Below are 55,630 nucleotides of genomic sequence, written 5' to 3' on the forward strand. Positions count from 1 at the left end.
GGGTAGGGGTGGAAGTTGGAGAAGGGGTAAAGGTTGGGGTTGGGGTCGGCGTTGGGTTCGCCCACAATGGAAGAATGGCTGGGGCGGCGCATGCGCCGGTGAGAAGGATCAGAAAGAATGAGAATGCCGCGAGTCGACGTTTCATATCTGGCTTATACCGGATGAAGAAGATTGTGTCAATACTTTGACAAAGCCGCTAAGCCATGTTAAACTTTGAGCGCCCACTGGCCCGGAGGATTCAGGATGAAGACGGGTCGGTCCCTTCTGGCGAAAAGTACTTCAGGGATTTACTGGCCAGTCCGGTAATCCCTGAGTTCCTGTAACCAGGAGGACAGGTAAGGATGAATGCGCACTGTCGACTGGGATTCTGCCAACGCTCAGGTAAAGCTCATCGATCAGCGCCGGTTACCCGGTAGCCTGGTTGTGCTCTCTTTCTCACGTTATCAAGACCTGGTGGAAGCCATTCGAAATATGACGGTACGCGGAGCGCCAGCCATCGGGGTGACGGCCGCTTTTGGGGTGGTTCTTGCGGCGTGGTATGCTACTCCGCCTACCCTTGAAGAAGCCAGGAGAGAAATTAAAAAAGCCATGGAGCTTCTTCGAGCGTCGCGCCCTACGGCGGTCAACCTTTTCTGGGCGCTGGATCGGATTCATCAGGTTGCTGAAGCACCGTATGAAAATATGGATGCCCTGCGTCGGGCTCTGCTGGCCGAAGCTCAGCGGATGGCGGAGGAAGATGTTGCAACGAATCGCCAGATGGCCATGCACGGAGCAGCACTCATTGAAGACGGTGATACGATCATTCACCACTGTAATACAGGTGCACTCGCCGCTGTGGACTGGGGAACCGCGCTGGGGTGTATTCGCATGGCGCACGAGCAGGGAAAACGCATCCATGTGCTGGTGGATGAGACTCGCCCCCGGCTTCAAGGAGCCAGACTCACAGCCTGGGAGTTGGAGCAGTATGGTATTTCATACGAGATTATCTGCGACTCAGCCGCGGGGGCTTTTCTGCGGGGCGGAAAAGTTCAAAAGGTTTTCTTCGGGGCAGATCGGGTTGCGGCCAATGGTGATGTAGCCAATAAAATTGGCACGTACATGCTTTCGCTGGCCGCGCACGCCAACGGCGTGCCGGTGATCGCAGTGATGCCCCTTTCTACGATTGATCTGCAAACCCCACACGGGGGAATGATCCCGATTGAAGAGCGCGATCCTGCTGAGGTGTTGAACCTTCAGATCAATGGGGAGCCGGTTGCTCCGAAAGGGGCGCGGGCACGGAATCCTGCGTTCGACGTGACGCCCCATACATTAATCAGTGCGTGGGTTACTGAACGAGGGGTCATTACCCCGCCTTTTGATGTGCACTTTCAGGCGATCCTTGAAGCAGGGTCGAAGCCTAATTGAGGAGCGGGTAAGCGTGACGATTCTCTGTACGGGTTCGGTGGCGTTTGATTATTTGATGTCGTTTCCGGGTTATTTTAAGGATCATATCCTGCCCGATCGGCTGGAATCGATCAGTTTATCTTTCCTGGTCGAGTCCATGATTCGTCAGCGGGGAGGCAATGCTCCAAATATTGCCTATACACTGGCCCTGTTAGGAGGGCGGCCTTCGGTGATGGCCACAGTAGGAGAAGACTTTGGTGAGTATCGGGCCTGGCTGGAAAGCCGTGGGGTGGATACTTCCAACATTCGAGAGGTGCGCGGAACATATACTGCCTCGTTTTTTGCCAACACGGATCGGGCCAACAACCAGATTTGCAGTTTCTTTCCCGGGGCGATGGCCTTTGCCGCACAGCTTTCTCTTCACGATCTGCCGGATCGCCCTGAGCTGGTGGTCATTTCACCAAATGACCCGGGGGCGATGTGCCAGCTGGTGCGGGAGTGCCATGCGTTGAACATCCCTTACCTCTATGACCCCAGCCAGCAGGTAGTGCGGTTATCACCTGATGATATTCGTGAAGGGGTAACTGGGGCCGATAGCCTGTTTGTCAATGAGTACGAGTTTGAGCTGGTGCAGAAACACACTGGAATGACCCCTGATCAAATTATTGAGCAGGTCGGTTACCTGGTTGTTACCCTGGGGGCAAAAGGGGCGGCCATTTACGCCGAAGGCCACTGTTATGAAGTGCCGGCGGCCACCCCACGGGCAATACTTGACCCAACCGGCGTGGGAGATGCCTTCAGGGCGGGGTTCATCCGGGGCAGGCAGCTTGGGTTACCCTGGGAGACCTGTGGAAAAATGGGATCGCTGGCGGCTGCCTATTGTCTGGAAACGCGTGGCCCACAGGAGCATTCCTTTACCCTGGCTGAATTTGTAGGCCGGTATCGGCAGCAGTTCGGTGATGATGGTCGGGTAGATGTATTGTTAGAAAACAGCCTGAGCCCCGGGTAGCAACCCTGCCTGGTACAGGAGAGGGTTGATGCAGGGCCTGGATGTGTTGGAATCTGAGATGGAGGAATCATGACAAATTTTGATATTAAGGACCCAAAGCTGGCCGAAGGCGGTCGTTTGCGGATCGAGTGGGCTGAGCGTGAAATGCCAGTGTTGCGTTTGATCCGCGAAAGATTTCAGAAAGAACGCCCATTAGAAGGGGTGCGCATTTCTGCCTGCCTGCATGTGACCACCGAAACGGCAAACCTGATGCGAACCTTACAGGCAGGCGGGGCAGATGTGGTGCTGACGGCCTCCAACCCGCTTTCGACTCAGGACGATGTCGCGGCGGCGCTGGTGAATTATTTTGAAATCCCCACCTTTGCCATTAAGGGTGAGGACAACATCACCTATTACAAGCATCTCCGCGCGGCTTTGGATCATCGCCCTCACATGACCATGGACGATGGGGCTGATCTGGTGAGCACGTTGCACAAGGAGCGGCGTGAGCTCTTACCAGAAGTAATCGGGGGTACCGAAGAAACCACCACGGGAGTCATTCGCCTGCGGGCGATGGCTGCAGACGGCGCACTGGCCTTCCCGATCATTGCGGTGAATGATGCACTTACCAAGCATTTCTTCGATAACCGTTATGGCACCGGCCAATCTACGATCGATGGTATTATTCGGGCCACCAACGTATTGCTGGCAGGTAAGCATTTTGTGGTTGCCGGGTATGGCTGGTGTGGTCGCGGCCTGGCCAGCCGGGCGCGTGGCATGGGAGCCAATGTGATTGTGACCGAGGTCGACCCCCTCAAGGCGCTGGAAGCGGTGATGGATGGCTTCAGTGTGATGCCAATGCAGGAAGCCGCTCGCGTGGGAGATATTTTCTGCACTGTGACCGGGGATATCAACGTGATTGACCGCCATCATTTCGAAGTAATGAAAGATGGTGCGATTGTGGCTAATTCGGGTCATTTCAACGTAGAAATTAACATCCCTGCCCTGGAGGAGCTTTCTACCGGAAAGCGCCTGGTACGGCCCTTTGTGGAAGAATATACTTTAAAAGATGGGCGGAAGATCTTCCTGCTGGGTGAGGGGAGGCTGATCAATCTGGCTTCGGCAGAAGGGCACCCGGCCAGTGTAATGGATATGTCTTTTGCCAATCAGGCGCTCAGCGCGGAGTATATGCTTAAGAACCATTCCAGCCTGGAAAAGCGGGTGTATTCTGTTCCGGAGGCGATTGACAAAGAAATTGCCAGGTTAAAACTGGCGGCCATGGGGATTACCATTGATGACCTCACCGAGGAGCAGATTCACTATCTGAATTCCTGGGAAGAAGGCACGTAGAATGGTCTTCCGATAAGAGATAGTGAAGGGGTTATCCGGTGCTCGGGGATAACCCCTTTTGATTTATCGCATGGAGAGCGGCGTGGCGCCGGTAATACGAATGAGTTCAGCGGGGGTGATTGGAAAGACGGCATGGGGGGTTCCCGCGGCTGCCCAAACGATCTCGTAATGCAACAGGTCTTCGTCCACGTACGTTTCCAGGGGTTTCTTGTGTCCAAGCGGAGGCACCCCGCCGATGACAAAACCGGTGTCTGCTTCTACCTGGGCAGCTGAAGCCTTACTCAACCTGCCCCCCAGTTTTTCACCGACCGACTTTTCATTGACCCGGTTGGCGCCAGATACCAGAAGGAGGACAGTCTTTCCGGGGGGATCGAGTACGAAGACGAGTGATTTTACAATTTGTCCTACTTCACAGCCGACGGCCCGGGCGGCTTCTTCGGCAGTGCGGGTGCTGTCTGGCAGTTCACGGACAAGGACTGAACACCCTGCCTGAATCAGAGTCGTTTGAACACGTTGAGCCTGTGGATGCATAGTGTCTCCCTGAAAAGGATTTAAGTCTTCCAGACTCTGGCCACAAAATGGACGAGTGCGGCGAGTCCCTTGGCTAATGGGCTTACCTGAATGGTTTCATCGAGGGTATGGGCGTGGTGTCCGATGGTTAAACCCAGCGTGAGCGCCGGGAGCCCCAGACTGAGCGGAAGGTTGGCTTCTGTGGAGGCGATATCCAGATGAGGAGAGAGGTTCAACGAGCGCAGAATAGTAACTCCTAACTGCACCAGTGGATGACTCGCCGGGATGGATCCGGCAGGTCTCCAACCAATTCGGGTGGTTTCGATGGAAACTCCGGGGCGTTCCAGACTTTTCGCGGAACGGAGCGCCTGTGTCACAAGCTCCTCCAATGCAACCGCGCTCTCAGAGCGAAAATCAACTTCCATGGTTGCACTGGCAGCAATGGCATTGATGGAAGTGCCCCCTTGAAGGATGCCAATGTTTAAGGTGGAGCGTGGCCGGCGGGTGAGGCGTAACTTTAACAAACGATTTGCCAGGTTTACCAGTTCATGAATAGCTGAAGGAGCACCATAATCAGACCAGGAATGGCCGCCAGCGGTTTTCACCGTGAAGCGGTACCGGTCTACTCCCAATCCGCGGTGAATTATATTTCCAAGCCCCATTCCTTCCAGTGAAAGATAGGCGAGAGGGCGATCTGTAAATTGCTCAACGAGGTGACGCATTCCGGAAAGATTCCCCAACCCTTCTTCGCCGACCGTGGCGGCCAGCCAGAGATCTCCTTCAGGGAAAATGCCGGTTTGTCGAAGGAGATGGGGAAGGTGGAGAAGGGCTGCCAGCCCTAATGCGTTGTCTCCAATTCCCGGCCCGATGATTTGATCCTCCTGACGTTGAAGGGGGAGAGGATAACCGGGGGGAAAAACGGAATCCAGATGGGCGCTGATGATCAGTGGAGAAGCGCCGGGCTGGCCTTTCAGGCAGGCCAGAACATTCCCCACTGCATCCAGGTGGGGGTTGGTGAGGTTTTGCTGTTGAAATTGTTCCAGGACGTAAGCTGCCCGCTGTTCCTCATGAAAGGTTGGGGCGGGGATTTGCTGAATGAGGCAGGCAGTTTCAACCACCTGCTGTGTTTGCCGGGAGTCGATCAAAATCATGCGCGGCGAACCATATCTCGGAGGGATTCCATGCGGGCTTGAGGAAGCCCTGGAAGCACTCCGAAAGCATAGAAAGGATCAGGGCTTTCCATAACCACTGAGGCAGAAATATTACCCTGGAGCGCGGCCTGTACAGGATCATAGGTGGTACGAAAACCGGCCAGAAAACCGCCGTTGAAGGCATCACCGGCGCCATCAGGACAACGTATTCGAGAGGGATAGGGCGGGATGATCCAGCGGCCGTGAGATGAATGTTCATAAACCAGCTGGTTACCACCGGGACGTTTTATGACGATCATTTCACATCCCCATGAAGCGAGCATTTCTGCCAGCTCCCATAAATCTTTGACCTGATCACGAGCAAGGTTTCTCAAGGCATCTTCGGTGATGAGGAAAGCCGTTAAACCGTGAAGTAAAACCGGGAGATCATCCCAGAAAGCAGGGTCGGTATACCCATTGCCTGTCTCCAGAGTGATGGTGTGGATATGCTTTTGCCGCAAGAGGGGGGGAACCAGGGTGTGGCTCAGGTAATCCAGGGGAGCTATGTGAGCGGCAGTGGCATCAAAGTAATCGTCTGGAAAGTCGTTGGGGCGGATCGTATACCATCTTGGGCGGATACGGTCATCCAGAGTGCGATTGGGGGGAGTGTATCCCAGCAAGGCCGGTGGAAAAGGCCGTTGGAGGCGAGCGTAATGAGCCACTGGCTGGTCTTCCAGCCGGGTTTCCAGATCGGGATACACGATAAACTCACGCAGGTCCACAGGTTCTTCAAGCCGCCGAATTCCACGGGTATCGAGCTGGTATTGATGGCATTTTTTTATCCACTCATCAGGGTAGTCGCATCCAACCCTGCCGACCAGCCCCACGCCCGTATCCCAGACGCTAATCCCTGCCGCAGTATACAGCATGCTTCCGCCGGGAATGTCTTCCAGAACCCTGTCTTCCGGAAGGATCATGAAACGGCGGGTTAACCGACCGATGACCAGGTAGCGAATGTGGGAAGGAAATTCGTCCATAGGTTGAGAAACCCTGTGAATTCTAAAAAAAGAGGTTTCCAACCATGCCATGGAAACCTCATCCAAGGACGGAAGAAAATATCTAACGCGCGCCCAGCTCAGCAAGGAGCTTGAGCACCGCCAGAACCCCAAGCCCGACCTTGACGCCATCTCCGGCGGTCAGTTTTGGTCGAGATTGAGCCTTATCTGCCTGTTGTACCAGAACGAGGGCACCAATGACACCAATCACCGCGCCTATCACGCCGCCGATGAGTAACGTTTTGGTTTTCCAGTTATTATCCATGAGAGGCCTCATCCCCTTAGTATGAACTTTTTCCTGAGGTATTGAACTCTGGCATTCATTTGATGGACGAAGAAAACAGGTGCAACGACACGGTCAGCCAGAGACCGTGCCAGCAGGCGAAGCTGATGGAAGATCCCCTGGAGGCGAATCAACCAGCCGGCAAGTTTTTGGTGAAAGATGGATACCCCTCGAACGATAAGGAATAGAATAACCAGAGTGAACAGGCTGGTAATCAGGTTAGGAAGGATTACGAAAATGGCGGAAATATTTCCCCACCGATTAACCTCACTGCTCTGGTGGACGGTTCCAATTACAGCAAGCACTGCAAGACCCACTCCTACCAGAATACTCAACCAGAGAGGAAGCAAGATTTGGGTGAGTACCTGGCGATGGTGCTTTTGTGTGGACTCTGTGCTTTTCCAATCTTTCATAGATTGATTTTAATACATTCCTGAGTTTCCGAGGAGCCCAATCCGGGGTTTGTTTTTATATACGCAACTGTTAAAATTTCAGGTATAATTGGAGCAACAAACGGTAAAATCGTTTTTACTGCTGCTTAAGTAAAGAAGTCAGCAGGTAGCGGTGAACTTTGGATAACAATTGGCACGTGGAACCAGGCTTTCGGGGGAGCAGGAAGGGGATGCTCACCGCCGGGCATGTTTGATGGTCTTTGTTGAAGAGGAAGGTCAGAGAGTAGAAAAGGATCGGAGTTGTGGATCGGATTCTGTCCTGGTTCATCGTTTCTAGCGATGCTGGTATGACCTTTTCGGACCTTTCTTTCAGAAAGAGGGAGAGGAACGTCCGGGTATCCTCCAGGAGGGATTACCTTCTTCTCTTGATTTGTTCGGTTTGATGCCGCTTTTAGCGGAAGGGCCGACACGTACCTGTGAAATGCCAGAGCAGCCGCTGCCTGCAGTGCAGTTCAGCGGCTGCTTGCGTTCTGGATGAGATATGGATGGCATACACAAGGTCACTGGATTAAAAGCTCAGAAAAGAAACCCGGAACGGATCAATGTGTATCTGGACGGGGAGTATGCTTTTAGTCTGGCGCGAATTGTGGCAGCGTGGTTGTCTGTCGGTCAGGTGCTGACGGTAGAAAAAATCAACCAGCTTCGCGAGCAGGACACTCTGGAAAAGGCCTATCAGACAGCGTTGCGGTTGATCAATATTCGACCGCGGGCGGAAGCCGAGATCGAAAAAGGGCTTCTTTCTCGGGGTTATTCTGGAGAAGATTGTGCACGGGTGATCGATCGTCTGAAGCAGGCTGGCTTGCTGGGTGATCATCAGTTTGCCCATCAATGGGCTGAGAACCGCGCTGAACTTCATCCACGCAGCCGAAGGCTGGTAGCTGTTGAATTGCGTCAAAAAGGGGTGGCAGAAGAAGCGATCGAGCAGGCTCTTCAAGACTTACCGGATGAAAGCACCCTGGCTTACGAGGCTGCCAGGCGAGCCGCCAGGAAGCTTTATCATCTGGATCGAGAATCTTTTCGCAAACGTCTGGCGGGGTTCCTGGCACGAAAGGGCTTTTCTTACGACGTAGCCCTGGAAACCGTCAGGCAGGTGTGGAGTGAACACCTTGAAGAAAGCGGCTCATCTTAATATAAGGTGAGGTAATAAGAACCTATGGGACCCAATGGAACAATTACACTGATCCTCTTCTTGTTGATTGAGCTGATCATCGGAGCGGTCATCATCTTTTTTGTGACCAGATCGCTCAATGCACGCTATGTAAAACACCAGGAAGAACAGGATAAAAAGGCCGATAATGTAGTCCAGCTTGCCATTGAGAAGGCCAAATCTATTGAACTGGATGCCAGAGATAAGGCTTATAAAATCCTGCAGGAGGCCGAGCAGGAACTGGGAAAGCGCAGACAGGAACTGGCCCGGGAGGAAGAACGGCTGACCAAACGGCGAGCTGATCTGGACTTTCGAATAGAGCGGCTGGAACAGCGCGAGCAATTGATTAACAAGCGGCAAAGCGCCATCGATAAACGCGCCAATGAAGTCGAAAAGCTGTATGAGAAAGAAATGGAAGAACTCCAGCGCATTGCCCAGATGAGCACGGAAGAAGCCCGTACGATTGTTTTACAACAGGCAGAAAAAGAAGCCCGGGCCGATATGGCGCGCATCATCCGGCAAATAGAAGCCGAGGCGCGCCTGGAGGGCGAAAAACGCGCCCGCGAGATCATTGCCGATGCTATTCAAAGGGTGGCCTCTGAACATGTCGCCGAGGTGACCACCTCAGTGGTGCCCCTGCCAAACGAGGAAATGAAGGGACGAATCGTTGGGCGAAACGGACGTAACATTCGCGCGTTTGAACAGGTGGCCGGGGTGGATGTGATTGTGGATGATACCCCTGAAGCAGTGACTATTTCTTGTTTCGATCCGGTGCGGCGAGAAGTGGCACGGCGAGCCCTCGAGCGCCTCATTCTGGACGGACGGATTCACCCGGCCCATATCGAAAAGGTGCTGGCTGACGAACAGCGTCAGGTGGAAAAAGATATTGAAGAGGCAGGCCAGCAGGCCGCCTTTGATGCCAACGTAGCCGGATTGCATCCTGAAGTGCTTAAGATGCTGGGGCGCCTGCGATACCGCACATCCTACGGGCAAAACCAGCTTGCCCACGCGGTTGAGGTATCCAGGCTGGCGGCGGTCATTGCTTCAGAACTCAATGCCGATGTGGAAGTATGCAAGGCAGGCGGGCTTCTTCACGATCTGGGGAAAGCCATGGATCACAACACGGAAGGAACCCATGCCAGCATCGGCGCGGAATTTGCCCGACGTCATGGCGTCAACCCGCGGGTGGTGAACTGTATTGCATCCCATCATCACGAAGTGGAACAGGAATCGGTTGAGGCGGTGATTGTTGAGGCCGCAGATGCGATCTCGGGAGCACGGCCGGGGGCGCGGCGTGAAGACCTGGAGCAATATATCAAACGGTTACGAGCGCTGGAAGATATTGCCAACAGTTTCAAGGGCGTCAGCCAGAGCTATGCCATTCAGGCCGGGCGCGAGGTGCGCATTATCGTCAGGCCGGAAGATGTGGATGACCTGGCGGCGATGCGGATGGCGCGGGATATTGCCAAGAAGGTAGAAGAAACCATGCAATATCCGGGGCAAATCAAGGTGACGGTCATTCGGGAGACACGCGCTGTAGATTACGCCAAGTAATCTTACTCCAAATAAGAGGAACACGGTCGGCTTCAGTGCCGACCGTTTCTTATTGGTGAAACAAAAGGATTTTCTGTCCGTTCTTCCTGAACGGTGGTTTCCGGGCCATGGCCACAGAGCAGGCGGGTATGCAAAGGGAGTGAGAAGATGTGCTGGCGGATGCTCTGGATGAGCTGAGCGCTGTTTGCGCCGGGCAGATCGGTGCGCCCAACCCCCCGGCGGAAAATAAGATCGCCGCAGAGCGCTACCCCGGGATGCGGAGCATAGAAAATGACATGCCCCGCACTGTGACCTGGAGTATGGCGAACTTCCCATCGGGTTTCACCGAGGGTGAGGATTTGCCCGTGTTCAAGCCACTGGTCGGGGTCGGGAAGTGGCGGCATGGGAAGGCCAAACCACTGGCTTCCACCACCGGCTTTCCACAGGGGGTGATCGGCGGGGTGCAGGGCGAGGCTGACCGGTGATGAAAAAGCCGACTGCAAAGTGGCAACACCGGCAATGTGATCAAAATGTGCATGGGTGATCCAGATTCCCGCCAGCGACCAGCCGCGGCGATGGATCTCCTCGATGACCGTCTCAACTTCGAAGGTCGGGTCAACCACCACTACCTGGCCGGAGGACGAATCGACAAGAAGGTAGGTGTTGGTTTCCAGTGGGCCGAGGACAAAGGTGAGGATTTCCACAGGCATGGGTTCCCTCTCAGACACGGTTGGAAGGAAAGGCAGGCTGGGAGGCGCGGCGAACTCTGATGGCGCTATTGATCCCGATCAGGACGAGGATCAGGATAAGGCTGGCGAGGTAAACCGAACGGGGGTCAGCTTCGTAAAGCCTGCCGGCAAGTATGGGAGCAAGGATCACCGCCATGCCATTGGCTGTTTCGATCAAGCCAAAAGCCAGGCCGGTTTCGGTAGAGCGGATGAAATAGCGGGCATAAGCCAGCCCCATGGCCCGGGTGAGGCGGAATCCACCGACAAAGAAATATCCAATGGCGAATGCGGTTACCGACTGCCCCTGCCACATCAGGAAAGAAAAGACACCCATCAGAGCGGTGCCGGTGAGAAACCCTATGGGGGCAGAAAGATGTCCTAAACCAAGGCCGATGAGGGCGTTTCCCAGGCTCCCGATAGCCCCAAGTTGACCAATGGCATGCAACGGCAGACCGACTTCATTTTGGAGGAAGTTGGGGGTCAGTGGCTGGGGCAGGTAGAGAGAAAAAGTAGTGAGCATGATCAGGCCGAGCAGGCCCAGGTAACGCGAATTACAGAGCAAATTGGGCCGCAGGGCGGCGGTTTCATGATGTTCATCAGCCGGGGCCTGGCGAATGAAGAAGATCATCACGGTGGAAATGAGAAAGAGGATGGCGGAAAAGAAATAAATGCGCCTGATGCCAGACCCTTCGGCAATGAACCCTCCCAAAATCGGCCCGATCACCATTCCCAGGTTAAAAAGAGCAGAAGGGAGGGTGAGGGCGCGCTCAACGCTCCAGTTTCCTCGGACACGGATCAGATAAGCGTTCATTGGCGCAATGACAAAGGAGGTCAGTCCGTAGCACAGAAGGCCGATGACGAACATTGAAAGGGAGGTGGCTGCGGCCATCAGGATGGTGGCGGCGAGGGCAAAAACCCATGACGCCCACATGACCGGACGGGGGCCAACTCGGTCAGAAAGGTAACCAGCAGGAGCCTGGGCAACGGTCATGGAAATCCCCATGGCTCCGAGGATCAGGCCGATGGTTACCGGGTTGGCGCCCCACTGCTGGAGGTAAATAGGCTGAAAATAGGTGAACATGCCTTCACCTACACCCCAGATCAACAATGAAAAGGCTACGAGGAGCAGGTCGCGGGGGATCAAAGCTGTATCAACTCCCTGGGTAGATCGCTGAGAGATTCACATCCATCCGCGGTGATGACGACATCATCTTCAATGCGGACACCGCCCCGCCCGGGCAGATAAATGCCCGGCTCGATGGTGTAGGTCATGCCTGCGGTGAGCAAAAGGTCATTTTCCGAGAAGATGTAGGGGGGCTCGTGGTCTTCCAGTCCCAGCCCATGACCCGTGCGGTGAGTGAAGTACGCACCATACCCGGCGTCGGTGATGATTTTCCGGGTTTGCCGGTCAACCTGCCCGGCGGGGATGCCGGGCCTGCCTGCCGCTCGGCCAGCCTGGTTAGCCTGCTGGACAATGTGGGCGATCTGGCTCAATTCGTCTTCTACTTTGCCGATGGCGAAGGTGCGGGTGAGGTCTGAAAAATAACCCTCACAGGTGGCGCCCCAGTCCACGACGAGCAGATCTCCCTGCTGGATGGGGCGGTCGGTTGGAGTGGCATGCGGGTTGGCGCTGTTGGGCCCGGCAGCCACGATGGGGGCAAAGGGCAGATGCGTGTCTGCGCCGTGGCGGAGAATCTGGTTCACCAGTTCAGCGGCGATCTGGTTTTCGGTGATACCGGGGCGGATGACAGGCAGAGTGGCAATGAGCGCTTTTTGGGCAATCTCGACTGCCCGACGCATGAGCGCAATCTCCTGTTCATCCTTTTGCATACGAAGAGCTGAAACGACCCCCTCAGCGTTGATCCACTGGGTCTGGGGGAAGGCCGATTCGAGGTATTTAAGTTCCAGAAACCGAAGCCAGTTTGGTTCGACACCGATCTTCTGGATGGATTTTCCCAGGAGGGCAGCTGCCCGGGAAAATGCTTCGGGCCAGGTGGCCGGGTTATCTCCATACGAAATGGCCTGGATCGGGAAGGGGGCCTGGGAGAGGCGGGAGGTTTCAAGATTGGCCAGGATGAAGACAGGCTGGTGCCCGGGAGTAAGAATCAGCACGGTTGGTCTTTCCATCAGGTGGAAGGAGAGCCCCGTAAGATAGCGCTGAGTGGGTGAGGGATTGAGCACGATGGCGTCCAGGCTGGCATCTTGCAGTGCGGCGTAAAGCTTTTGCAGGCGTTGTGAGAACATGAATGCGCTCCAAAAGTAGAATACCCTCCGATTATAAACGAAACAGGCGGCTCATCGCCGCCTGTCGTTGGGGTTAGATTTTCCAGTAGAGGCCATTCTCGCGTGCCATCAGTTTGTGATCAATCATGTATCTTCGCAGTGATGCGAAGTCATCATGGTATCGCTTGAGGAACTCGTTGATCTCTTTCTCGGTGTATTGCCGGTTATCTTCAAGCGCCTGATGGATGTGCCGTAAAAGAACCAGCAATTTCTTTTCCTGAGCGGGAATGGTTTTGAAGCGTCCATCCGGGGTTAGAAAATCGTGCAGGACTTTCCGATCATAGGCTTCCAGGTCGGTGTTTTGAGCCAGGCGAGCAAGATTTTCACGTTTCAAGAGCCGGCGAGACATTTGTTCCAGCTGATCGGTTTGTAAACTGTACACCGAATAGTAGCCTTCAGCCCGCGCACTCACCAGACCGGCCTCGCTCAGGCGAGAAAGATGATGGGATACGGTTGAGGCACCCAGGTTTAAACTGGCGGCAAGTTGCTCCACGGTGTGAGGACCGGTGGCCAGCAGGCCAATGATTTTGAGCCGGTTGGCATCAGAAAGGGCCTTAAAGAAGGCCAGCAGTTCTTCAATGGGGAGGTTCATTTCTGTTTCCATTTTGATATCCTTTATATTAATTTGATGATAATCAAATTAATTATACGCAGTTCGATTTGCTTGTCAAGTGGAAAAGGTTTTTTGGGGTTTTTATATACTCAGGAAGTTTTTAAAGAAAAGGCGGCGCGTAAAGCGCCGCCCCATAACCATCCCATATTTCCCTGAAAACTCAAGGGTAGGTATTGTTCCAGAACCAGTTGTAGCTGTAGTATCCTGAAGTTGGGCTCTGAGTACGAATGGCGATCCGGTCGAGGCCCTTTAATCCATCTGGAATGTTGAAGGTAAAGGTGAGGGTGCCGCCCGATCCCGAATCGATGGTTGCAACTTTGTTACCTCCGATCCCTTTGGTGCCATAGGTATTCATGTATACGTCAAAGTGATCTCCAGCCGGGAAGTTGGCAGTTTTGATGGTAACCGTAGAGTCCTTTACCACGGCGCTGATCGAAAAGGTGGGAACCACACCTGCAGGTAAGGGTGTGCCCGGGATGCCCGCGCTGGCTGGAGTGTTCCAGAACCAGTTATAGGCGTAATAACCTGAGGTGGGGCTCTGTAAGCGAATAGCGATGCGGTCGAGGCCCTTCAACCCGGTCGGGATGTTGAAGGTGAAGGTGAGGGTGCCGCCGCTTCCGCTGGAAACGGTGTCCACCTTGGTACCACCGACCCCGCGAGTGCCGTATGTATTCATGAGCACCTCGAAGGTGTCATCCTTGGGAAAGTTGGCAGTGGTGATCGTCACTTTGCTGTCTTTTTCAACCGAGGTGATTGAAAAAGTCGGGATGACTCCGCCAGGCAGGCTGGGAGTAACGGGGCCGCCGGTGCTCCCCCCGGTTTTGTTGGTAAACCAGTTATAGGCGTAATAGCCGGAAGTGGGGCTTTGCAGGCGAATGGCAATCTGGGCGAGGCCTTTGAGGCTATCGGGAATCGTGAAGGTGAAGGTTAAAGACCCTCCGCTTCCTGAATCCACTGTGGCGACTTTAATTCCGCCAACCCCTTTGGTGCCGATGACATTCATCGTCACATCGAAACTATCATGAGCCGGGAAGTTGTTCGTCTTCACGGTAACCGTGGAATCGACAACAACACTCACGATATCAATCGTAGGAATGACCAGGGTCGATGTTGCTGCCCGGGCTACGGGAACAAAGCCGAAAGCCAGGGCGATAACAAGAATGAAAGCCAGTAGTTTATGCATGTCTGTGTGTCCCCTTCTAAAGCGAAACAAAAGTTGTGGTCTTTTCATTGTACATTCTCGATGGATAAAATCAAGCATTTCGAATGCGCTAATCAGAAGACGTATCGCGCCGTTGAAAGTTCCCTCTGGCGAATGGGGATTTTTATGTGCGAGCCGGTATGACAAGAAAGGGCGTGGTGGCGGGTCTGGTATAATTTGACCCATGAAGGCATCTTTATCTCGCCGGGATTTTTTAAGGGCCTCGGTGCTGGGAGCAGGGGCTATGCTTTTAAATCCATTCCTGCAATCTGAGGCTGACTGGCTGGGCGGAGATGTAATTCGGGTGGCAACGCACTCGGTGAGTGTGTATAGCAAGCCGAATGATCAATCCACGATTCTGTACCAGCGACGTCGGGATGATCTGGTCAATGTTTATGGCGAAGAAGAATCCCCGGATGGCCCGGGGTACAACCCGATCTGGTTCAGGGTGTGGCGAGGGTACCTCCACAGCGGGCGGATTCAGAAGGTGCAATATCGCCTTAATCCGGTGGCAAATTCCATCCCGGAGCGGGGTCAACTCGCCGAAGTTACTGTGCCATACACCCAGTCCCTCCGTTATCTACCCTGGATGAAAAAGTGGGAGCCGGTGTACCGCTTGTATTATGAGTCAACGCACTGGGTGGTGGCCATCGATGAAGGTCCTGATGGAGAACCCTGGTACCGGTTGCATGATGAACTGCTGGAGTTTACCTATAACGTACCTGCCGCACATCTACGCTTGATTCCACCGGAAGAGTTTGCTCCCATCTCACCCCAGGTAGAACCGTGGAAGAAGCGCATTGAAATTTCCATTGCCCGCCAGGAACTGGTGGCCTATGAGGACACCCAGGAAGTGCTGCGGACACGCGTTTCTACAGGGGTGCCCTCGTGGCGAAAAGATCCCAATCTCATTCCCACCGATACGCCTACCGGGGAATTCCATGTATTTTCAAAAATGGCTTCCAAGCACATGGGAAACGGCCAGGTGACCGCCGATATTGAGGCTTACGAGCTGGTTGGTGTTCCGTGGACGACCTTTTTTGTCGAGACCGGCGTTGCCATTCACGGCACTTACTGGCATCGAAACTTCGGCACACCCATGAGCCGTGGTTGTGTCAATGTTCCAACCGAAATTGCCAAGTGGATTTTCCGCTGGACTACCCCTGTGTGTGATCCAGATGTCTGGGAACAGCGGGGTTATGGAACGCTGGTCGTGGTGAGTTGATGCTTTTCAAAGAAAGGCCGAAAACACCCGGTTGCCCAGCAAGCGACCCCGTCGGGTGAGGCGGAGATGATCGTGATTCTGGCCTGCCCACTCGATCAATCCCTGTTGTTCGAGAGCGGGGAGAATGTTTCTGTAAACTTCCCGCAAATTCTTGCCGAACCGGTGTTGAAAAACCTCTTCTGAGATCCCTTCTTCTGTCAATCGCAGCCCCACCATCATCATCTCTGCCATCTCATCCTGCACGCTCACAGGATGAAATTCATCGTTGGCTGGACTGCGCGGAAAAGGCTGGCTTTCTCCGAGCTGGCAACGTTGAATATAATGCGGTACCGGTTTGACATTGGCTGTACGAAAGCCACCCGCATAACCATGGGCGCCGGCTCCCATGCCCAGGTACGGCAACCCCCGCCAGTATTGAAGATTATGACGACAGGAATACCATGTTCCTTCGCCAGAAGGCCTTGCCCAGTTAGAGATTTCATACTGGATAAACCCGGCCTCTCCCAGGCGATCCATGGCATGTTCGTACATGTCTGCCGCCAGGTCATCATCGGGTATTTCCAGCAATCCCCGTGCACTCCAGCGGAAGAACGGGGTGCCTTTCTCAATCGTCAGGCAATACAGAGAAAGATGTTCAGGGCGCAGTCCAAGAACCAGCTCCAGGGTGCGTTGCCATCGTTCCAGGGTCTGGCCGGGAAGGCCAAACATCAGGTCAAGGTTCAGGTTTTCAAAACCTGCTTCCCGGGCCCATTGCACCGAGCGAATGACATCCGAATAATCATGCAGGCGGGTCAGGATGGCCAATTCTTCAGGATGGGCTGATTGAACACCAAAACTGAGCCGGTTGACGCCAAGGCGGCGCAGACCGCGCAACGTCTCTCGGGTGACGGTTCCAGGGTTGGCCTCAAGGGTGATCTCGGCGCGGGGAGACACGTCAAAAACCGTGGCGGCTGTCTCAAGGATGGTGGCCACCTGTTCCACACTCAACAGGCTGGGGGTACCGCCTCCAAAAAACAGAGTATGAACGGGCAACCGGTAAGGCAGGCTGGCGGCTACCAGACGCATCTCACGGCACAGGGCGTTGACGTATGCCGGAATTGTGTTTTCCAGGCCAGCAAACGTGTTAAAATCGCAATATGCGCAACGTTTCTGGCAAAAAGGGATGTGTAAATATAGACTATGGGCATCCATGCGTTTGCAGGATAACACCTTCAAGTTGACTCTGTCAATATCCCACGCTCGCTCCCTGGATATATTCCTTCTCCCTCTTCCTTTGAGAATTCGCCTGTGTCGGGCTTCAGAGGCTGGATGAAGGCCTCATCTCTTCATGGTATAATCCCTCCACCGGGGAAAGCCCCGGAAATTCGGTTAAGGAATCTATGAGTACGGAATCAAACCCTACGAAAATTTGTCCCACCTGTGGGACGCGCTTGAATGCCTCGGCGACGCGCTGCACGGTTTGCGGGAGCACTTTTTCGACCCCAACCGTAGCGGCCAAAGCAGTGCAGCCTTCGCGCCTGCCAGAGGTGACACTTAGCCTGCCGCTGGTCCTCGGGTTGATGATCCTGTTGATGGCCATCGGCGCCGGGGCAGTGTATTTCGTCTACAATGCCAACCGGCCCGAACAGCAGGCTTCGGTTGTGCCAACGTTCACCCCAACTCTGACTCTGACGATTACACCGACGCCAACCGATACACCGACCCCTACCCTGGAGCCAACCTGGACGCCCCTGCCAACGCTGGAATATAAGGTGGCTCCCAATGATACGTGTATTTCAATTGCGTATGCTTTCAATGTATCGGTGCAAAGCATTGTGTTGATGAACAAGCTCCCTGCTGCCTGTGATACTCTGGTCGTTGGGCAGACGTTGTATATTCCACAACCCACGCCTACCCCCTCCCCCCAGCCTACCAATACCTTGAACCCGACCGAGCAGGCCGAAGCCAGCTGTGAAAAACTGGACGTCATTGTTAAAGACACCGACTCGTTAAGTGGGATTGCGTTGAATTATGGGGTGAGTGTTCAATCGATCAAGAACTATAATGGCTTAACCAGCGACGTCATCTTTGCAGGCCAGAAATTAATCATCCCTCTGTGTGAACGCGGCCCCAAAGATACACCCACACCAACCCCTATTCCGCCTTACACTGCCCCTAACCTGCTCTTACCGGCAGATGGGGCCTATTTTGGTTCGGCAAATGACGTCATCACACTGCAATGGGCCTCGGTTGGGGAATTGCGGCAGAATGAAGCGTATGCGGTCACGATTATTGACGCCACCGATAGCAACCGGGGTAAGTTTGTAGAATATGTCACCGACACGAAATTCATTGTGCCTGTTTCACTTCGTCCCACCGATGGCACTCTGCACATCTTCCGCTGGTCGGTTTTACCTGTCCGGCAGACTGGAACGGATCAGTCCACCGGAAAGGCGGTTTGGGAGCCAGCCGGGGCGGTGAGCGCTGAACGGGTATTCGGATGGAGCGGTGCACCCGGCCAACCTGCTCCCTGATGCCTGAGCCTGAAAAGCTCTGCAACGAAAAGATTCTAAAAAAACAAAGCCCCCGCGTTCGAGCGGGGGCTTTGTGGAATTATGCTTCATGCTCTTCCAGGAATTTTATTGCCTGCATGGCAGCGGCTGCGCCCATTCCCGCAGAGGTGACTACCTGGCGATAGAGTGAGTCGGCGGCCTCTCCAGCGGCGAAAACACCGGGAACACTGGTGCGCATACGCTTGTCGACGACAATGTAGCCGTTTTCGTCAATTTCGAGCTGGCCCTGGAAAATTTGAGTGTTGGGGGTGTGCCCAATGAAAATGAACACACCCTCGGTGGGGAACAGAGATTCCTCACCCGATTTCAGATTCTTCAGGCGCACTGCCTCAACAGCGTCCTTCCCGACGATCTCAGTTACTACGGTGTCCCAGATAAAGTGCATTTTCTCGTTGGCGAAGGCGCGAGACTGGAGAATCGCCCCGGCACGTAATTGATTGCGGCGATGAATCACGGTAACGGAAGTCGCATAACGGGTCAGGAAAAGACCTTCTTCCAGGGCGGAATCGCCTCCACCGACGACAACCACCCGTTTATCCTTAAAAAACCAGCCATCACAGGTGGCGCAATACGAAACTCCGCGTCCGGTCAGTTCCACTTCACCGGGAACCTGAAGGTGGTTAGGGCTGGCACCGGTGGCGATGATGAGGGTTTGAGCCTGGATTTGCTTGCCACCATCCGTCTGAATGACAAAGGGACGTTTGCTTAAATCCACTGCGCTGGCGCGGTCAAATTCTACCTGTGCGCCAAAGCGTTCAGCCTGTTTCTGGAAAAGCTCTCCAAGTTGAGCACCGCCTACTCCGTCGGGAAACCCGGGGTAATTCTCAATGGTGTGTGTCAGAGCGGCCTGCCCGCCGAGTTCAAGGCCGGTCAGTACCAGGGGGTTGGTTTCTGCTCGAGCGGCATAGAGAGCCGCCGACCAACCTGCCGGGCCAGAGCCGATAATCACCACTTTATACACCGAGTTGTTCTGTTCCTGTTTTCTGCTTAAAGAACCGCCCAGGTTCAATTCCATACTTTCTGCTCCTCAGTACGAAGGATTGATCAAAGTTTTCTCTTTGAGCGTGATTGACTGTAAATACTCAGTGTATTAGACGATTTTGTTCTCAATAGGTTACATGGATTCGTGGGTCGTGACAGCGCTATCGGTGAGGGTCAGGGCTTCGTCGATCAGCCGAAAGCCCTCAGCAAGTTGTTCAGGGGTGATGATTAACGGTGGGATGATCAAGAGAGTGTGCCAGTGGGTATAGAGAAACAAACCACGATCCAGTAAATACTTGCGAAGGGCGATCATTTCAGGGCTGGTGCCATTAAAGGGGGCCATCGGCTCTTTCGTTTTTCGGTTACGCACCAGCTCGATCACCCCGAACAGGCCAATGGAGCGTACTTCACCCACCGAAGGATGGCGTTCCATCAAACCATGCAGAAGATTCGTCATCAACCTTCCGGTTTCTGCGGCTTTCTCCACCAGGTGATCTTCCTGCATTACCTGAATGACCGCGGCTGCCGCCGCCAGGGAAATCGGGTGACCGTTGTAGGTTAAACCACCGACGAATTCACGCTCATTAAAGGCTGAAGCGATCTCCTCACGCATAGCTACGGCCCCCAGGGGGGCGTACCCGCTGGTTAATCCTTTGGCCATGGTCATTAAGTCGGGCTTGACATCCCAGTGGTCTACAGCGAACCAGCGGCCTGTGCGCCCGAACCCGCTCATCACCTCATCGCAGATGAGTAAAATGCCGTAGCGGTCGCAGAGCTGCCGCACTCCCTGTAGATACCCTGCCGGGGGGATGATGATTCCGTTGGTGCCGGTAACTGTCTCCAGTAAAATGGCGGCGATGGTTTCAGGACGTTCAAATTGAATGATTTCCTCAAGGTGGGCAAGGTAATCGGCAGTAAATTGTTCTTCGGTGAGGTCGGGGCGGTTGCGGTGAAACACTGATCGGGAACGGTAAGGGTCGAGGAAGTGCACCACTCCCGGCATGGTGGTTGGTTCCCATGCGGTTCGCCGGGGGTCGCCGGTGGCGGCCAGTGCCCCATAGGTGGCGCCATGATAAGAGCGATAACGCGCGAGAATTTTATGCCGTCCGGTAAAAGCGCGCGCCAGTTTAATGGCATTTTCGTTGGCGTCTGCTCCTCCAAGGGTATAGAGAAAGCGGGTGAGTCCCGCAGGCACAACCTGCTGGAGCAGTTTTCCGAGGAGGGCACGAGGGCGGGTAGCCATGCCTGGCCCGGCAAAGGGGAGTTCTCGTGCCTGTTGCACCATGGCTTCGATGACTCGTTCGTCTCCGTGCCCAATGTTTACACACATGACCGTGGAGTTGAAATCGAGATATCGCTTACCATGGATGTCCCAGAAGTACACTCCCTTTGCACGGGTGACCGGAATGGGGGAAACATGCGCCTGGGCTGACCATGTCCAGAAATTGGTTTTCAGACTGAGGGGAAGAATTTCGTCATCCGGAATAGTTTGCATTGAGTAAAAAGCCTCTCTGGCGAGTCGGATGTTCCGTGCCATGTATATTATAATCTTCCTGAAGAACCTTCGTTCCGGTTCTGTCCGGGAGGCGAGATGGCCGATGTTCAGGTGCGCACTTTTCAGGTGCAGAATTTTGATTCAATATCCTTTCGCGCTCTTGGGCGCATGAAAATCTATCAGGGTGAGGAAGAAGGCTTGAGCGTGCAGGGAGAACCCTCTGCGCTTGAGCATATCAAAGTGGATGTCGAAAACAGGCAACTGCAGATCCGGTTGTATACCTGGTATGATTTTTTATTCCTGCCGCGTCCGGCGAATTATGAAGTCTGGCTTAAAAACCTTCACCGATTGGATGTGTCTGGCTCGGCAGAGGTGGAAATGGCCGAGCTTATTTCTGGTGAGTTGAAGCTTTCTACAAGTGGGTCAGGGAATGTGCATATCGGAAGCCTGGAAGCAAATCACTTCCAGATCAATGTATCCGGTTCCACGCACCTGAGAGTGGACGAGCTGGTCAGTGAAAACATAGTGATCAATGCTTCTGGTTCCGGGCACTTTGTTCTTAAGGGGCGGGCGGATCGGCTGGAAATCCGCACCAGCGGATCGGCTGAAGTGGATGCCATGCAACTCGATGCCAACCACGTGAAGATCAGTGTGTCGGGCAGCGGGAAGTTCATGGTGACGGCCATAGATACGCTGGATGTATCTGTGAGCGGGAATGGCCGGGTGGGATATCGCGGAGACCCCCGAATTTCGCAGGCGATCAGTGGAAGCGGGACAATTTATCGTGTGGATCAACCTGCATGAGTCTGGTGACGCCTGAGCCGGTGAACTGGTCACCCCAGCAAATAGAACGGGCCTGTCAGGGCGCTTTACATCCCCTTGCCTTGCGCGGGATCGCGTTGTTTAACGCCAGAGATTACTTTGGCGCACATGAAGCGCTTGAAACCGCATGGCGTGAAGAACGCGGGGCAATACGAGATGTGTACCGGGGAATTCTGCAGGTTGGGCTGGCATATTATCACATTCAGCGTCTGAACTATCGCGGCGCAGTGAAGATGTTTTGACGCTGTCGTCAATGGTTGGATCCGTTTCCAGATACCTGTCGGGGGATTGACCTGGGACAGCTTCGCTCTGATTTTTTACGTGCTGAGGAAGAGGTTTTACGGCTGGGGCCAGAGAAACTGGCTTATTTTAACCATGAATTGCTGAAGCCATTGATCTTTCACGATGGGGAGGAACTTTCGAATGAACTTTGACCAGAAAATTGTCCTCGTGACCGGTTCGGGACGGGGGATTGGGCGAGCGATTGCCCTGCACTTTGCCAGAGAAGGTGCCCACGTGGTGGTGAACTATCATCGTAATGAGGCCCCGGCGAGAGAGGTTGCCGGACAAATTGAGGCGATGGGACGGCGTGCACTGGTTGTGCGGGCTAATCTGGCCAAACCGGAAGACCTGGATTTGCTATTCGACACCGTGGAACGAGAGTTCGGCGGATTGGATGTGTTGATCTCCAATGCGGCTTCTGGCTTCAACCGGCCAGCACTTCAGCAAAAGATCAGCGGCTGGGATTGGACCCTCGATGTGAATGCCCGGGCTTTTCTTTTTGCGGCTCAACGCGCGGTCCCGCTCATGGAAAAACGAGGTGGCGGGAGCATGGTAGCCATCTCCAGCCCGGGTTCGCACCGGGTGTTACCCGATTATATTGCCGTGGGCGCCAGTAAAGCCGCGCTGGAAGCCCTGGTACGTTACCTGGCCGTGGAACTTGCTCCGAAGAATATTGTGGTGAATGCTGTCTCTCCGGGGTTGGTGCTGACTGATGCCCTGCAATATTTCTCTTCACTGCGTGATGCGGATGTCATTCCACGGGCTATTGCGCATACTCCGGCTGGTCGGCTGGTGACTCCTGAGGATGTTGCCGGGGTGGTGGCCTTTCTGTGTTCCCCTCAGGCCTTTATGATCCGAGGGCAGGTGCTCATTCTGGATGGAGGATATACTCTGCCGGTGCCTTAAAGGGAGAGCTTACCAGCCGCTGGCAGAAAATATTTCCTGCAGGAAGGAATTCCGTTCTTCCGGTGTCATGGGGCGGGGGCGGGCGTAGTCTTCCAGCATGGCGGTGAGAAGTTCCACTCCCAGATAACGCCCCTCATAAAAGAGATGTCGGTCGAGAAATTCTCGGCGGGTACCATTCACGGGGGTATCCATCTGGTCGAAAAAGAGATTCCCCAGCCCGTAGTGGATCAATCCGCCCTGCTCGAGGGCAAACCCTTGTGGAAAGTGAGCCTGGCTTCCGCTAACGACTACCGCCCCGGCGGCATTCATGGCTTTAAAATCCCGTGCCTGGGCTTCGGAGGGGTAGGGAACGTAAATTTCATTGTACTGGAAAGTCATCACCGGTAAGATACCCTGCTCTCGAAGGTTTCTAATTTCGCGGGCAAAAGCTTCCAGGTCACAACGGGCTGCACCGGGTAGGGTTTCAGTCGCCCAGGCCGAGGGCGGACCGGCCAGGTTGCACCCCAAAAAGGCCAGGCGGTTCCCATGGTGTTCGATGATGAGCGGACGAGTGGCTTCATTGCTGTTGGCGCCCCCGGCAAACCAGTGCCATCCCCGTTGTCGGTAAAGCTCTAAGGAATACAGGAATGCTTCTCTCCCCCAGTCATTGTTGTGGTTCCCGCTGAGCTCAATGATATCTGGCTGAATGGCGTCGAGCAACTGGATGTATTCCGGGCGGCTACAGAACATCAGGCTGGCCTGATAGGGGTCAGCGGGCGGGCAGTCGGGGTTAAAGGAAACTTCATTGCTAATGTGGGTGAAATCGGGTTCCAGCAGCCAATCCCGAATGTCTCTGGCGGGGTAATCCAGGCCTATACTTTCCATACGCCAGCCTGTAGCCCGAACCAGAGCGGTAGTTCCGGTCATCAATACCACAGTCAGGCGGGAGGGGTCGCGGTTGGTGGAGGGGAAGTTTCCCCCATCGTGAAGGAATTGTTCCAGGTCATGAGCACTGCCAGTTAAATGAAAACCGAAGACCAGAGGATACCCCTGGAGATCACCCCGAACGAGAGCTGAGCTTTTGTCTACCTGGAGGGCTTTCCAGCGTGGTTCCAGTTCATCAAAGGGGATTACGCTCCAGGTGCGATCCTGCCAGGCAATATCGACCAGCTCGTCCGGCCTGGCCACACGCACATCTCCGGCTGGTGCACCCCAGAAGTATTCCAGCAGCTGGTGGGTGGTCTCGACAACCCACAGAGGACGCTCATTAAAAGGAGTGTGAAATTGCCCCCGCCACGCTTTGCGCAGGTCTTCCAGAGAGATTTCATCGGTCAGGGTAGGAAAGGGGGCAACCACGACATAGACCCAACGGATGGGTGCATTTTCTACCGGGGCAGGCTCCAGGCGCAGGCGGGCTTCTTCGGGGTGGTCTACCCACTGCCAGGGGGCAGGCAGGGTCATCCGAGATTTGAGGTTTTGCGGCACTGCAGGAGCGGCCCACACTCCCAGAATCTCAGGGGTGGAACTGGGAACAGGGGAAGGGGAGGGGGTGAGCGTGGGACTGGGAGAGGGAGTGGGGGTGAGGGTGATGGGCCTGAAAGGGGTGCGGGTAGGTGTGGCGGGGCTGAACCCTGGCAAGACCGGGGGGGTGCAGCCTGCGCACCAGAGGAAAAGCATGAGCAGGCAGACCCCCGTTCCTGTCCATCGTCGGAAAGAGCCGCCCGGATGAAGAATATCACCGGAAACTGGCATGGAATAACCTCTCTACAAAGCTTTGGGCTTCATCCTCGCTCATGGGAACGGGGCGTCCATATTCTACGATGCGAATAGGGAGCAATTCTACCCCCAGATAGCGCCCTTCATAAAAAATATGACGATCGATGGTGGCCTGGCGGGTCAGTGAGGTATCGGTCTGGTCAAAAAACAGATTGCCCAGTCCAAAATGGATGTAATGATCTCCGACAAACTGGAAACCCTGAGGAACATGAGCCTGACTTCCCGAGACCACAACGGCACCAGCCTGAGCCAGGCGGACAAAACTGTTCGGTTGTTGCATGGGTGCAGGGCGGTAGTCTTCGGTCTCAAAAGCCTGCAAGGTTACTACAGGCAGGTACCCGGCCTGACTCAACGATGCCACCCTGGCGGTGAGGGCATCAAAATCACAGGGGGCGGCACCGGGCTTTTCCTGTCCGGCCCAGGCGATCTCCGGGCCAGCCATATTGCACCCCAGGAACACAAGCCGGTTGCCATGGTGCTCCACAAAGAGAGGGCGCTGAGCCTCTTCGAGGTTAGCACCACCCCCGTAGGTTCCCCAGCCGCGTTGACGGTAAAGTTCCAGCGAGTAGAAGTAGGCCTTTTCTCCGCGGTCGAGGTTGTGATTGCCGGTAAGTTCGATGATGTCGGTACCGACTGCGTCCAGCAGGCGGATGTAATCTGGAGGAGAACAGAAGAGTGCCTCACGCAGTGCGGCTTTTGAGGGCGGGCAGTCCTGGTTAAACGAAACCTCGTTTGAAATATGTGTCAGGTCGGCAGACCGCAACCACTGGTCTATCGAAATGGCCGGGTAGAGAATGCCTTTCTCGTTCATCAATTCGGCAGTGCGGCGCGCCAGTGCTGTGACCCCACTCATGGCGAGTACCGTCAGGTGATCGCGATTGTAATTCTCCACGGTGAGGTTCGGGGAGGTGGATGGATTCCCTGTGGCCACAATGGGAATGGAAAGCGGGTAAGTGGAAGGTGAAAATTGGGGATCAAAGGGAGATTGTCCATTCACCCGCAGTACTCGCCAGCGTGGATCGAGCTGTTCGAAGGGCACAAGGGCCCAGGTGGCATTCTCGTTCCAGGCCTTTTGCAGCAGGTTATCGGGAGATTCTACCCGTACCATCCCTGCAACCGGCTGTCCCCACCGTGCCTTAAAGACTTCCAGAGTCTCGGATGTCATCCACAGTGGGGCAGCGGGAGCTTTTCCCTTCCAGGCCTGTTGAAGATCGTCGAGGGTTACATGAAGAATGGGCTGAAAAAAGGGAACCACCAGCGCATACACCCATTCTCCAATCTGGGTCTGGTCGGCAGATGAAAGGTCACTTCCGCCGATTACTACCTGGATATGGGCCTTTGCAGAGGATGAGGTAACCATACCAGGCCAGGCATGAAGAATTTGTTCTCTCGCCTGCCCGGGCAGGCTGGGCGAAAGCCAGATCGAGATGGCAGAAGAAGTGGGGGCAGGCAGAGTGGGGGCTTGAGTGGTCTGAATGGGAGCGGCTGGCGAAGCCCGGTCGAGATCAGGGGCCGCTGCCGCAGGGAGAGGGGTGCAGGCTTGAAACCAGAACAGGTTGATAAGGATCCATAAAATTCCCGGGCAGTGTTGCAGTCTCATGAGCTCATTATACCGAATAGTCTCTCAAGTTTTCAGAATGGGGAAAGTTTTTCTGAACCACATTCCCTCTACAATTTGATCGCTTTTGATAGTCTCTGGAGATAGAATCAGAGTACACTTTTTTTGGGAGATTGGTATGCGCGAAGTAGCTGTCCTTGGAATTGGCCAGACGAAAGTGGATGAACACTGGGATCGATCATTGCGTGAACTGGCCGGTGATGCGGTACTGGCGGCTATGTATGATGCCGGGATTACCGTGGCGGAGGGCCTTTTTGTGGGGAATATGATGTCGGGATCGGCCAACCACCAGCAGCATCTGGGGGCGTATATTGCAGACTGGGTAGGCTTACGGTATGCTGAGGCGTTGCATGTGGAGGCGGCGTGTAGTTCCGGCTCGGCGGCGTTCCGCGCAGCTCTCATGGCGGTTGCCTCTGGCGCGCTGGATGTTGCCATCGCGGTAGGTGTGGAAAAAATGACAGATTCACCCGGCGCTGAAATTACTGCAGAGCTGGCAACTGCGGCCGACTATGACTGGGAAGCCAGCCAGGGGCTCTCTTTCGTGGCCCTTAACGCGCTGATCATGCGGCGCTACATGCATGAATACGGTTGGGAACGAGATCATTTTGCTCCATTTTCGATCAATGCTCATGCCAATGGGGCGCACAACCCGTATGCACGTTTTCAGGCTCCTATCAGCGAAGCGGCGTATCGGAATGCCCCCATGGTTGCTGAGCCGATTAACCTGATGGACGCCTCGGCGATTGGAGATGGGGCAGCCGCGGTGGTTCTTGTCCCGGCTGAGAAAATTCGGAGTGGAGGGGGAAAGAAGATCATCCGGGTGGCGGGGTCTGCCGCAGCGACTGACTCCATTGCTATTCACCATCGAAGAGATGCGCTCTGGCTCTCGGCTGCCGAGCGCTCGGCCAAACAGGCTTACGCTCAGGCCGGGATTGGACCTGAGGATGTGGACCTGTTTGAAGCTCACGATGCCTTTACCATTATGGCGGCCCTTTCGCTGGAGGCCTGCGGTTTCGCTGAGCGAGGCCAGGGGCCTCGCCTGGCATTGGAAGGTCAGATTCGACCGGATGGGCGTATTCCCATCGCTACTCGCGGGGGTTTAAAGGCTCGCGGGCACCCGGTAGGAGCAACGGGGGTGTACCAGATTGTAGAGGTGGTTCAGCAACTCAGGGGAGAAGCGGCTGGCACTCAGGTGGACGGTGCGCGCATCGGAATGGCGCAGAATATCGGAGGGAGTGGGTCGAACATCATCACCCACATTCTCCGGGCAGATTGAACGGCGCTTTTCTTCATGCTTTGCTTTCTCCATTTGCAGGCACATCGAGTGGTCAATCGGGCTTGTTTCCGGTAGAATTATTCAGAACGTATGTTCCTGCCTACCTTCCCCTTTCAGGATGGGTACGATGGCTTTGATACCACTGGCACGACTGCATGCTTACCGCAACCGAACTTTTCGGATGGAACCTGGAACCCGACTTACCTCGCTGGATGAAGCGGTGAGTTATATTAATGAGCGGGGATTCATTTTCTTCTGGCCATACAAGGGATACCTTTTCCCCAGCCTGTGGACGGCAGTGGCGGGCGATCGACCAGTAGCCGACGAGCACGATGACCCGGGCCACGTCACGTGGGGGTGGAAAGATTCGTTGCTGGGAAAAAGGCGGGTGTATTATGCTCGTGTGCTGCGGAAACGAAACACATTCCTCTCGCTGGACCTGTTGCCTTATTTTTATGCCCTTTCGCCCAATTATGGTTCGCCAGAGGAAGATTACCTGATCGATTATGAAGCAGGCAAGCTTACGGCCGAGGCGCGCGCGGTGTATGAGGCTCTTCTGGACCAGGGGCCTCTCGACACAGTGGCATTACGCAAAGCGGCACGCCTGACCAGCAAATCCAGCGATACTCCGTTCAACCGTGCGCTGGAAGAGCTTCAGGTTACATTCCGCATTTTACCGGTGGGAGTGGCTGAGGCGGGCGCCTGGAATTATGCTTTCATTTACGATCTGGTTCCGCGCCATTATCCAGAAGTGATTGAGCGTGCGCATCCGATCAGTGAATGGGAAGCCCGACGCGTGCTTGTACTTTATGCTTTGCGTTCTCTGGGCGCCGCCAGAGCGGTTCACCTGCAGCGTTTGTTCGGCTGGCCGACCGGGCTTTTCGATAAGGCGGTGGATAAACTGGTTCAAAATGGAGAACTCGTCAGCAATGTTACCGTAGAAGGAAGCAGTGACCCGCACCTTGCGCTGCCTGAATTAATTTCCGGGTAAACTCTTTTCTGGTTAGGTGATTCGCTCACAGCCGGATATAATGAATTTAAGGTTTCGCGGTTCTCAAATGCAGGAGGTTGCATGGAGTTTCACGTTTCGAGGCAGGCCCGGGATCGGTATGAATTCGATAAGGCGCTCTTTTCGTTATCGGGCAACGTGGTCTTTGCCAATTTTCATGCGGCCCGACTTTTTGCGCAAAAGATCAACCAGCAACGCGATCTGGTACATTACCCTGAACAGGCGGTACGTGCTGGCCAGATCAATGCCCTTGGTCTGATCGACGAGATTCTTCATTACATCCTGTTGTTGTATCGCCGCGAGGTGCGCCCCGGGGTGATGGTGCAGGCACTGGAAGCGTTGAAACAATCCATCGGCGATGCCGAAGTGGAGCGCGCTCTGGTACGATTTGCCGCCGAGTTTCCGCCGCTGGCGGTGTATCTTGGGCAGGTTAGCCTGGATGAATACCTGGAAGGGAGCACGGAGGGAATTCCCAACCGTGAGGTGCTCCTTGAGGAAATGATCATGCTCTGGGTAGCCAACCGTAACCCGGCATGTCAGCCGTTTTTAGAGCTTTTCGACGAGTCTCATCTTGCCACTGAGACGGCCTATCCGCGGATCATGGCTGAAATTCAGGAGTTTTTCAAAGAACAGCCTCCCTTTGGCCCTGAAAGGCAAGATTTAATCACTCTCCTGCGCACTCCTGCTATTCGCGTGCCGCATTCTCTGACCGGCCAACTGGAGTACATCCGTGAGCATTGGGCGGAGTTACTTGGGCATTTTTTATATCGCCTTCTCAGCAGTCTCGACCTGTTGAAGGAGGAAGAGAAGAGCGGTTTTATGGGGCCGGGGCCAACTCAGCTCCCGATCTACGATGCCTCGGCGCTGGCCGAGCTGGAAGTAGAAGCATTCAGCCCGGATAAAGAATGGATGCCGCGACTGGTTCTCCTGGCCAAGAATACCTACGTCTGGCTTGATCAGTTAAGCAAAAAGTATCGGCGTTCAATCACCCGTCTGGATCAGATTCCCGATGAAGAACTGGCCGATCTGGCTTCCTGGGGGTTCAGCGGCTTGTGGTTGATTGGTTTATGGGAGCGAAGCAGGGCCTCGGCACGCATTAAGCAATTATGTGGTAACCCCGATGCAATTGCCTCAGCGTATTCTCTTTACGACTATACAATTGCCGCAGATCTGGGTGGTGAAGAAGCTTTTCAGAACCTCCGTGAACGTGCCTGGCGTTTTGGTATTCGTCTGGCCTCTGATATGGTGCCCAACCACATGGGAATCGATTCGCCCTGGCTGGTAGATCATCCAGACTGGTTTATCCAGGTTGATTACAGCCCCTTCCCGGGTTACACCTTCAATGGGCCAGATCTGTCCAGCAACCCGGCAGTCAGCATTCATATCGAGGATCATTACTTCGACCGAACGGATGCGGCTGTGGTTTTCAAGATGTACGATCATCGAGACGGACGTACACGCTATGTGTATCACGGGAATGATGGCACGAGCATGCCCTGGAATGATACAGCTCAACTTAACTACCTGAACCCTCAGGTGCGCGAGGCCGTCATTCAAACGATCCTGGCTGTGGCGCGGCGATTCCCGATCATCCGCTTCGATGCGGCGATGACTCTGGCCAGGCGGCATTTCCAGCGTTTATGGTTCCCGGAACCGGGCACCGGCGGAGCGATTCCATCGCGTGCAGAACATGCGATGACCAGAGAGGAATTTAACGCGGCCTTTCCCAACGAGTTCTGGCGTGAAGTGGTAGATCGAGTGGCACAAGAAGCCCCCGATACACTGCTCCTGGCCGAGGCTTTCTGGCTTATGGAGGGTTATTTTGTTCGGACGCTGGGAATGCACCGGGTGTATAACAGCGCTTTTATGAATATGTTACGCAATGAGGAAAATGCGAAATATCGAAGCCTGATTAAGAACACTCTGGAATTCGACCCCGAAATTCTCAAACGTTACGTTAACTTCATGAACAATCCTGACGAACGCACAGCGGTGGATCAGTTTGGTAAGGGTGACAAGTACTTTGGGGTTTGTACCCTCATGGCAACCCTGCCAGGGTTGCCGATGTTTGGCCATGGTCAGCTTGAAGGGTATGCCGAAAAATATGGCATGGAGTTCCGGAAACCCCTTTGGGATGAACAACCCGATCCATACTTGCTGGAACGACACCGGCGGGAAATTTCTCCACTGCTGCATCGCCGTGACCTTTTTGCAGGGGTGGAGCATTTCCTTTTGTATGATTTCTACACCCCCGAAGGATGGGTGGATGAAAACGTACTGGCTTACAGCAACGGGCAGGGTCAACAGCGTGCTCTGGTGGTGGTGCATAACCGCTTTGCTGAAACCTCAGGATGGATTCGCATGTCGGCGTCGTTTATCGTCAAGGCGACGGGTGGAGACCGCCCGCTCGTTCAGCGCTCACTGGCTGAAGGACTGGAAATTCGGGATGAAGAGGGCTGGTACACGATTGCCCGTGATCAGATCACCGGGCTTGAGCATATCTTCTCGAACCGTGAATTGGCCCAAAATGGGTTATTCCTTACCCTCCATGCCTATGAATACCATGTATTTCTTGACTTTTACCAGGTGCAGGATGATTCTGGCGCCTCTTACCGCCAGCTGGCAGAGACCCTGCAGGGGAGGGGGGTTCCCAGCATCGCTGAAGCGTTACGTGAGTTAATCGTACAGTCAGTGTTGAACCCCTTCCGCGAATTAGTCAATCCCGGCTATCTTGGCTATCTTCTCGAGCATCGGGTGACCGAACCTTCGCGTGAGATTCCTGCCGGGCTTCTCTCTGAGGCGGCAACCAGGTACACCCATCTTCTGGAAGGGGCGTGTTATCAACTTGGGATTCAACGTGATGTATCTTCTCTGGCGGCTGAGTTCCGGGCCAGCCTGGAAGCCGCCCTTCACCTTCCCATTCTCGGTGAGAAGTATCCCTTGCCGGGTTCCAGAACGTATGCCAGCGGGCTGCGGTATCTTTCTTCCGGGTTGAGCCGGCAAGGTGACCAGCGCTGGCTGGTTTTCCTGAGCTGGTTATTTGTGCGAGGTTTGGGGAAACTGGTTAATGAGGAACAGTATGCTCCCCTTTCGCGTTCCTGGCTGGATGAGTGGCGGTTAGCTGTGACCCTTGGAGACACCTTCCGTAGCCTGGGGTTCGATGACTTTCAATCGTCGCGTTCCGTCGAGCTGGTTAAATTGCTTACAGAACACCAAAACTGGTTTTCATCTCTGGGGGGGCAACCTCTTTCAAAGGTGCTTTCGACCTGGCTCTCTGATGATGCCATCCGCCGTTTCCTTGGGGTCAATCGCTATCAGGAAAAGCTCTGGTTCAATAAAGAGGCCTTTGAAGAGTTGGTCTGGTGGATGATGTTGCTGGCGGTGTTCGAAGCTCTGATCGTCCCCGGGGCTGGAGCCAGCCTGCTCACAGAACGGGTTCTGCAGGGGTACCAGATTGCCCGGAGACTGCTCAAGGCAGGAAAGGCGAGTGGGTATCTGGTAGAACGTCTATCAGGGTAGGCGATTCCAGGATTCGGCGGCACGTTTCAGGTGGTTGCGGAATACTTCGTCAGCTCTCAGGCCGGTTCTCCAGCTACTTACCCTGGAAAGCGCATCTTCAGCCAGCAATGAAAGATCGGCGCCGGTGGCCTGTTTGGTTAGTAGGACGGCCTGGGCGGCATAAGCCACGTTATTGCGAGGTTCAATGCGGTCAAAGTCGTCAAAAAACCAGCCGCAAGAAGTAAACATACGCTGCCGTTCGTATTGCGCCCGGAGCATGGTGTGGATGCGCATGATGTCCTTCTCTGAAACGGAATGACCGGTCAGTTCTTTGATCAGGTCTTCAAGACCAAGCTCGGCATGAATCACGCGAATATAACGATGGCGCAACTCCCAGGGGTCTTGCATGCGGCCGTCTACCAGTTTGAGGTATTCCCCATCAATGGCATCGGCAAGCTTATCCAGGGCCTGGCGAAAGGGAGCTTTCCACTCACTGTGGGGAGTACAATTGCAAACTCCTGACCAGCGCAATACACCATGCAGACAGCTCCAGGAGGTGCCCTGCCGGATGGAAACGGTTTCGGTGACAGGATGATTTTTAAGCCAGAGCCCCGGGTAGGTCAACTCGACGGCCCGGTTTTTTAGAGCGCCATCTGTCAGATAGGCCAGGAATTTGTCCCGGAAGGGCTGATGATGACCGTAGAGTTCACCATCCGAGGCGATCAGCACCAGTTCGTCATCTCCATCGGGTTCGCCTTCCTGGCGAAACTCCGGAAGAACCAATTCGTTGAGGAAGCGGTCGGCGTTGACAGTTGAAGCCGGGTCAAAGCTGACGCGGGTGCTCAACTCCTGGTTATAGAAAAAGACGATCATTTCCCGGCCTTTTGAAAGCGGAACCCGATAGGGTCTGCGAGTATCTATGGGGCTGAGTGTGGCCTGCCAGGGCGCCAGAATGGTGAATCGGATTCCGCAGTCAGCGAGGACTTCCAGGGTTTCGTCATCGGCGGCAGTTTCTGGCAACCACATCCCTTCAGGAGAATGCCCAAAGCGTAGCTCGAAATCGGATATTCCCCACCGCACCTGAGTAACTTTATCGTGGTACTTTGCCAGGGGTAAAATGGTGTGGTTGTAGGCCTGGGCCATGGCATTCCCGACCCCGTGAGCTTCCAGGTTATCTCTCTCCTGTTGAATGATGTTGGCTTCGGTTTCGGGGTCGAAGTCAAACATCCATTCCATCAGGGTTGGCCCCATGTTGAAGCTAATACGGTTGAAATTCCTTAACAGTGCGTTGGGATAATAACACTGAGCGTGGATTCTTTCGTTCCAGTTTCGGTAAGGAGCAGCCCCTGGTTCGATGGGAATTTCACCTGTGAGGGGATCTTCTCGAGGGGGCTGGTAAAAATGGCCATGAATACAAAGAGCTCGTTGAGGCATGTGCTTAATCCCTTGCAATCGATAAAATAGAGCCTTGCGGACGCAGATAGTGCAGCTGGTGAGCAAAACGTTCAGGCATCAGGCCAAAGACACGGGGGAGGGTATCCAGGTCACAGGTGCGGTCTGCGGCGAGATAATCGAGCCAGAAGGTGCCCATCGGAAAATTGGGATTGAGATGATCTGCCCAGACGGCCAGTAAACGTAAATAACCGGGAGAAACCGGCACCAGCCATCGACGGATCCCTGCGGCTTGAGCGACCAGCCCGGTCACCTGCCGGAAGGTCAGGTACTCCGGTCCACCCAGGGAATAGGTTTGCCCGGCGCAATGGGGGTCTTCCATGGCCAGAATCAGGGCTGTGACCAGGTCCTCAACCCAGATGGGTTGCAGGAAGGTAGCGCCTTCTCCCGGGAGGAGGAAGATTCCGGGGGACATGCGCAGAAGTTGTGCCAGAGCGGTTGTGAACCGGTCTCCCTCGCCGAAAACGACAGCTGAGCGGAAAATAGTACAGGGCACGCCACTTTGCAGGAGGAATCGTTCGGCGATTCCTTTTGCCTTGAGAATCGGGAATGCTGAAGCCCGATCGGCTCCGAGATGGCTGAGGTATAGAAGCCGTTGAACGCGCGCGTCGGCAGCGGCACGGGCGACGACCTGGCTTCCTTCGATATCAACACCCTGGAAATCAGCGCGGGCACCGTCTCTTTCTGCACTTGCGAGATGGAACACAGCTTTTACCCCGCGCATGGCTGCTCTTAATCCCCGCTCATCGGTTAATGCACAAATGACCACCTCTACCGGCACACTCAGCGGAAGCCTGGGGGAACGCTGGGAAGGGCGAATGAGAAGCCGCACCTGATATCCCATCTCCACCAGATGGCGGATCAATGCCTTCCCGATGAAACCTGTACCGCCGGTTACCAGAATCATGCGGTTTCATTATAACAAAGGTGCCTTTGAAAGGGCAATCTGGCACGATCCTTGCTACAGAATTGTAAGGTTTCGCATTCTGGAACCGAACTCCTCACCGGTATAGAAGGAGCATCCCCATGGATCGTCCTGTTTCCCCGAAGAACCGCCTTGGCCTGCATTATCCACCTGATGAACCTACCCGTGTGGCTGACCTGGAATGCTGGAAACCACTTCTGATTCAGACAGGTGCGAGCTGGCTTGTTCTGGAGACTGATGGTTCCCGGGCTATCCCTGAGGTGTTTCTGCGAGGTATTCTGGAAATTGGCGTCAGGCCACTGCTTCATTTCAAGCTTTCTCTCGACCCGGCTCCCAGGCCAGCCGAACTGGAACCCCTCCTTCGGGCTTATGCACGATGGGGAGTGCGGTATGTGGTGTTCTTCGACCGCCCGAATTCGAGCGCAGTGTGGCCTCCGGCGGCCTGGACACAGCACGATCTGGTAGAAAGATTCCTGGATCGCTTTTTACCGCTGGCGGAGGCTGCCTGGCAGGTGGGTATGATCCCAATGCTTCCACCCCTGGAGCCAGGTGGAAGTTACTGGGATACGGCCTTCCTTCGTGCCACACTGCAGGGGGTGTTGCGCCGGAAGCCGGGGTTGGTTCAGAATGGACTTGGTGTGAGCGCCTATGCCTGGTCGTTTGGGCGACCTGTCAGCTGGGGATGGGGGGGCGCAGAACGCTGGCCTGAGGCCCGACCCTATCTTACCCCTCAGGGTAGTCAGGATCAACGCGGGCTGGGGATCTTTGACTGGTACCGGGAAATTTCCAGATCGACCGTGGGGCGTGAACTCCCGCTCTTCCTCTTTGAGGCCGGGTCGCCGGGCGAACAATCGGCCTGTCCTGTAGAACTGGCAGAAAACATCGCCTGTCTCCTTCAGGGAGAACCGGTGGACGAAGCAGAAGCGCCCGAAGGTAAGTTACCACCTTTTCCGGGGTGTATTCTCGGGGGGGCCATTCGAATGGCCGGTAGCCCACGCGATGAATCGGTACAACTCCTGGGGGCTGTACTACAAAAAATCCGTGATCGGGTGGTTACTGGGGGAGCACCGGCTGGCCTGAACGGAGCCCATCCCATCCATCATTACCTGCTGTTACCGGTATACGAGTGGGGTGTTCCCGAATGGCATTTAGACGCGATTAAACCCTTCATCCGCAAGTACCAGCCGACGGTTGGATTCTCGCTCGCCGAAGCAGCCCTGGCTGAATCGGTCACAGTGCTGGCCACTGAAGGAGAAATTCCCGAAAGCGCTCTCGATCATCTCCGTTTTGCTGGCTGTAAAGTGGAGCGCATTGAGGCTCGTGGCACAAGTCTTGCATCCTTACTGGCAGAGAGGTGAGCCAATGACTACCATGATCCCGACCAGACCCGTTCAACACACTCCCCTGACAACGCGCCAGCCCATTTTAAAGATTATCGGGCTGGGTGGCGGCGGTTCGAATGCGGTCAACCGCATGATCGAACTTGATCTCAAAGGTGCCGAGTTTATTGCGGCAAACACCGACATGCAGGCTCTACAGCAAAGCCTGGCGCCGAAAAAAATATGCCTGGGCCCGCGTACCACTCGTGGGCTGGGGGCGGGCGGAAACCCCGCAGTTGGTGAGGCGGCGGCTGAAGAGAGTTTCCCGGCCCTCTGTGAAGCCCTGCGTGGTGCTGATATGGTGTTTCTCACTGCGGGGATGGGTGGCGGCACAGGTACAGGCTCCATTGCTGTGGCGGCCCGGGCGGCGCGCACGGTGGGGGCGGTAACCGTTGCGGTGGTGACGATGCCGTTCTCTTTTGAAATTGGGCGGCGACAACGCAATGCCCGGGAAGGACTGGCAAAACTTCAGCCGCATGCCGACACGTTGATCACCGTGCCCAATGATCAGCTGTTGAAAATTGCACCCCAGAACCTACCCCTGGATCTGGCTTTTCGTATGGCGGATGACGTCCTTCGCCAGGGGGTACAGGGTATCTCTGAGCTGATTACCCAGCCGGGGCTGATCAACGTGGATTTTGCCCACATCCGCCAGGTGATGCAAATGGGCGGCGGGTCCATGCTTTCCATCGGTATTGGGGAAGGGAACAGTAAAGCGCTTAAGGCGGTTGAACACGCATTGAATCATCCGCTGTTGGATTCGATCAGTGTCGATTCAGCCACCGGTATTGTGGCCAATTTTACCGGCGGCTCGGATCTGACCTTCATGGAACTGATGGAAGCTATGACCTATCTTCAGGAGAAAACGCACGGGCGCGCCGACATAATTCCGGGGGTGATTGCCGATGACCGGATGCGGGATCGGGCCCAGGTTATTTTGATTATCACCGGCCTGGGAGCTACCCCGCTGGTTACGTCTCAATCTCCGGCAATGCGGGTCTCAACTCCTGAAGCCAGCCACACTGCATCTTCTGTCCCCCAGGCCGTTTCTGAACATGAGGAAATGGCCGCTGTGGACCTTGACCTGCCTGCATTCATGCGGCGGCGGGTGCGCTAAAAAGGGGGATCCTGTATGGAGCGCTCATCTCTCGTTTCCATTTGCAACCAGGTGTACCGGAAGTTCCCTGAAATGAACGGGGTGCAACCGAAAATTACAACCCGTCCTGACAACCAGTTTCTCCTGGTCTTCAAGACATCGGTAGCGGTTGCCGATGGACGAAGTCTTCCGCGTGCTGTGCGTGTGGTGGCCAGCGCGGAAGGAAAAATCCTCAAGATAACGACCTCTCACTAGGGGAGTGATAGATATGAATCACCGATTATCCTATCGAGCTGAATTGTTTGCCTGTCAGTTTGCCATTCAAACTTTATCGCTTGCTCGCCCGCTACGGATGGCCCTGAAAAAAGGAAGGCTAAAGGACTACCTTCAGGATTTACCTGTCTGGCTTTCTACGCTGGCGGCAAGCGGAATCTGCGGGATGCTGGCCGGTTTCACACTTTACTGCATAGTAGTCTTGATGCGGTAACGGGATATGAAACGTACTATTTTATGGGGATCGGCCGGGTTGAGTTTTCTGGCCTTTGCGTTGATTGGCTTTCTCCTGGCCTATCGGGCTGACTCGTTATCCCGATTACCTCTGGCGCGAAGAATCGCCCTTCAGGAGCGTCAGAACAATCTTCTTCTCGTGCATGTAGATGACCTCAAGTCGCAGCAGCCCGTTTTGCGTTCGGTCTGGGTGATCTTGCGATACCGTTCGGAAAGCCAAACCGCGCTTACTTTTTTACGTTTGTACCCCGATTCTGATGTGCCTCAGCGGGGACAGAAAATAAGTCAGGCTTTTGGCCTTACCAACCGGGGAGAACCTGCGCCGGGTTTTCTCAGAAGACTGGAAGAGCAGGGGGTGAAAACCTCGGCTTTCTTTGTAGTGGATGATGAAGGCATGAGCCAGGTCGGCGCCTGGGTTCAGAGCACCTTTGGAAAAGTGAACACGTCAGAGGATGCGGACATTTTACAATGGGGATGTGCTGTATTGAACTCAGAGCCGAAAATGAGCCTGCCCGACTTTAACTGGCTAACCTTTACCGAGCATTTGCAAACGAACCTTGCATTTGATGATTTGATGGCCGAATGGAGTGGCCTGATTTCTTCTCATTCCCCGCTGCGTTGTGAGCTTGCAAGCCAGTAAAGAGTTTTATGAGTAAAAACGGACGCAACTCTGGATGAGGGGGGCATCCAGAGCTGCGTCGATTGTTATTATATTCCAATTTTCTGGTTTGTGAAGGGTTTTTGGGGGTTCTAATTCAACTCTTAATGAGATAACAATCCTCCATTTTGAAGAGCGAACGTTCTCTGGCGTCATTTGCGTATGGATGGCTCATCTCAGAAGGGATGGGGAGAGTTCGTGGATCGCGTTATCTGCGGAAGACTCCCAGCAGCAGGAGGATACCGGTGGCAATGATGAAAATTGGGAAGAGAAGATTCCAATCCAGCCCGGTAAGGGCGATCACCCCGACTACTCCAAAGGTAAATGTAGTCAGGAGGTTGCTGATGGCGGCCCATTTAAAACCGTTGCCCGATGCCAGCAGCCGAAATGCTGTGAGGATACCTCCGAAAGCCGGGATGAGGATGGCAACGGCCCACCAGTTAGGAAGAATCACAGCAGGGTTGAAAATGCCGAGCTGGTTAAGTAGAAAGCCGACGCCGAGGAACAACGCCCCTAAACCGCTCCATCCAATCCAGGGACGATGAAGGCGAAGGGCCAGAGGACGTTCGCGTTCGGAGCTTCCCGGAAGGGGGAAGCCGTTGAGGATTAATACCATGCCTGGCACGATCACAACCAGAGGCCACCAGATCGCCCAATCCAGGTTGGCAAGGAACATGACTGCGATGGTAAGGAGAAGCAGGCTTCCATTGAGGCTGCCACGCACACTTTCGTTAATGCTTCCGGTGTTTTGGTAGATCAGCCAGCCGGTTGAGAGGGCGCCAAGCGCAGGGATGAGAAGAAATAAAGCCCACCAGTTTCGGAACTCAAAAGCAGTAAAACGCTGTAACAGGAGCAGGAAACCAGCCAGGATCAGTATGAATCCCAAAAAGATGCGGTTTCGGCGACGGCGATTACCTGCATTGGATGGGGGAATGGCGTTGGTCATATACACCTCGAAGTAGAGAACCTGAAGATCTTTTGAATGGATATACGTCTGCTTCTCTTAAAAAGTTGTATCGGTTGGATGCACATCATGTAGAATTGGATAACTCTATTTTGGGGAGTCAGCATGGCTGAAGGCAAAGATGACACGACGATCAAGGCAACCCGTTTGGATGTTTTTGTAGGAGCCCTGTTATTTCTCCTCGCCAGCATTCTGTATCTCCGCACGCTGGCACCCTCGCTGCTCCTGGGAGACAGTGCCGAGTTTCAGGCGCTCTCATACACCCCGGGACTGGCCCATGCTACAAGTTACCCGATTTATCTGCTTCTGGGCAGGCTTTTTGTTTTGTTGCCGTTTGAAAGTGTAGCCTACCGGGTGAATTTGCTTTCGGCCATCATGGCCTCACTGACGCTGGTTTTCATGTTTGCCATTGGGCGAAACCTCGGCGCCGGGAGGCTGGCAAGCCTGGCAGGACCGGTGGCTTTAGGGATCAGCTTTATTTTCTGGTGGCATGCTGTTATTGCAGAGGTTTATACGGCAGGAGCGGCGTTTCTTAGTGCCGTTCTCTGGTTGGTCTTGTTGTGGAAGAATACGGGGAAGGTTCGGTTTCTGTTTCTGGCGGGATTGCTCGGGGGGTTAAGCCTTGGGGTGCATAATACCGTCGTTCTTGTAGCACCCGGAATCTTTCTCTTCTTATTACTCACCCGCTGTGACAGGCGGGGGTGGGTTGGAGCAATCGCCGGAGCGGTGGCAGGGGTGTTGCTCTTTCTGGCGGCTTTTTTTATTCTGGATTCTTACCAAACGCCGGCAACCTTTACCGAAGTGGTGCGCCCCATGAACGATCTATGGGGGTATCGATGGGAAGATTTTAATTCGCCTCTTCGTCGCTTCGAGTATCTTTTCCTGGCCGCCCAGTGGCGCAGACAGATGTTTAGCATGTCTCCACCTGAGGTGGAGGCTCATGTACAGGGATATTTCAGCCGGTTAACCGAGTGGTTCCCATGGCCAGTGGTGATTCTGGCGGTTGCAGGTTGGGCGGCTTTGTTCATCCGATCTCTCTGGGGGAAAAAAGGCGGCTGGCCGGAGGGTCTTCTCCTCGGGGTGGGTTGGCTTGGGATAATCGTATATATCGTTAACTACAATATTGGCGATATTGAGACGTTCTACATCTCCAGCTACGTCCTTCTTTTCAGTCTCACAGGTGTGGGAATTTCCTGGCCGGGCGCTTGGCTGGGAAAGGCCTTAAAAAAGCCACAACTGGGAATGCTCATAACCGGGTTCATGGGGGTGTTTGCGCTGACATTTGCTCTGTTACCGTCCATCCATCGGATAACGACGGCCTGGGAAGAAAAACGTATCAGCTTTTTGCTGGGGAGTGGGCAGGAATGGTATCCGTACCCGATTCAGTACCCGCAATCGCCGTTATGGACGGCGGAAAACATCGTGAACCATTTAGAGCCCAATGCCATCCTCTTTACAAGCTGGGACAAGCTGTACGGCGTGTGGTACGCGGCCAGTGTAAACCATAACCGCAGTGATTTGCGTATTCATGAGATGTATCCCTTTGGGAGCGATGGCAGGCTCTCTCCGCAGACTCTGGAATATCTCCGAAAGAATTTGGGTAAGCACCCCATCTACTTTACTCAAAATGACCCGGTTCTGGAGAGTCTGGGTCATCTGCAAATGGTAGATGGAGATATTCCCCTGTTTCTTTTGAAGCCATGAGCTTTTCTGTGGTGCGGTTGGTTTAATTGCCCGGAATGGGTCTGGCACGAAGCGCTTGACGGAGGTTCGAAGACTGCTGGATACTGAGGAAAGCAGTAACCCCGTACCCCAGCGCATAAAGGAGCAGGAAGGGCACAATTTGCGGAGCGCGATGGAGTGCGATAGAGGCTGTTCCTAACCCATAAAGGCAGAAGAACATCTCCCAGTAGGTCGCCTGGTCGAGGGGGAGGGCATAATCGGCGTGCTTCGCATTGGCGGCGGCGAATTTGGGAGTTCGAACAAATGGACTCTGCCGCCCGGTGAAGGCTTCCCAGGCTGCACGGGTAAGGGTCACGGACAGCCCTATGCTAATCAGGGAAAGCAACGGGTAATAGAGTACAAAGTTTTTCCAGTCGCGTCTCAGCGAGACCTGGGAATAGAAAATGGCGATGGGCGGGATGAAGGCGACCACGCTGAGGAAAGCCAGGTTGATAGGTAAATTGCCATGGAGGAAGATCACCGGCAGGGATAGCAGGAAGGAGAGCAACATCAAGGGGCTGGCCAGGTACATACTCAAATGAACAAGGCCACCCAATTTGTGTAGGGGTGGTCGGCGTGAGGTGATGATTTTCCAGTCCAGCTTAATCAGGGTCTGAAGGATGCCCTTGGCCCAACGGAATTGCTGTTGCTTGAACGCCAGAATGGTGGCGGGTAATTCGCCCGGTGCGGTGACATCGGGTCGGTACACGATCTTCCAGCCCTGAAGCTGTGCTCGGTAGGACAGATCGGTGTCTTCAACGAGCGTGTCACTTTGCCACCCACCAGCCTCTTCAATACACTGCCGGCGCAAAATACACCCGGAACCATTGCTATTCATTAACATTCCACTGCGGCTGCGGGCAATCTGATCTATGGCGAAATGCAGGTCTAATCCTAAAGCAATGATGTGAGTGATGGCATTCTGATCACGGTTCAGGTGTTCCCAGCGGGCCTGAACAATGCCCACACGGGGGTCTCTTAAAAATTCAGGCACCAGGCGTTTGAGAAAATCAGACGGGGGGATGAAATCGGCATCAAAGATTGCCACCAGATCGCCGGAAGCATGGCGTAACCCTTCGGCCAGTGCCCCGGCTTTAAAGCCAGTTCGGTTGTCGCGGTGAAGGTATTGAATGTTGATTCCGCGCTCGCGGTGAACATTGACCATCGTCTCAGCAATCAGGCTGGTCTGGTCGGTTGAATCGTCCAGCACCTGAATGGTCAGACGGTCGCGGGGGTAATCAAGCGCGACGGCAGCATTGATGAGCCGTTCGACCACAAAACGCTCGTTGTAAACAGGCAGTTGAACCAGCACCGATGGGTACTCGGTGAGGTCGGTGGAGGTGGGGATTTGCGGCGGTCTTCGATGGAAGATCGCCAGGATCAAGAGGATCAAAATGTTCAGGCTGAACAGCGCCAGAACAATATTGAGCACTGCATAGACCCAGGCCAGTTTATGAAAGATGGATAACCATGCCATAATGTCAAAACTCCTGCTGCCGAATTATACTTCAACAGGGTAGGGTTTTAACTGGTTGGTAGATTCCACTAGCATTTGTATGTTACTCCACTTTAATATGAAATGTATTAAAAGGACTCTGGCGGAAATGCATACGAAAAGGCGGGCAGGGAATAGAGGATTCCATGGTGAATCAGATATCTGCCGGGAAACCCGGGAAGCCGGGCAGGCGAAATGAGGTACACTTGGATTAATTCCAGATAAGGAGGTGCTGAAATGTCGATTGATGAAACCCGGGCAAGAATTAAGGCGAGCCTGTGGCAGGCTATCGCTCAAAGTGGGGTCAATTTATCCTCGCTGGGTGAAGAAGATCAAAATCGGCTGGTGGAGACGATCACCGATAAGATGCTTCTGGTCATCAATGATTTTCTCGACGATGCTGGGGCCGCTTTACCTTCTCAGGTGGATTTAGGAGAAGAAGAGAAGATTTTGTGGGAGGGACGTCCGTTTCTATCTCTGGTTGAACGTTATGTGTTAACCAGTGAGCGCATTAAAGTCACCACCGGATTGCTGGGCAGAGCGATTGAAAATTACGAGTTGATCCGCGTTCAGGATATGGATGTGCAACAGAATGCAGGAGAGCGGTTGCTGGGAATTGGCGATGTGCACATTCGGGGCGCCGACCCCTCGAACCCTGAGCTGGTATTGCGCAATATTCGCGATCCTCAGGAGGTATACGAAATATTGCGGCGGGCGTGGCTGGAAGCGCGGCGAAAATATGGCCTGATTTTCCGGGAGGAGATGTAATTTCTCTTGAGGATAGCGGCATGAAATGCTTTGACCCACTTTACAACACGATGCCCAAGGTTGAGTTGCACTGCCACCTGGAGGGCTCCATTCGAACGAATACACTCTTTGAGATAGCCAGAGATGCCGGGTTACCTTTGCCTGCTGAAGATGCAGACCATCTGGAGCCTTTTGTGAGGGTGTATGAGCAGATGGATGATCTACAGTCGGTATTGAATGCTTTTGCCCTGGCACAAAACAGCTTCACGTCGCCAGCTGTGGTGGAACGAATCGCGTATGAGCTGTTTGAAGATGCGGCACGGCAGAACATCCGCCTTTTTGAGGTTCGTTTTTCTCCTGACTGGGTGTTTAGCCGTCACCAGGTAGACTGGGATGCTGCGCTGGAGGGAATCTTGCGTGCCAGAGAACGGGCTGAGGCGCAGTTGGGAATGGCAATCGGGTTGATCGTAATCACTTCCCGCAGTCTGGGAGTTGAATCCTGTAAAAGAACGGTGGACTGGGCCATCCGACATAAAGATGTACTCTGTGGTGTTGACCTGGCTGATGGAGAACGTGAGCATCCCATCCGTGAGTTTTCCCGAGAGATGTTGCGCGCCAGGGACGCAGGCCTGAAAATTACGGTGCATAGCGGAGAAGATACCCCGGCATCTTTTGTGATGGATACGATCCGGGCGGTGAATCCAGAGCGAATTGGGCATGGTATTCACATTATTGAGGATGATGCCGCGGTCGAAATGGTGAAAGAACGGGGTATCACGCTGGAGGTGAACCCCTGGAGCAATTACCTGACGCGTTCTGTGAAGAGCATTGAAGAACATCCACTCAAGCAGTTGTTTGATCGGGGGATCAAAGTCACGATCAATTCAGATGATCCGGAATTATTGAATACCAATTTAAATAATGAGTATCGTATTGCGCATGAGGTGCTGGGGATGAGCCTGGAAGAGATTGCGGCCTGCAACCGTTTTGCTCTGGAGGCGTCTTTCTTGCCTGACGAGACGAAACGGATGATGATGGAGCAATGGTTTTCTTGAAATCGAGAAGTATTTTACTTGCCTGAAGGTGGAATAATGGCTTTAAGGGTTACTGGTTAGTTTTCACGATTGAAAAACAACCCGGTTAAGAGAGGCTGGCCAGACTTCTTCGGGCCAGCCTTTGTATTCCGGCAGATTGGGGCGTTTTTAGCCCATTTTTCTGGATTGTTAATGGCTATTTTATTCCTTCTCTTCCACGGAATCGGTAGACTCCCTCTGGCTTGAAAGTACATTTTTTACCTTGGGAGAAAAGAATGAAATTCAAAACCAGGCTTATCCTCTTTGTGATCATTCTATTAACGGTAACGGTAGGATTAACAGCTTCATGGCTAACGGTGAATTCACAAAATGCTTTCTACGACCAGATGAAAGAGAATGGGAGGGTTATTGCTTCTAATCTTGCTTCGGCTTCACGCTATGCGGCCAGTATTCCCAAAAAAGTAGACCATCTGGTTGGTCAACAGATGGTAGCGCAGGCTCAAATAGCGGCTCAATTAATCAAACTGGCCCAGGAGCTTCAGTACACACCCGCTCAGACCAATAAAATTCTCCAGGAAATTACTGCAAAGTCTGATCTTGAAGAGTTTTGGATCACGGATGAACAAGGCGTGGTGGTTTTCAGTAATTTTGATGTGCCCTTTAAGTTTTCGCCGGATCCCAAAGAACAACCGCAGGCGTATGTGTTTTACCAGCTCCTCAAAGAGGAAAACGGAGTGGTCATTCAGGATGCTATGCTGCGTGAGTTGGACGGCAAACCCTATAAATATGTGGGTGTTTCGGGGGTGGATCAGCCCCGGATTGTGCAGGTGGGGTACGAGGCCGCCTATTTTGAAGAGCTTGACCGCGACCGGAACCTCAAACAACTCATGGATGAGATGGTGAAGAATGAACACGAGGTCATGGCAATTGTTGTAAAAAGTTCAAACGCCGATACCCCGATTTTTGCCTCCGGTGGAGAGATAAACCTCGAAGATGCCACTGACCAGACATGGCAAAGCGAGGTGGAGGAGGCTTTGCAAAGTGGGAAAGAGCAATTTTACAAAGGGAAGGGGTATTTGAGGGTTACGGCTCCCACCCGTCTTTCAGGTGAAAATGTTGACGGGGTAATTTCGGTATACCTTTCTACAGCCCGTGTCGAAGGGGCAGCGAAACAGATGATTGGGTCGGCCGTGGTGGTTTCGGGGGTAGTACTGGTCGTCGGGGCAGTGCTGGCTTTCCTGATCGCCCAATCGATGACCAAACCTTTGCAGTGGGTTACCCGAGCGGCGGAAGATCTGGCCAGTGGAGACCCTCAGCTTTCCAGTGTGGATTCACGAGCCTTGGCTGAAATTATCAGGCGGAGCGATGAATTGGGTCTGGTTGGCAGGGCATTTCAAGAGCTGGTGGAATATTTCAATGAGGTGGTTGCCGCTGCCGGCCGGATTGCAGGTGGGGATCTGCGGGTGGCATTTTCTGTGCGAGGAGAGAAAGATCAATTAGGAAAGGCCTTCCAGCAAATGATTACCCACCTGAGGGCAGCGGTTGAAAGTGTGGCAGTGAATTCCCGTCAGGTGAATGAGGCTTCGAATCAACTCGCTGTTGCCGCCGATCAGGCGCGTGAAGCCACAAACCAGATCGCAGTGGTTATTTCGCAGGTGGCTCGGGGAACTGCTGAGCAGACCGAGTCTGTAACCCGTACGGCCTTTTCCGTCGATCAGATGGCAAAAGCCATCGATGGTATTGCCCGGGGGGCTCAGGAACAGAATATGGCAGTCAATCGAGTTTCTGAGATTGGTGCGTTGATCAACCAGACGATCGAACAGGTATCCGGAAACGCGGAGGCGGTGGCCCGTAACTCAGCTGAGGCTTCCCTTTCAGCCCGGGAAGGAGCCACAACGGTTAACCAGACGATTGAAGGAATGCGGGCGATACAATCCAAGGTGGGGCAATCGGCGGAAAAAGTCAAAGAAATGGGAAAACGTTCCGAGCAAATCGGGGTGATTGTTGAAACCATTGCAGACATCGCTTCGCAGACCAATTTGCTGGCATTAAATGCGGCTATTGAAGCGGCCCGGGCAGGTGAACAGGGGAAGGGATTCGCGGTGGTTGCGGATGAGGTGCGTAAACTCGCTGAGCGTTCTGCCACTGCAACCCGCGAGATTGGAGAACTGGTAAGGGGAATTCAGGTTGCAGCCAGTGAAGCGGTCAATTCGATGGATGAAGGTGCCCATGAGGTAGAAAGTGGCGTGAGCCGCGCCAATGAGGCGGGGCTGGCACTGGAAAATATACTCAACAAATCAGAAGAAGTTTACCGTCAGGCAACCCTGGCTTCGAACGCAGTAGAAGAAATGAAACAGGCCATTCGTGATCTGGTCAGTGCGACCGAAACGGTTGCGGCAGTTGTGGAGGAAAACACGGCTGCGACGGAAGAAGTATCTGCTGGAACGGGTGAAATTACCCGCTCTATGGAGAGTATTGCCAGTATCAGTGAGGAAAACAGCGCTGCCGTTCAGGAAGTGAGCGCGTCTACCGAGGAGATGAACGCTCAAATTGAAGAAGTAACCAACTCCGCTAAGAACCTTTCGCAAATGGCCGATGAGTTACAAAAAGTGGTAGCCAGATTTACCATCGAGTAAAACAGGCCACCCGAAAGAACGCTACGGGAGAGAACAGGGCGTGATCAATTTGCTCTGTTCTCTCCCGTGATTCATGCAAGAGAGGTTTGCCACTGGCAGGGACAGGAAATAAAAAAGACCCCTTGTGTGCTGAGACACTGCACATAAAGGGCCTCTGTGTCGGGGCGAAAGGATTTGAACCTTCGACCTCTTGCACCCCATGCATCAACCGGGACAAACGAACCTCCGGCTTCTTGCTATCGGTTTTCAGGTATGCAAGATACCTGTGGTAGGCGCATAAAATCAGGAAAGCAAGAGTACTACGCTTATTATAGAAAGCCGCAAGCAGAAGTCAAGAATTTTTAAGGTTGCCATGAAAAAGCGTCAGGATTGGGTGGAGGGGTGCTCCCTTGACTGGCTGAACAAGTAAAATGCCGTTGCCCCCAGCGGATACCGGCGGTGGTAATCCTCAGGACTTTCTACCATCAGGTCACCTATTGGCGGCCCGAAGAGGGCTTTCGCGAGGTGGTAAAACTCATCATTTGCTTCCTTGCTCTGCCATGCTTTTGTGGCTAAAAGTAAATGCCAATAGGTTTTATCGGGGGTATCAAAGTAGGTATTTGCCAAAATCCAGGCTAAAGCCAACGGTATATCTGGCGCGACTTTGTGTACCCAAACCAGCCGCGCGGCTAATACCTTGCTAATGATGGGTCTGGAAAAACCGTTTTGTACAGCCCATTCAACGGAGCGCTTCCAGTGCGCCAGGATAATTCGGGCGTCCTCTGGTGGGGTTTCTTCTGGCGACCATTCATCAGTGGTTTCTTCCTTACTGAATTTGGCAAACCAATGCTCAACGGTGCGCCTGGTGGGTAAGTCGAAATCCGCAAGGCGGGTATCTCTTTCCATCTGCCGGACAGTTTCGGCGGCGGAATAACCAAGTCTGTACTTCTCACGGGCGTAGTCGTGTACTTTGGTGTCGTAGTTTTTTGGCATAGTAACCCTCGTTTATTTTCGCTTTATTCGCGTATTTTCGCTTTTATTTTCGCTAATATTTCTGAATACTTCGTATCATCTAGGATGATACCACAAAAAGCGGAGATAATATGTTACGTTCCCACAAACGATTTGTTACCCAATCCAAGCCTGTGGCGTTTCGACTGCGCCAGTTGGATATCGAAGCTCTACACGGGCTAGCCGCGCATTACAGAATTGGACGCTCGGAGGTGATTCGTCTGCTGCTGACCAGCGAGTGGGCAAAAATTCAAACAATGGGGGGAAACCATGACCGGAATACAAGACAATAGAAAGCCCGCCGCTGGCACGGCGGGGCAAGGCAACGGCGCAAGGCAAAGCGTCCGTCAGACCTATTATAGCTCCGACGGGAAGCTTGTTGCAAGTCTTTGCGGGACGGTTTTACGAAAACGGGTGCGGGCGTCCGTCCATCAGTTACGCCAGCCGCCGGCCTGGGCGGTGGATGCGGACATACTCCGCAAGGCAATGGCGGACGGGGCGCAAGTGGTTGAAATTGAAGATACCGAAACTGGACGGGTTTTTGTTACGGGCATTCGGGCATTTGAACTTTGCGGTTTTTGCTTCAATCGTGGTTTTGGCGAGCAGGTTGCTTTGCCCTTGAAGTTTTGGCGGGTCGAAGTTGTGGATGCCCGGCAGCCTTCGTTATTCGAGGTGTGAAATGGCCGACCTGGAAGATTTGCTAAAACAAGCCACTGCCGCAGCGCAATCTCCGGCCCGGCCTGAACCGACAGGCGGGGAATATGCTATCGCCGTTGCGGTTGCTGATGAACTGCGAGGCCGACTTCGGTACGCAGAGCATACCCGCAGCTGGATGATGTATTCTAACGGTATTTGGCAGCCTGTCAGCGTCAACCAGGCGGCTGAATTGGTGGTCGTGGCGGCGGAAGAGCACTACTTACGGGAAATCGCCGCAACGACCGATAAAAGCGAAAAGCAGCGATTGACGAAACTGCTTGAAGCGTCCTATCGGGCGAGGACAATTACCGGCGTTCTGTTCTTCCTTGCCGGGCAGCCGGGCATTGCCACAGGTGCGGATGAGTGGGACAGGAACGGTATGCTACTACCGGTGGCTAATGGAGTAGTTGACCTGGCGGATGGCAGCCTAAAACCGCATGACCCGGACTATCTCTTTACGAAACAAGCCGGCATAACTTACGACCCGCAGGCAAGCGCGCCGCGCTGGGTGCAATTCCTTGACGAGGTATTTTCAGGCGACCAAGACCTAATCGCCTTCATTCAGCGGGCGGTGGGCTACTCGTTGACGGCGCTGACCCGTGAACAATGTTTCTTCTTCTTGCACGGGACAGGGCGCAACGGAAAAAGCCGCTTTATTGAAACCGTCCTTTCCTTGCTGGGCGGTTTTGGCAAGTATACGGCGTTCAGTACCTTCACCCGCGAGCGAGGCAAAAACGGGCATGAAGACGACCTGATGAACCTTGAAGGGGCGCGGCTGGTGGCTTCATCCGAAAGTAAAACGATAGGGAAACTAGCAGAAGATGTTTTGAAAACGCTGGCGGGGGAAGACCCGATAACCGGTAGCCGCAAGCATGAAAAGACCCGAACCTATCGGCCACAATTCAAAATCTGGCTGGCGGCGAATAACAGGCCCAAAGTGGATGATGTAACTGACGGGTTTTGGCGCAAGGTCATTCTGATACCGTTCGAGGCAAAGTTTGAAGGCGCAGCGGAAGATAAGCGGCTGGGTGAGAAGTTGCGTTCTGAACTGCCAGGTATTCTCGCCTGGGCAGTAAAAGGCTGCCTGGCCTACCAGCGGGAAGGATTGAACCCGCCGCAACGGTGCATTGACGCAGCGGCGGCCTGGCGGACGGACAATGACCCACTGGCTGACTTTCTGGTGACCTGCAAAGTGGGGGCCGGCCTGGAAGTCAAGGCAAGTGCGCTGTATCAGGAATACATGCAGTTTTGCGCCACAAGTGGGATGAAGCCTATCTCTTTGACGGCGTTTAGTCCACTGATTGAAGCGCACGGCTTCAAGCGGGAAGTGCGGCGCAATGGCAAGTTTTTTGTAGGAATTGGCTTATGACGGGTTTTGTGACGGGTTGTGACGACTTAAGGGGGGGTTTTAGGTTTTTCCCTATTAACTGCGAATTAATAGAAAAAAACCTAAAAGTGGCCCTAACCCGTAACAACCCGTCACACCTTGCGGAAAGTGAGAAAAAAAAATGGAGCGTATCAGTGAAACAATCAGGCGGACGACCGACCTTCTCTCCCTTGTGGAGCGGGACACTCGCTTGGAGCGGGTTGGAACGGGCTGGTGGGCCGGCCCGTGTCCGTTCTGCGGCGGAACTGACCGCTTTGTCATCAAGCGAACCGCTGACGGCTGGAGATGGCTTTGCCGCCATTGCACGGACGGCAAATACGGGGACGCTATCGATTACGCCCGGCGGCGCAATCGGGTGGACTTCAAAGAGGCCATTCGCGAACTGGGCGGCGAGGTATCCTCACCCTTGCGGCATGAACGGGAGCAGCCAGAGCCGCAGCCAGAGCCGCAGCCACAGCCTGAGCCGCAGACGATTGAACGGATGACCCGTTTGGCTTACCAGGCCGCAAACGAACTGGACGGTAATTCGCCGCTGGCGGCAGAGGTGCGGTCCTACCTTGACCGGAGGGGTATCATCGAGCCGACCCGTCAAAGGGCGATGCTGGGGGCGCGGATGGTTTACGACCCGAAATTGAAGCGGGAGCGGCCAGCGGTGAGCATTCCTTACTTCAATTCCAGGTTGGACGTCCGGGGAATCAAATACCGGTTTTGTGACGACCTGCCGGGTGGTTTGAGATATGCGATGGAGCGGGGAAGTCAGAGCGGGTTTTACTGCCTACCGGAGTGCCTGGGTGGCTTCGACCGGTTGATGATTGTAGAAGGTGAATTGAACCTGCTATCGCTGGCGCAGGTGCTGCCGGAGCTCGACCTGATTAGCACGGGCAGCCAGAGCCTAAGCGAGGCAATGAAGCAAACCCTTTCGCGCCTTGCGGCCCGATACCGCCGGATTTTGTGCTGGTTTGACGACCGCGAACGTGCGGCGGAAGTGGCCCGACTTGTGCGGGGCGTGCCGGTGCAATCGCCACAGGTGGACGGCGAAAAGTGGGACGCGAACAAGCTGCTTCAGGCTGACCTGTTACACAGCTTCGTCACCCGACTAACCGGTGTTCGGTGCTTCGGATGGACGCTGGAAGGCTGGAGGAATCATCATGAATAGCACCTGGAAAGCAACGGAAAGAGCAATCGCCCGAAGGCTGGGCGGGAAGCGTGTACCGATAACGGGCCGTGCGCGTGGTTCAGCGCCGGACGTTGCCCACACATGGCTTAGCATTGAGGTCAAGCACAGGAAGCGCCTGCCGCGATGGCTGGCGGATGCCATCGACCAGGCTGTGGCTGCGGCGGTTGAGGGGCAATTGCCGATTGTCATTCTTCATGAGAGTGGACAACGGCACGATAATGATTTGGTGTTGACGCGGCTGAGTGATTTCGAAAGCTGGTTTGGCTCGATTGGAGGTGACGATGAGGACTGAAACCGATTTCGTCTTTCGCCTGGCTGAGGTGCGCGACCCGTTCGCTGTGGAAGACCCTTTCTTGCTGGCATTCATGGCCTTGCCGCCAAAGCAGCGCCGGTGGGTGGCACGTCAAACGATTTTGTTGTGCGCCGCTGTTGATGGGCTCGACACGCTGGGGGCGCTGGAATTGTTGGCGCGGATTGCGCCGTTTGCGGAGGCGAACCGCCATTGAGGGCTGGCGACTGATAGCGGTCATAAAACCGCCTCAAAATAGAACACTTGCTCTATAATTCGAATAGAAAGGACTATATGGTATGTTTACGCAAAAAATGTCGAACGATGATGCTCTCCGGTATGCGAAGGCGTATTTTCCAAAAAGCCTGGTAGCCGAACTTGAGCGCCTCACCTACCAGACCGAACCGGAACGGGCGCATGAGGCGCTTGCTCGATTTTCGGCGGCGATTGTGAAAGCGCGGCGAGAAATCGCAAACGGGGGTTTTCAACCGGAGGTCAAGGTTGCCATGTTTGAAATGTTGCGCCAGGAGGCGGAAAATGGGCTAAATGCCATTCGGGCGAACTTGACCAAAAAGCTGGCAAGGGAGAAAGCCGACATTGCTGACCGGCTGCGGGAGTTTGAAGATGAAGCGGCTGGCGACAATTTTCAGACTTACCTTTCAATGCGCTGGCCGTTGCTGCAACGGGCGTTGGATGCCGGGCGTTCTGTGGCTGAGGTTTTGGCCGCTTCGGGTGACCGGCGGGATGCTTACGTCTTGCGGCGAAATTTGCCGCTGCTGCTGTCAGAACGGTACACTGGCAGAGATTTTGAAATTGCCTTGCAGGGCGCGCTGGCCGAAATCGAACTCTGGGAACGCGGAAAAATGTCCGAGCAAGAATTGAAACTCCGTGACCGCCTGGGCCGCCACAATTCGGGTGCTTATCGGGTGGAGGTTTCGCTTTCTCAGGCTGAAACGGCCCTTGCTTCTGACCCACAAAGTGGATTGCCATTCACTGGATTTGACGGTGAAGTAGTCTGGCTTCACCCTGACGGGCGGGTGAACGAAACTCCGCCACAGGGATTAGGACAATGAACTATACTGCTTTGCCACTGGCTGACCTGATAGCCGGCCTGCCGCCGGAAGTGCGGCGCGACTTCGACAGGGCCCGCTTCCGGCTGGCGCTGGAAGGCGCAACGGATGAGGAAATCACGGCGGCGCTGGTGACGTTTGGCTATCTGGTGCAATTGCTTACCGGCAAAATTCCCTTTGACTGCTGGAAATTGCGTTCATATCTGAACATGGGTGAAAATGACCGCAAACGACCTAACCGCAAGGCAAAAGCGCTTTATTCAGGCCCTGCTGACCAGTAAGAGCGCACGGGAAGCAGCGCGCCAGGCCGGGGTGGGTGAGAAGACCGCCTACCGCTGGTTGCGCCTGCCACAGGTGCAATCTGCCCTTGCGGAAGCGGAAGCCCTGATGATGGGTGAAGTCATGCGGCGACTGCTGGGTATGCAGGGGGCGGCGGCGGATGCACTCGACGAGATTGTCTCCGACCGCCGCCTTCCTGCCGCACGGCTTCAGGCGGCTAAAATGATTTTAGACAACCTCCTGCGTCTGCGAAGTGCGGTTGAGCTGGAAACGCGCCTGGCGGAGCTGGAGCGGAAGCTGGAGCAGGTATCCAGCCAGGGTGAGCCGCCGCACGGCGATTGAACCGAAATCGGTGCAGAATGCCCTTCCAGGCGCACGTAGAGCCGCGATTTCAGGATGGGGTGATAAATGACCTGTGGCGGCTAATCGGCGGTTTTATAGGGGCTTTCGGCGGTAACCGCAGAATTGCCAAACTCTCCGCCATGTTTCCAAATGTGAATCGTCAGCCGACCTACACATTCGGTGAAGTCCGCGATGGTATCGTAAAGAGTTGTGCTGCCCTTAGCCGACTCATAGAGGACATAGTAAATCCAGGCGAAATCTTCAAAGAACTCTTTGAGTGAAACAGGTACTTGCCTGGCAATCAGGCTTTGGGCCTCTTCCAGTAACACCTCGACAAATTCGGGCTGGACGCCCAGGAACTCAGGCGTCAGGCTGGCCGTAACCATCTCGAAGCGGTCTGGCTTGTGTGTGGTGTCCGGGGTGGGTTGGGTTTTGCCGTTGGATTTAGACATGGGAAACCTCCTTTTGGGTGAAAAAAATGGATTCTGGTTTTTTCATTGACGTAATTTGTCAACAGGGCTGATTTGCGCGTGAAAAATATATTCTCATCCTTTCTTCCACAGGTTATCTACCGGGCTGGCCTTACGGTGGGCGGCCCGGGTGTCAGTATCGGCAAGAGCCAGATAGTGCTCTACCATTTTCAAGGTGGAATGGCCGAGAATGCGCTGAAGCGTGAATACATCGCCGCCGTTACGCAGATACTGAATGGCGAAGGTGTGCCGGAAGCGGTGGGGATGGACGTTCTGAACGCCGGCGCGGTCACCCAATCGCACTAACAGATGACGCAGCGAAACGCGGTCAAACGGTCTGCCTTCGCGGGTGAAGAACAATGCGCCGTCGTTTTCGTTGCGCCTGGCCAGATAAAGCCACAGCGCTTTTTGGGTGGCGTTGCCAATCGGAATAACGCGGGGGCGCGATTTTACGCCGGAAAGGTGAGGTCTTACGGTGATTGTGCCATTATTAAGGTCGATGTCTTTCACGGTCAGCCGGCACAATTCAGAGGCGCGGATGCCTGTATCCAGCAGAAGCATGATAATAGCGCGGTCTCTGTGCGCTGTTGCACGCGGCATGGTGAAGGACTTGCGCTTTCCCTGAGATGGGGTGGTGCGTTCAACGGCTTTGAGCAGAGCCTTTACTTCATCTTCCGAAAGCGGCAGTATCTCACGGTAGGCAAAGCGCGGTTTGGTGAGGGCTTTATCCGGTCTGTCGGATAATCCTTCGGAGGACGTCCATTTGAAAAGCGCACGGATGGCTTTCCAGACATGAAACACAGAAGTTGGGGAAAGGCGCGGGTTTTCCTGAACGGCGGCCAGAAAACGCCGCAGGTCATCGGTGGTGACCTGTTGAAGCGGCATATCGGAAAAGCGGATGAGCATGTCCAATGCCCATTGATACTGGTTGAGGGTTTGCGGACTGTATCCATCCGCCCGGCGAGCCATGAGGAAGCCATGAACGGCCTGTGAAAGCAAGAGGCCTGAGGTAGTCATGGATAATCTCCAGTTGCCTACCACAGGCCTCATTGTCCTGATGATTCAGGAGAGCAAGTTATCTTAGGTCGGGGCGAAAGGATTTGAACCTTCGACCTCTTGCACCCCATGCAAGCGCGCTAGCCGGGCTGCGCCACGCCCCGAACATCGATGGCTATTATACTCATGATCGCAAGAAATCGCAACCTTTTTGGGTCGGTTTATTTCGATCTTCCTGCCTGGAAGAAACCGGCGTAAGCTTTATCCTCACCAAGGATATGGTTCACCAGCCATTCTTTAAGAAAGTGAATCATCTGCACGCTCAGGCCGATTGTCCCGTCCTGGTACTGACGTTGAAATTCAAGTACTTGTCGCGTCAGGCTTTCATGAGAGGCCTGATGCCGAGCGTACCCGGGGTACTGGTATTGCACCATCCATTCTTCCTCGCTTGCAAAGTGGACGCGGGTATACTGGATCAGTTTTTCCAGAATGCTCCCGAGTTCTTGTTGTCCTTTCCCTTCACGCATGGATTCGTGGAGCTCGTTGATTAAATCCACCAGGACGTGATGTTGACGGTCAAAGCGATCCATTCCTACTGAAAAGCGATCTTCCCATTGAAGCAGGCTCATGCGTAAACTCCAAGTCAGTGTTAAAAATTTCACCCACTGTACCGTAGAGGATGAGCGTTTGCCATAAAAAAAGGGTAAAAGGTCAGGGGACGATCCCCATCGCGTAGAAGGTGGGAACGAAAAGAACGCGGGTGCCTTTCTTCCAGGCCTGGCGGTCTAGCTCTTCCAAAAAATTAAGGTGCTGACCATTGACCCGATGCTGTAAATCGGAGCGAAGAACGCACCACTCGAGGTCAAGTTCCTCCCTGGCAGGGGAATCCTGCCACTGCCCCCCGATGACCCCGCTTTGAATGGCTTGTAGTCCCGCCTCGGAAAACAGGGCGCGGAGTTTTCTACCCATTAATGGGTCGGCTCCCTGTTCCTGTAACGCCCGGGCCTGCCATTGACCCAGTTCGGCCAGAGCGTCGGGGTAATCGATGCGCCCGCCATAATCGGGCTCGGCCAGTGCAAGGAGGATTCCGCCGGGAGCGGTTACCCGTTTCATTTCCATTAGGGCGGCGGGTGCATCTACCCACATCAAGAAAAAGTGGCAAAGGGTAACATCGAAGATGCCCGTGTCGAAGGGTAGAGCGTTTGCGTCTGCCGTAACAAGATGTGCCTGCGGAGAAAACCGGG

At 54.3% G+C, this 55,630-nt stretch carries 56 protein-coding genes and 1 tRNA gene (1 of these 57 cut by a window edge); 32 read left to right on the forward strand and 25 right to left on the reverse strand.

The genetic code is table 11. The annotated features are described in order from the left end of the window. Window positions 1-345 precede the first annotated feature (345 nt). The 3 genes from mtnA to ahcY all read left to right on the forward strand — a co-directional run bounded on the left by mtnA (window position 346) and on the right by ahcY (window position 3,721). Window positions 346-1,404 (forward strand): S-methyl-5-thioribose-1-phosphate isomerase, encoded by a 1,059-nt coding sequence (mtnA, locus tag ATHL_RS03455; RefSeq protein WP_062189831.1) that lies wholly within the window; start codon window positions 346-348, stop codon window positions 1,402-1,404. 13 nt (window positions 1,405-1,417) lie between these two features. After that, the gene (locus ATHL_RS03460) at window positions 1,418-2,392 is read left to right on the forward strand and encodes a carbohydrate kinase family protein (protein WP_062189833.1); all 975 of its coding nucleotides are present in this window, start codon (window positions 1,418-1,420) and stop codon (window positions 2,390-2,392) included. 69 nt (window positions 2,393-2,461) lie between these two features. Then, a complete protein-coding gene (ahcY, locus tag ATHL_RS03465) occupies window positions 2,462-3,721 on the forward strand; it encodes an adenosylhomocysteinase (protein WP_062189835.1) in 1,260 nt (419 codons plus the stop codon). A 63-nt stretch (window positions 3,722-3,784) separates the two neighbouring features. Here the strand turns inward: ahcY and ATHL_RS03470 are convergent, their stop codons facing one another. The 5 genes from ATHL_RS03470 to ATHL_RS03485 all read right to left on the reverse strand — a co-directional run bounded on the left by ATHL_RS03470 (window position 3,785) and on the right by ATHL_RS03485 (window position 7,112). Next, window positions 3,785-4,252 (reverse strand): YbaK/EbsC family protein, encoded by a 468-nt coding sequence (locus tag ATHL_RS03470; protein ID WP_062189837.1) that lies wholly within the window; start codon window positions 4,250-4,252, stop codon window positions 3,785-3,787. A gap of 20 nt (window positions 4,253-4,272) precedes the next feature. Further along, a complete protein-coding gene (locus tag ATHL_RS03475; RefSeq protein ID WP_062189839.1) occupies window positions 4,273-5,382 on the reverse strand; it encodes a M20/M25/M40 family metallo-hydrolase in 1,110 nt (369 codons plus the stop codon). Continuing rightward, entirely contained in the window at window positions 5,379-6,398 is a 1,020-nt protein-coding gene (locus ATHL_RS03480) for a carbohydrate kinase family protein (RefSeq protein ID WP_162787562.1), read from the reverse strand. Before ATHL_RS03480 ends, ATHL_RS03475 begins: the two co-directional genes overlap by 4 nt. A gap of 82 nt (window positions 6,399-6,480) precedes the next feature. Continuing rightward, window positions 6,481-6,681: a hypothetical protein gene (locus tag ATHL_RS18735; RefSeq protein WP_062189843.1), complete on the reverse strand. Its 201-nt coding sequence runs from the start codon at window positions 6,679-6,681 to the stop codon at window positions 6,481-6,483. A gap of 8 nt (window positions 6,682-6,689) precedes the next feature. Beyond that, window positions 6,690-7,112 carry a hypothetical protein gene (locus tag ATHL_RS03485; RefSeq protein ID WP_062189845.1) on the reverse strand — a complete coding sequence of 141 codons (423 nt, stop codon included), beginning with the start codon at window positions 7,110-7,112 and terminating at the stop codon, window positions 6,690-6,692. A 520-nt stretch (window positions 7,113-7,632) separates the two neighbouring features. On the opposite strand from ATHL_RS03485, the gene ATHL_RS03490 reads away from it, so the two are divergent. Next, a complete protein-coding gene (locus ATHL_RS03490; RefSeq protein ID WP_062189846.1) occupies window positions 7,633-8,280 on the forward strand; it encodes a regulatory protein RecX in 648 nt (215 codons plus the stop codon). 24 nt (window positions 8,281-8,304) lie between these two features. Further along, window positions 8,305-9,852: a ribonuclease Y gene (gene rny, locus ATHL_RS03495; protein WP_062189848.1), complete on the forward strand. Its 1,548-nt coding sequence runs from the start codon at window positions 8,305-8,307 to the stop codon at window positions 9,850-9,852. Between the two features lie 32 nt (window positions 9,853-9,884). Here the strand turns inward: rny and ATHL_RS03500 are convergent, their stop codons facing one another. From ATHL_RS03500 to ATHL_RS03520, 5 genes are all read right to left on the reverse strand, one after another. Further along, on the reverse strand, window positions 9,885-10,541 hold the full coding sequence (locus tag ATHL_RS03500) for an MBL fold metallo-hydrolase (RefSeq protein ID WP_062189850.1): 657 nt from the start codon (window positions 10,539-10,541) through the stop codon (window positions 9,885-9,887). 10 nt (window positions 10,542-10,551) lie between these two features. Further along, entirely contained in the window at window positions 10,552-11,703 is a 1,152-nt protein-coding gene (locus tag ATHL_RS03505) for an MFS transporter (protein ID WP_062189852.1), read from the reverse strand. Further along, a complete protein-coding gene (locus ATHL_RS03510) occupies window positions 11,700-12,803 on the reverse strand; it encodes a M24 family metallopeptidase (RefSeq protein WP_062189854.1) in 1,104 nt (367 codons plus the stop codon). The genes ATHL_RS03505 and ATHL_RS03510 overlap by 4 nt, the downstream gene beginning before the upstream one ends. 73 nt (window positions 12,804-12,876) lie before the next feature. Further along, on the reverse strand, window positions 12,877-13,446 hold the full coding sequence (locus ATHL_RS03515) for a DUF2087 domain-containing protein (protein ID WP_062189856.1): 570 nt from the start codon (window positions 13,444-13,446) through the stop codon (window positions 12,877-12,879). A gap of 169 nt (window positions 13,447-13,615) precedes the next feature. Further along, window positions 13,616-14,638 (reverse strand): hypothetical protein, encoded by a 1,023-nt coding sequence (locus ATHL_RS03520; RefSeq protein ID WP_062189858.1) that lies wholly within the window; start codon window positions 14,636-14,638, stop codon window positions 13,616-13,618. A gap of 202 nt (window positions 14,639-14,840) precedes the next feature. Between ATHL_RS03520 and ATHL_RS03525 the strand changes: the two genes are divergently transcribed. After that, window positions 14,841-15,881 (forward strand): L,D-transpeptidase, encoded by a 1,041-nt coding sequence (locus ATHL_RS03525; protein ID WP_062189860.1) that lies wholly within the window; start codon window positions 14,841-14,843, stop codon window positions 15,879-15,881. Window positions 15,882-15,887: 6 nt separating this feature from the next. Here the strand turns inward: ATHL_RS03525 and hemW are convergent, their stop codons facing one another. After that, on the reverse strand, window positions 15,888-17,072 hold the full coding sequence (gene hemW, locus ATHL_RS03530) for a radical SAM family heme chaperone HemW (protein ID WP_062189862.1): 1,185 nt from the start codon (window positions 17,070-17,072) through the stop codon (window positions 15,888-15,890). A 188-nt stretch (window positions 17,073-17,260) separates the two neighbouring features. Between hemW and ATHL_RS19115 the strand changes: the two genes are divergently transcribed. Next, window positions 17,261-18,394 (forward strand): LysM peptidoglycan-binding domain-containing protein, encoded by a 1,134-nt coding sequence (locus ATHL_RS19115; RefSeq protein WP_084001146.1) that lies wholly within the window; start codon window positions 17,261-17,263, stop codon window positions 18,392-18,394. Between the two features lie 79 nt (window positions 18,395-18,473). On the opposite strand, the gene trxB is transcribed toward ATHL_RS19115, so the two are convergent. Beyond that, window positions 18,474-19,448, reverse strand: a complete 975-nt coding sequence (gene trxB, locus ATHL_RS03545) for a thioredoxin-disulfide reductase (protein WP_062189868.1) — start codon at window positions 19,446-19,448, stop codon at window positions 18,474-18,476. 99 nt (window positions 19,449-19,547) lie between these two features. Beyond that, complete coding sequence (locus ATHL_RS03550; RefSeq protein WP_236822321.1) at window positions 19,548-20,951, reverse strand: aminotransferase class III-fold pyridoxal phosphate-dependent enzyme; 1,404 nt, start codon at window positions 20,949-20,951, stop codon at window positions 19,548-19,550. 54 nt (window positions 20,952-21,005) lie between these two features. Between ATHL_RS03550 and ATHL_RS03555 the strand changes: the two genes are divergently transcribed. From ATHL_RS03555 to fabL, 4 genes are read left to right on the forward strand one after another with little or no spacing between them, the layout of a single operon-like run. Then, on the forward strand, window positions 21,006-21,713 hold the full coding sequence (locus ATHL_RS03555; RefSeq protein ID WP_062189870.1) for a head GIN domain-containing protein: 708 nt from the start codon (window positions 21,006-21,008) through the stop codon (window positions 21,711-21,713). Further along, window positions 21,710-21,973: a DUF309 domain-containing protein gene (locus ATHL_RS03560; RefSeq protein WP_062189871.1), complete on the forward strand. Its 264-nt coding sequence runs from the start codon at window positions 21,710-21,712 to the stop codon at window positions 21,971-21,973. Before ATHL_RS03555 ends, ATHL_RS03560 begins: the two co-directional genes overlap by 4 nt. A gap of 15 nt (window positions 21,974-21,988) precedes the next feature. Continuing rightward, the gene (locus ATHL_RS18740; RefSeq protein ID WP_162787563.1) at window positions 21,989-22,165 is read left to right on the forward strand and encodes a hypothetical protein; all 177 of its coding nucleotides are present in this window, start codon (window positions 21,989-21,991) and stop codon (window positions 22,163-22,165) included. After that, window positions 22,155-22,919: an enoyl-[acyl-carrier-protein] reductase FabL gene (gene fabL / locus ATHL_RS03565; protein ID WP_062189874.1), complete on the forward strand. Its 765-nt coding sequence runs from the start codon at window positions 22,155-22,157 to the stop codon at window positions 22,917-22,919. The genes ATHL_RS18740 and fabL overlap by 11 nt, the downstream gene beginning before the upstream one ends. 9 nt (window positions 22,920-22,928) lie before the next feature. Here the strand turns inward: fabL and ATHL_RS03570 are convergent, their stop codons facing one another. Further along, on the reverse strand, window positions 22,929-24,650 hold the full coding sequence (locus ATHL_RS03570; protein ID WP_062189876.1) for a CapA family protein: 1,722 nt from the start codon (window positions 24,648-24,650) through the stop codon (window positions 22,929-22,931). Next, window positions 24,634-26,274 (reverse strand): CapA family protein, encoded by a 1,641-nt coding sequence (locus tag ATHL_RS03575; protein WP_062189878.1) that lies wholly within the window; start codon window positions 26,272-26,274, stop codon window positions 24,634-24,636. The genes ATHL_RS03570 and ATHL_RS03575 overlap by 17 nt, the downstream gene beginning before the upstream one ends. 136 nt (window positions 26,275-26,410) lie before the next feature. Between ATHL_RS03575 and ATHL_RS03580 the strand changes: the two genes are divergently transcribed. The 3 genes from ATHL_RS03580 (at window position 26,411) to ATHL_RS03590 (ending at window position 32,096) form a co-directional block, all read left to right on the forward strand. Continuing rightward, window positions 26,411-27,568, forward strand: a complete 1,158-nt coding sequence (locus tag ATHL_RS03580; RefSeq protein ID WP_062189879.1) for a thiolase domain-containing protein — start codon at window positions 26,411-26,413, stop codon at window positions 27,566-27,568. 127 nt (window positions 27,569-27,695) lie between these two features. Beyond that, complete coding sequence (locus ATHL_RS03585) at window positions 27,696-28,559, forward strand: AlkZ-related protein (RefSeq protein WP_062189881.1); 864 nt, start codon at window positions 27,696-27,698, stop codon at window positions 28,557-28,559. Window positions 28,560-28,640: 81 nt separating this feature from the next. Continuing rightward, window positions 28,641-32,096, forward strand: coding sequence for an alpha-amylase family glycosyl hydrolase (locus ATHL_RS03590; protein ID WP_062189883.1), 3,456 nt, complete (start codon window positions 28,641-28,643; stop codon window positions 32,094-32,096). Here the strand turns inward: ATHL_RS03590 and ATHL_RS03595 are convergent. Continuing rightward, complete coding sequence (locus ATHL_RS03595) at window positions 32,088-33,509, reverse strand: DUF3536 domain-containing protein (protein ID WP_062189885.1); 1,422 nt, start codon at window positions 33,507-33,509, stop codon at window positions 32,088-32,090. The genes ATHL_RS03590 and ATHL_RS03595 overlap by 9 nt on opposite strands. Before the next feature lie 4 nt (window positions 33,510-33,513). After that, on the reverse strand, window positions 33,514-34,434 hold the full coding sequence (locus ATHL_RS03600; RefSeq protein WP_062189887.1) for an NAD-dependent epimerase/dehydratase family protein: 921 nt from the start codon (window positions 34,432-34,434) through the stop codon (window positions 33,514-33,516). Window positions 34,435-34,553: 119 nt separating this feature from the next. On the opposite strand from ATHL_RS03600, the gene ATHL_RS03605 reads away from it, so the two are divergent. Genes ATHL_RS03605 through ATHL_RS03625 form a run of 5 tightly spaced genes read left to right on the forward strand, consistent with a single transcriptional unit; the run spans window position 34,554 to window position 38,074 of the window. Next, entirely contained in the window at window positions 34,554-35,810 is a 1,257-nt protein-coding gene (locus ATHL_RS03605) for a hypothetical protein (RefSeq protein WP_062189890.1), read from the forward strand. A 4-nt stretch (window positions 35,811-35,814) separates the two neighbouring features. Next, window positions 35,815-36,948, forward strand: coding sequence for a cell division protein FtsZ (gene ftsZ, locus ATHL_RS03610; RefSeq protein ID WP_062189892.1), 1,134 nt, complete (start codon window positions 35,815-35,817; stop codon window positions 36,946-36,948). Window positions 36,949-36,963: 15 nt separating this feature from the next. Then, on the forward strand, window positions 36,964-37,182 hold the full coding sequence (locus ATHL_RS03615; protein WP_062189894.1) for a hypothetical protein: 219 nt from the start codon (window positions 36,964-36,966) through the stop codon (window positions 37,180-37,182). Window positions 37,183-37,195: 13 nt separating this feature from the next. Continuing rightward, window positions 37,196-37,414, forward strand: coding sequence for a hypothetical protein (locus ATHL_RS03620; protein WP_062189896.1), 219 nt, complete (start codon window positions 37,196-37,198; stop codon window positions 37,412-37,414). 6 nt (window positions 37,415-37,420) lie between these two features. Further along, entirely contained in the window at window positions 37,421-38,074 is a 654-nt protein-coding gene (locus tag ATHL_RS03625) for a hypothetical protein (RefSeq protein WP_062189898.1), read from the forward strand. A gap of 226 nt (window positions 38,075-38,300) precedes the next feature. Here the strand turns inward: ATHL_RS03625 and ATHL_RS03630 are convergent, their stop codons facing one another. Continuing rightward, the gene (locus tag ATHL_RS03630) at window positions 38,301-39,038 is read right to left on the reverse strand and encodes a hypothetical protein (RefSeq protein ID WP_062189900.1); all 738 of its coding nucleotides are present in this window, start codon (window positions 39,036-39,038) and stop codon (window positions 38,301-38,303) included. Between the two features lie 123 nt (window positions 39,039-39,161). On the opposite strand from ATHL_RS03630, the gene ATHL_RS03635 reads away from it, so the two are divergent. Then, complete coding sequence (locus ATHL_RS03635) at window positions 39,162-40,760, forward strand: protein O-mannosyl-transferase family (protein WP_062189902.1); 1,599 nt, start codon at window positions 39,162-39,164, stop codon at window positions 40,758-40,760. A 22-nt stretch (window positions 40,761-40,782) separates the two neighbouring features. Here the strand turns inward: ATHL_RS03635 and ATHL_RS03640 are convergent, their stop codons facing one another. Continuing rightward, window positions 40,783-42,255, reverse strand: coding sequence for a glycosyltransferase (locus ATHL_RS03640; protein ID WP_062189904.1), 1,473 nt, complete (start codon window positions 42,253-42,255; stop codon window positions 40,783-40,785). Between the two features lie 255 nt (window positions 42,256-42,510). Here ATHL_RS03640 and ATHL_RS03645 point away from each other — a divergent pair, with 255 nt between their 5' ends. The 3 genes from ATHL_RS03645 (at window position 42,511) to ATHL_RS03655 (ending at window position 46,690) form a co-directional block, all read left to right on the forward strand. Further along, window positions 42,511-43,041 (forward strand): PH domain-containing protein, encoded by a 531-nt coding sequence (locus tag ATHL_RS03645; protein ID WP_062189906.1) that lies wholly within the window; start codon window positions 42,511-42,513, stop codon window positions 43,039-43,041. A 20-nt stretch (window positions 43,042-43,061) separates the two neighbouring features. Then, a complete protein-coding gene (gene add / locus ATHL_RS03650; protein WP_062189908.1) occupies window positions 43,062-44,075 on the forward strand; it encodes an adenosine deaminase in 1,014 nt (337 codons plus the stop codon). Between the two features lie 254 nt (window positions 44,076-44,329). Continuing rightward, window positions 44,330-46,690 (forward strand): methyl-accepting chemotaxis protein, encoded by a 2,361-nt coding sequence (locus ATHL_RS03655; protein WP_062189910.1) that lies wholly within the window; start codon window positions 44,330-44,332, stop codon window positions 46,688-46,690. A gap of 363 nt (window positions 46,691-47,053) precedes the next feature. Here the strand turns inward: ATHL_RS03655 and ATHL_RS03660 are convergent, their stop codons facing one another. Beyond that, window positions 47,054-47,662, reverse strand: a complete 609-nt coding sequence (locus ATHL_RS03660; protein WP_062189912.1) for a helix-turn-helix domain-containing protein — start codon at window positions 47,660-47,662, stop codon at window positions 47,054-47,056. A 110-nt stretch (window positions 47,663-47,772) separates the two neighbouring features. Between ATHL_RS03660 and ATHL_RS18745 the strand changes: the two genes are divergently transcribed. From ATHL_RS18745 to ATHL_RS03700, 9 genes are all read left to right on the forward strand, one after another. Further along, the gene (locus tag ATHL_RS18745) at window positions 47,773-47,973 is read left to right on the forward strand and encodes a hypothetical protein (protein ID WP_162787564.1); all 201 of its coding nucleotides are present in this window, start codon (window positions 47,773-47,775) and stop codon (window positions 47,971-47,973) included. After that, window positions 47,951-48,358: a hypothetical protein gene (locus tag ATHL_RS03665; RefSeq protein ID WP_062189914.1), complete on the forward strand. Its 408-nt coding sequence runs from the start codon at window positions 47,951-47,953 to the stop codon at window positions 48,356-48,358. Before ATHL_RS18745 ends, ATHL_RS03665 begins: the two co-directional genes overlap by 23 nt. Before the next feature lies 1 nt (window position 48,359). Then, on the forward strand, window positions 48,360-49,745 hold the full coding sequence (locus tag ATHL_RS03670; protein WP_062189916.1) for a DNA primase family protein: 1,386 nt from the start codon (window positions 48,360-48,362) through the stop codon (window positions 49,743-49,745). A gap of 139 nt (window positions 49,746-49,884) precedes the next feature. After that, window positions 49,885-50,919 carry a CHC2 zinc finger domain-containing protein gene (locus ATHL_RS03675; RefSeq protein WP_062189918.1) on the forward strand — a complete coding sequence of 345 codons (1,035 nt, stop codon included), beginning with the start codon at window positions 49,885-49,887 and terminating at the stop codon, window positions 50,917-50,919. Then, window positions 50,912-51,232, forward strand: a complete 321-nt coding sequence (locus ATHL_RS03680) for a hypothetical protein (protein ID WP_062189920.1) — start codon at window positions 50,912-50,914, stop codon at window positions 51,230-51,232. Before ATHL_RS03675 ends, ATHL_RS03680 begins: the two co-directional genes overlap by 8 nt. Continuing rightward, window positions 51,222-51,446, forward strand: a complete 225-nt coding sequence (locus tag ATHL_RS03685; RefSeq protein ID WP_062189922.1) for a hypothetical protein — start codon at window positions 51,222-51,224, stop codon at window positions 51,444-51,446. The genes ATHL_RS03680 and ATHL_RS03685 overlap by 11 nt, the downstream gene beginning before the upstream one ends. A gap of 82 nt (window positions 51,447-51,528) precedes the next feature. Next, window positions 51,529-52,302 carry a hypothetical protein gene (locus ATHL_RS03690; RefSeq protein WP_062189924.1) on the forward strand — a complete coding sequence of 258 codons (774 nt, stop codon included), beginning with the start codon at window positions 51,529-51,531 and terminating at the stop codon, window positions 52,300-52,302. Continuing rightward, entirely contained in the window at window positions 52,299-52,580 is a 282-nt protein-coding gene (locus ATHL_RS03695) for a hypothetical protein (protein WP_062189926.1), read from the forward strand. The genes ATHL_RS03690 and ATHL_RS03695 overlap by 4 nt, the downstream gene beginning before the upstream one ends. After that, complete coding sequence (locus ATHL_RS03700; RefSeq protein WP_084001149.1) at window positions 52,519-52,920, forward strand: terminase small subunit; 402 nt, start codon at window positions 52,519-52,521, stop codon at window positions 52,918-52,920. The genes ATHL_RS03695 and ATHL_RS03700 overlap by 62 nt, the downstream gene beginning before the upstream one ends. Window positions 52,921-53,000: 80 nt before the next feature. On the opposite strand, the gene ATHL_RS03705 is transcribed toward ATHL_RS03700, so the two are convergent. From ATHL_RS03705 to ATHL_RS03725, 5 genes are all read right to left on the reverse strand, one after another. Next, entirely contained in the window at window positions 53,001-53,372 is a 372-nt protein-coding gene (locus ATHL_RS03705) for a hypothetical protein (RefSeq protein ID WP_062189930.1), read from the reverse strand. 93 nt (window positions 53,373-53,465) lie between these two features. Next, entirely contained in the window at window positions 53,466-54,407 is a 942-nt protein-coding gene (locus tag ATHL_RS03710) for a tyrosine-type recombinase/integrase (protein WP_062189932.1), read from the reverse strand. Between the two features lie 68 nt (window positions 54,408-54,475). Next, window positions 54,476-54,550 (reverse strand) — tRNA-Pro (locus ATHL_RS03715). Between the two features lie 57 nt (window positions 54,551-54,607). Beyond that, on the reverse strand, window positions 54,608-55,015 hold the full coding sequence (locus tag ATHL_RS03720; protein ID WP_062189935.1) for a bacteriohemerythrin: 408 nt from the start codon (window positions 55,013-55,015) through the stop codon (window positions 54,608-54,610). An 82-nt stretch (window positions 55,016-55,097) separates the two neighbouring features. Continuing rightward, window positions 55,098-55,630, reverse strand: partial view of a class I SAM-dependent methyltransferase gene (locus ATHL_RS03725; RefSeq protein ID WP_062189937.1) — the 3' portion only. 220 nt of this gene lie beyond the right edge of the window; 533 of the gene's 753 nt are visible here — the last part of the coding sequence; its start codon lies beyond the right edge, outside the window; the stop codon is at window positions 55,098-55,100.

Origin of the sequence: Anaerolinea thermolimosa (genome assembly GCF_001050195.2) — a bacterium.
Lineage (GTDB): Bacteria > Chloroflexota > Anaerolineae > Anaerolineales > Anaerolineaceae > Anaerolinea > Anaerolinea thermolimosa.

What these genes read in the sequence shown, in the direction of transcription:
- ATHL_RS03570 (WP_062189876.1), bottom strand. Translation starts at nt 24,650, where the DNA reads ATGCCAGTTTCCGGTGATATTCTTCATCCGGGCGGCTCTTTCCGACGA.
- ATHL_RS03550 (WP_236822321.1), bottom strand. Translation starts at nt 20,951, where the DNA reads ATGGCACGGAACATCCGACTCGCCAGAGAGGCTTTTTACTCAATGCAA.
- ATHL_RS03600 (WP_062189887.1), bottom strand. Translation starts at nt 34,434, where the DNA reads ATGATTCTGGTAACCGGCGGTACAGGTTTCATCGGGAAGGCATTGATC.
- trxB (WP_062189868.1), bottom strand. Translation starts at nt 19,448, where the DNA reads ATGGAATTGAACCTGGGCGGTTCTTTAAGCAGAAAACAGGAACAGAAC.
- ATHL_RS03700 (WP_084001149.1), top strand. Translation starts at nt 52,519, where the DNA reads ATGACCGCAAACGACCTAACCGCAAGGCAAAAGCGCTTTATTCAGGCC.
- ATHL_RS03625 (WP_062189898.1), top strand. Translation starts at nt 37,421, where the DNA reads ATGAAACGTACTATTTTATGGGGATCGGCCGGGTTGAGTTTTCTGGCC.
- ATHL_RS03665 (WP_062189914.1), top strand. Translation starts at nt 47,951, where the DNA reads ATGACCGGAATACAAGACAATAGAAAGCCCGCCGCTGGCACGGCGGGG.
- ATHL_RS03605 (WP_062189890.1), top strand. Translation starts at nt 34,554, where the DNA reads ATGGATCGTCCTGTTTCCCCGAAGAACCGCCTTGGCCTGCATTATCCA.
- ATHL_RS03585 (WP_062189881.1), top strand. Translation starts at nt 27,696, where the DNA reads ATGGCTTTGATACCACTGGCACGACTGCATGCTTACCGCAACCGAACT.
- ATHL_RS03655 (WP_062189910.1), top strand. Translation starts at nt 44,330, where the DNA reads ATGAAATTCAAAACCAGGCTTATCCTCTTTGTGATCATTCTATTAACG.
- ATHL_RS03615 (WP_062189894.1), top strand. Translation starts at nt 36,964, where the DNA reads ATGGAGCGCTCATCTCTCGTTTCCATTTGCAACCAGGTGTACCGGAAG.
- ATHL_RS03630 (WP_062189900.1), bottom strand. Translation starts at nt 39,038, where the DNA reads ATGACCAACGCCATTCCCCCATCCAATGCAGGTAATCGCCGTCGCCGA.
- ATHL_RS03710 (WP_062189932.1), bottom strand. Translation starts at nt 54,407, where the DNA reads ATGACTACCTCAGGCCTCTTGCTTTCACAGGCCGTTCATGGCTTCCTC.
- ATHL_RS03670 (WP_062189916.1), top strand. Translation starts at nt 48,360, where the DNA reads ATGGCCGACCTGGAAGATTTGCTAAAACAAGCCACTGCCGCAGCGCAA.
- ATHL_RS03510 (WP_062189854.1), bottom strand. Translation starts at nt 12,803, where the DNA reads ATGTTCTCACAACGCCTGCAAAAGCTTTACGCCGCACTGCAAGATGCC.
- ATHL_RS03480 (WP_162787562.1), bottom strand. Translation starts at nt 6,398, where the DNA reads ATGGACGAATTTCCTTCCCACATTCGCTACCTGGTCATCGGTCGGTTA.
- ATHL_RS03720 (WP_062189935.1), bottom strand. Translation starts at nt 55,015, where the DNA reads ATGAGCCTGCTTCAATGGGAAGATCGCTTTTCAGTAGGAATGGATCGC.
- add (WP_062189908.1), top strand. Translation starts at nt 43,062, where the DNA reads ATGAAATGCTTTGACCCACTTTACAACACGATGCCCAAGGTTGAGTTG.
- mtnA (WP_062189831.1), top strand. Translation starts at nt 346, where the DNA reads ATGCGCACTGTCGACTGGGATTCTGCCAACGCTCAGGTAAAGCTCATC.
- ATHL_RS03705 (WP_062189930.1), bottom strand. Translation starts at nt 53,372, where the DNA reads ATGTCTAAATCCAACGGCAAAACCCAACCCACCCCGGACACCACACAC.
- ATHL_RS03685 (WP_062189922.1), top strand. Translation starts at nt 51,222, where the DNA reads ATGAGGACTGAAACCGATTTCGTCTTTCGCCTGGCTGAGGTGCGCGAC.
- ATHL_RS03660 (WP_062189912.1), bottom strand. Translation starts at nt 47,662, where the DNA reads ATGCCAAAAAACTACGACACCAAAGTACACGACTACGCCCGTGAGAAG.
- ATHL_RS03555 (WP_062189870.1), top strand. Translation starts at nt 21,006, where the DNA reads ATGGCCGATGTTCAGGTGCGCACTTTTCAGGTGCAGAATTTTGATTCA.
- ATHL_RS03635 (WP_062189902.1), top strand. Translation starts at nt 39,162, where the DNA reads ATGGCTGAAGGCAAAGATGACACGACGATCAAGGCAACCCGTTTGGAT.
- ATHL_RS03485 (WP_062189845.1), bottom strand. Translation starts at nt 7,112, where the DNA reads ATGAAAGATTGGAAAAGCACAGAGTCCACACAAAAGCACCATCGCCAG.
- rny (WP_062189848.1), top strand. Translation starts at nt 8,305, where the DNA reads ATGGGACCCAATGGAACAATTACACTGATCCTCTTCTTGTTGATTGAG.
- ahcY (WP_062189835.1), top strand. Translation starts at nt 2,462, where the DNA reads ATGACAAATTTTGATATTAAGGACCCAAAGCTGGCCGAAGGCGGTCGT.
- ATHL_RS03620 (WP_062189896.1), top strand. Translation starts at nt 37,196, where the DNA reads ATGAATCACCGATTATCCTATCGAGCTGAATTGTTTGCCTGTCAGTTT.
- ATHL_RS03595 (WP_062189885.1), bottom strand. Translation starts at nt 33,509, where the DNA reads ATGCCTCAACGAGCTCTTTGTATTCATGGCCATTTTTACCAGCCCCCT.
- ATHL_RS03490 (WP_062189846.1), top strand. Translation starts at nt 7,633, where the DNA reads ATGGATGGCATACACAAGGTCACTGGATTAAAAGCTCAGAAAAGAAAC.
- ATHL_RS03575 (WP_062189878.1), bottom strand. Translation starts at nt 26,274, where the DNA reads ATGAGACTGCAACACTGCCCGGGAATTTTATGGATCCTTATCAACCTG.
- ATHL_RS03560 (WP_062189871.1), top strand. Translation starts at nt 21,710, where the DNA reads ATGAGTCTGGTGACGCCTGAGCCGGTGAACTGGTCACCCCAGCAAATA.
- ATHL_RS03675 (WP_062189918.1), top strand. Translation starts at nt 49,885, where the DNA reads ATGGAGCGTATCAGTGAAACAATCAGGCGGACGACCGACCTTCTCTCC.
- ATHL_RS03475 (WP_062189839.1), bottom strand. Translation starts at nt 5,382, where the DNA reads ATGATTTTGATCGACTCCCGGCAAACACAGCAGGTGGTTGAAACTGCC.
- ATHL_RS18735 (WP_062189843.1), bottom strand. Translation starts at nt 6,681, where the DNA reads ATGGATAATAACTGGAAAACCAAAACGTTACTCATCGGCGGCGTGATA.
- ftsZ (WP_062189892.1), top strand. Translation starts at nt 35,815, where the DNA reads ATGACTACCATGATCCCGACCAGACCCGTTCAACACACTCCCCTGACA.
- ATHL_RS03590 (WP_062189883.1), top strand. Translation starts at nt 28,641, where the DNA reads ATGGAGTTTCACGTTTCGAGGCAGGCCCGGGATCGGTATGAATTCGAT.
- fabL (WP_062189874.1), top strand. Translation starts at nt 22,155, where the DNA reads ATGAACTTTGACCAGAAAATTGTCCTCGTGACCGGTTCGGGACGGGGG.
- ATHL_RS03695 (WP_062189926.1), top strand. Translation starts at nt 52,299, where the DNA reads ATGAACTATACTGCTTTGCCACTGGCTGACCTGATAGCCGGCCTGCCG.
- ATHL_RS03520 (WP_062189858.1), bottom strand. Translation starts at nt 14,638, where the DNA reads ATGCATAAACTACTGGCTTTCATTCTTGTTATCGCCCTGGCTTTCGGC.
- ATHL_RS18745 (WP_162787564.1), top strand. Translation starts at nt 47,773, where the DNA reads ATGTTACGTTCCCACAAACGATTTGTTACCCAATCCAAGCCTGTGGCG.
- ATHL_RS03525 (WP_062189860.1), top strand. Translation starts at nt 14,841, where the DNA reads ATGAAGGCATCTTTATCTCGCCGGGATTTTTTAAGGGCCTCGGTGCTG.
- ATHL_RS03500 (WP_062189850.1), bottom strand. Translation starts at nt 10,541, where the DNA reads ATGCCTGTGGAAATCCTCACCTTTGTCCTCGGCCCACTGGAAACCAAC.
- ATHL_RS03645 (WP_062189906.1), top strand. Translation starts at nt 42,511, where the DNA reads ATGTCGATTGATGAAACCCGGGCAAGAATTAAGGCGAGCCTGTGGCAG.
- ATHL_RS03580 (WP_062189879.1), top strand. Translation starts at nt 26,411, where the DNA reads ATGCGCGAAGTAGCTGTCCTTGGAATTGGCCAGACGAAAGTGGATGAA.
- ATHL_RS03515 (WP_062189856.1), bottom strand. Translation starts at nt 13,446, where the DNA reads ATGGAAACAGAAATGAACCTCCCCATTGAAGAACTGCTGGCCTTCTTT.
- ATHL_RS03470 (WP_062189837.1), bottom strand. Translation starts at nt 4,252, where the DNA reads ATGCATCCACAGGCTCAACGTGTTCAAACGACTCTGATTCAGGCAGGG.
- ATHL_RS03640 (WP_062189904.1), bottom strand. Translation starts at nt 42,255, where the DNA reads ATGGCATGGTTATCCATCTTTCATAAACTGGCCTGGGTCTATGCAGTG.
- hemW (WP_062189862.1), bottom strand. Translation starts at nt 17,072, where the DNA reads ATGGATGCCCATAGTCTATATTTACACATCCCTTTTTGCCAGAAACGT.
- ATHL_RS19115 (WP_084001146.1), top strand. Translation starts at nt 17,261, where the DNA reads ATGAGTACGGAATCAAACCCTACGAAAATTTGTCCCACCTGTGGGACG.
- ATHL_RS03690 (WP_062189924.1), top strand. Translation starts at nt 51,529, where the DNA reads ATGTTTACGCAAAAAATGTCGAACGATGATGCTCTCCGGTATGCGAAG.
- ATHL_RS03680 (WP_062189920.1), top strand. Translation starts at nt 50,912, where the DNA reads ATGAATAGCACCTGGAAAGCAACGGAAAGAGCAATCGCCCGAAGGCTG.